58 protein-coding genes (2 of these 58 running past the window's edge) are annotated in these 57,671 nt (G+C 33.7%); 41 read left to right on the forward strand and 17 right to left on the reverse strand.

Going from position 1 to position 57,671, the window contains the following annotated elements:
• Positions 1-517, reverse strand: partial view of an ABC transporter permease gene (locus DFQ09_RS00820; protein WP_115807696.1) — the beginning only. The gene continues 737 nt to the left of window position 1, outside the view; only the first 517 of its 1,254 coding nucleotides appear in the window; its start codon is at positions 515-517; its stop codon lies beyond the left edge, outside the window.
• 144 nt (positions 518-661) lie between these two features.
• Here DFQ09_RS00820 and purH point away from each other — a divergent pair, with 144 nt between their 5' ends.
• The 6 genes from purH to rodA all read left to right on the forward strand — a co-directional run bounded on the left by purH (position 662) and on the right by rodA (position 8,013).
• A complete protein-coding gene (purH, locus tag DFQ09_RS00825; RefSeq protein ID WP_181897123.1) occupies positions 662-2,191 on the forward strand; it encodes a bifunctional phosphoribosylaminoimidazolecarboxamide formyltransferase/IMP cyclohydrolase in 1,530 nt (509 codons plus the stop codon).
• A gap of 226 nt (positions 2,192-2,417) precedes the next feature.
• Positions 2,418-3,446: a rod shape-determining protein gene (locus DFQ09_RS00830; RefSeq protein ID WP_115807697.1), complete on the forward strand. Its 1,029-nt coding sequence runs from the start codon at positions 2,418-2,420 to the stop codon at positions 3,444-3,446.
• 10 nt (positions 3,447-3,456) lie between these two features.
• Entirely contained in the window at positions 3,457-4,278 is an 822-nt protein-coding gene (gene mreC / locus DFQ09_RS00835) for a rod shape-determining protein MreC (RefSeq protein ID WP_115807698.1), read from the forward strand.
• Positions 4,271-4,777: a rod shape-determining protein MreD gene (gene mreD / locus DFQ09_RS00840; RefSeq protein ID WP_115807699.1), complete on the forward strand. Its 507-nt coding sequence runs from the start codon at positions 4,271-4,273 to the stop codon at positions 4,775-4,777. The genes mreC and mreD overlap by 8 nt, the downstream gene beginning before the upstream one ends.
• Entirely contained in the window at positions 4,774-6,726 is a 1,953-nt protein-coding gene (mrdA, locus tag DFQ09_RS00845; RefSeq protein ID WP_115807700.1) for a penicillin-binding protein 2, read from the forward strand. The genes mreD and mrdA overlap by 4 nt, the downstream gene beginning before the upstream one ends.
• A 6-nt stretch (positions 6,727-6,732) precedes the next feature.
• A complete protein-coding gene (rodA, locus tag DFQ09_RS00850; RefSeq protein ID WP_115807701.1) occupies positions 6,733-8,013 on the forward strand; it encodes a rod shape-determining protein RodA in 1,281 nt (426 codons plus the stop codon).
• Positions 8,014-8,099: 86 nt separating this feature from the next.
• Here the strand turns inward: rodA and DFQ09_RS00855 are convergent, their stop codons facing one another.
• A complete protein-coding gene (locus DFQ09_RS00855) occupies positions 8,100-10,733 on the reverse strand; it encodes a valine--tRNA ligase (protein ID WP_115807702.1) in 2,634 nt (877 codons plus the stop codon).
• 187 nt (positions 10,734-10,920) lie between these two features.
• On the opposite strand from DFQ09_RS00855, the gene DFQ09_RS00860 reads away from it, so the two are divergent.
• The 5 genes from DFQ09_RS00860 (at position 10,921) to DFQ09_RS00880 (ending at position 15,224) form a co-directional block, all read left to right on the forward strand.
• On the forward strand, positions 10,921-11,346 hold the full coding sequence (locus DFQ09_RS00860; RefSeq protein WP_020895381.1) for a DUF1573 domain-containing protein: 426 nt from the start codon (positions 10,921-10,923) through the stop codon (positions 11,344-11,346).
• A gap of 122 nt (positions 11,347-11,468) precedes the next feature.
• The gene (locus tag DFQ09_RS00865; protein ID WP_115807703.1) at positions 11,469-12,659 is read left to right on the forward strand and encodes a pyridoxal phosphate-dependent aminotransferase; all 1,191 of its coding nucleotides are present in this window, start codon (positions 11,469-11,471) and stop codon (positions 12,657-12,659) included.
• Positions 12,659-13,672 (forward strand): UDP-N-acetylmuramate dehydrogenase, encoded by a 1,014-nt coding sequence (gene murB, locus DFQ09_RS00870; RefSeq protein WP_115807704.1) that lies wholly within the window; start codon positions 12,659-12,661, stop codon positions 13,670-13,672. The genes DFQ09_RS00865 and murB overlap by 1 nt, the downstream gene beginning before the upstream one ends.
• Positions 13,673-13,872: 200 nt before the next feature.
• Positions 13,873-14,406, forward strand: a complete 534-nt coding sequence (locus DFQ09_RS00875) for an RNA polymerase sigma factor (protein ID WP_020895378.1) — start codon at positions 13,873-13,875, stop codon at positions 14,404-14,406.
• 11 nt (positions 14,407-14,417) lie between these two features.
• On the forward strand, positions 14,418-15,224 hold the full coding sequence (locus tag DFQ09_RS00880; protein ID WP_115807705.1) for an anti-sigma factor: 807 nt from the start codon (positions 14,418-14,420) through the stop codon (positions 15,222-15,224).
• Positions 15,225-15,296: 72 nt separating this feature from the next.
• Here DFQ09_RS00880 and aqpZ read toward each other — a convergent pair whose 3' ends face one another.
• Positions 15,297-15,983 (reverse strand): aquaporin Z, encoded by a 687-nt coding sequence (aqpZ, locus tag DFQ09_RS00885; protein WP_220347447.1) that lies wholly within the window; start codon positions 15,981-15,983, stop codon positions 15,297-15,299.
• A 222-nt stretch (positions 15,984-16,205) separates the two neighbouring features.
• On the opposite strand from aqpZ, the gene DFQ09_RS00890 reads away from it, so the two are divergent.
• The 6 genes from DFQ09_RS00890 (at position 16,206) to DFQ09_RS00915 (ending at position 22,363) form a co-directional block, all read left to right on the forward strand.
• A complete protein-coding gene (locus DFQ09_RS00890; protein ID WP_020895375.1) occupies positions 16,206-16,409 on the forward strand; it encodes a hypothetical protein in 204 nt (67 codons plus the stop codon).
• Between the two features lie 129 nt (positions 16,410-16,538).
• On the forward strand, positions 16,539-17,528 hold the full coding sequence (locus DFQ09_RS00895) for a glycosyltransferase (RefSeq protein ID WP_317124896.1): 990 nt from the start codon (positions 16,539-16,541) through the stop codon (positions 17,526-17,528).
• Positions 17,519-18,064, forward strand: a complete 546-nt coding sequence (locus tag DFQ09_RS00900; protein ID WP_115807708.1) for an RNA polymerase sigma factor — start codon at positions 17,519-17,521, stop codon at positions 18,062-18,064. Before DFQ09_RS00895 ends, DFQ09_RS00900 begins: the two co-directional genes overlap by 10 nt.
• A gap of 140 nt (positions 18,065-18,204) precedes the next feature.
• On the forward strand, positions 18,205-19,077 hold the full coding sequence (gene lipA, locus DFQ09_RS00905; protein ID WP_115807709.1) for a lipoyl synthase: 873 nt from the start codon (positions 18,205-18,207) through the stop codon (positions 19,075-19,077).
• Positions 19,077-20,072: a type I glyceraldehyde-3-phosphate dehydrogenase gene (gap, locus tag DFQ09_RS00910; protein ID WP_115807710.1), complete on the forward strand. Its 996-nt coding sequence runs from the start codon at positions 19,077-19,079 to the stop codon at positions 20,070-20,072. The genes lipA and gap overlap by 1 nt, the downstream gene beginning before the upstream one ends.
• 50 nt (positions 20,073-20,122) lie before the next feature.
• Positions 20,123-22,363 (forward strand): ATP-binding protein, encoded by a 2,241-nt coding sequence (locus DFQ09_RS00915; protein WP_115807711.1) that lies wholly within the window; start codon positions 20,123-20,125, stop codon positions 22,361-22,363.
• On the opposite strand, the gene lpxK is transcribed toward DFQ09_RS00915, so the two are convergent.
• Complete coding sequence (gene lpxK, locus DFQ09_RS00920; protein WP_115807712.1) at positions 22,356-23,354, reverse strand: tetraacyldisaccharide 4'-kinase; 999 nt, start codon at positions 23,352-23,354, stop codon at positions 22,356-22,358. The genes DFQ09_RS00915 and lpxK overlap by 8 nt on opposite strands.
• A gap of 127 nt (positions 23,355-23,481) precedes the next feature.
• Between lpxK and DFQ09_RS00925 the strand changes: the two genes are divergently transcribed.
• The 3 genes from DFQ09_RS00925 (at position 23,482) to msrA (ending at position 26,181) form a co-directional block, all read left to right on the forward strand.
• Positions 23,482-24,576 (forward strand): Nif3-like dinuclear metal center hexameric protein, encoded by a 1,095-nt coding sequence (locus DFQ09_RS00925; RefSeq protein ID WP_115807713.1) that lies wholly within the window; start codon positions 23,482-23,484, stop codon positions 24,574-24,576.
• Positions 24,577-24,578: 2 nt separating this feature from the next.
• Entirely contained in the window at positions 24,579-25,364 is a 786-nt protein-coding gene (locus DFQ09_RS00930) for a zinc ribbon domain-containing protein (RefSeq protein WP_115807714.1), read from the forward strand.
• 154 nt (positions 25,365-25,518) lie between these two features.
• Complete coding sequence (gene msrA / locus DFQ09_RS00935; protein ID WP_115807715.1) at positions 25,519-26,181, forward strand: peptide-methionine (S)-S-oxide reductase MsrA; 663 nt, start codon at positions 25,519-25,521, stop codon at positions 26,179-26,181.
• Positions 26,182-26,240: 59 nt separating this feature from the next.
• Here msrA and DFQ09_RS00940 read toward each other — a convergent pair whose 3' ends face one another.
• Positions 26,241-27,128, reverse strand: a complete 888-nt coding sequence (locus DFQ09_RS00940) for a carboxypeptidase-like regulatory domain-containing protein (protein WP_181897124.1) — start codon at positions 27,126-27,128, stop codon at positions 26,241-26,243.
• 157 nt (positions 27,129-27,285) lie between these two features.
• Positions 27,286-28,101, reverse strand: coding sequence for a class I SAM-dependent methyltransferase (locus DFQ09_RS00945; RefSeq protein WP_115807717.1), 816 nt, complete (start codon positions 28,099-28,101; stop codon positions 27,286-27,288).
• A gap of 42 nt (positions 28,102-28,143) precedes the next feature.
• On the opposite strand from DFQ09_RS00945, the gene DFQ09_RS00950 reads away from it, so the two are divergent.
• Positions 28,144-28,833: a hypothetical protein gene (locus DFQ09_RS00950; protein ID WP_115807718.1), complete on the forward strand. Its 690-nt coding sequence runs from the start codon at positions 28,144-28,146 to the stop codon at positions 28,831-28,833.
• A 171-nt stretch (positions 28,834-29,004) separates the two neighbouring features.
• On the opposite strand, the gene DFQ09_RS00955 is transcribed toward DFQ09_RS00950, so the two are convergent.
• Complete coding sequence (locus tag DFQ09_RS00955) at positions 29,005-30,393, reverse strand: sensor histidine kinase (RefSeq protein ID WP_115807719.1); 1,389 nt, start codon at positions 30,391-30,393, stop codon at positions 29,005-29,007.
• Between the two features lie 153 nt (positions 30,394-30,546).
• Between DFQ09_RS00955 and kynU the strand changes: the two genes are divergently transcribed.
• From kynU to DFQ09_RS01015, 12 genes are all read left to right on the forward strand, one after another.
• On the forward strand, positions 30,547-31,821 hold the full coding sequence (kynU, locus tag DFQ09_RS00960; RefSeq protein WP_115808396.1) for a kynureninase: 1,275 nt from the start codon (positions 30,547-30,549) through the stop codon (positions 31,819-31,821).
• A gap of 66 nt (positions 31,822-31,887) precedes the next feature.
• On the forward strand, positions 31,888-33,285 hold the full coding sequence (locus DFQ09_RS00965; protein WP_115807720.1) for an FAD-dependent oxidoreductase: 1,398 nt from the start codon (positions 31,888-31,890) through the stop codon (positions 33,283-33,285).
• A gap of 363 nt (positions 33,286-33,648) precedes the next feature.
• Positions 33,649-34,083 carry a RidA family protein gene (locus DFQ09_RS00970; RefSeq protein WP_115807721.1) on the forward strand — a complete coding sequence of 145 codons (435 nt, stop codon included), beginning with the start codon at positions 33,649-33,651 and terminating at the stop codon, positions 34,081-34,083.
• Between the two features lies 1 nt (position 34,084).
• The gene (locus tag DFQ09_RS00975; RefSeq protein WP_115807722.1) at positions 34,085-34,708 is read left to right on the forward strand and encodes a hypothetical protein; all 624 of its coding nucleotides are present in this window, start codon (positions 34,085-34,087) and stop codon (positions 34,706-34,708) included.
• Positions 34,709-36,148, forward strand: a complete 1,440-nt coding sequence (locus tag DFQ09_RS00980) for an aldehyde dehydrogenase (protein WP_115807723.1) — start codon at positions 34,709-34,711, stop codon at positions 36,146-36,148.
• 162 nt (positions 36,149-36,310) lie between these two features.
• Complete coding sequence (locus tag DFQ09_RS00985) at positions 36,311-37,093, forward strand: SDR family oxidoreductase (RefSeq protein WP_115807724.1); 783 nt, start codon at positions 36,311-36,313, stop codon at positions 37,091-37,093.
• 196 nt (positions 37,094-37,289) lie between these two features.
• On the forward strand, positions 37,290-37,826 hold the full coding sequence (locus DFQ09_RS00990) for a 3-hydroxyanthranilate 3,4-dioxygenase (protein WP_115807725.1): 537 nt from the start codon (positions 37,290-37,292) through the stop codon (positions 37,824-37,826).
• 156 nt (positions 37,827-37,982) lie between these two features.
• Positions 37,983-39,068: an amidohydrolase family protein gene (locus DFQ09_RS00995; protein WP_115807726.1), complete on the forward strand. Its 1,086-nt coding sequence runs from the start codon at positions 37,983-37,985 to the stop codon at positions 39,066-39,068.
• Between the two features lie 37 nt (positions 39,069-39,105).
• The gene (locus DFQ09_RS01000; protein ID WP_115807727.1) at positions 39,106-39,303 is read left to right on the forward strand and encodes a hypothetical protein; all 198 of its coding nucleotides are present in this window, start codon (positions 39,106-39,108) and stop codon (positions 39,301-39,303) included.
• A 50-nt stretch (positions 39,304-39,353) separates the two neighbouring features.
• Positions 39,354-40,013 (forward strand): O-methyltransferase, encoded by a 660-nt coding sequence (locus DFQ09_RS01005; protein WP_115807728.1) that lies wholly within the window; start codon positions 39,354-39,356, stop codon positions 40,011-40,013.
• Positions 40,006-40,785, forward strand: a complete 780-nt coding sequence (locus DFQ09_RS01010) for a HipA family kinase (RefSeq protein ID WP_115807729.1) — start codon at positions 40,006-40,008, stop codon at positions 40,783-40,785. Before DFQ09_RS01005 ends, DFQ09_RS01010 begins: the two co-directional genes overlap by 8 nt.
• Positions 40,775-41,167, forward strand: a complete 393-nt coding sequence (locus tag DFQ09_RS01015; RefSeq protein ID WP_115807730.1) for a DUF3037 domain-containing protein — start codon at positions 40,775-40,777, stop codon at positions 41,165-41,167. Before DFQ09_RS01010 ends, DFQ09_RS01015 begins: the two co-directional genes overlap by 11 nt.
• Before the next feature lie 72 nt (positions 41,168-41,239).
• Here the strand turns inward: DFQ09_RS01015 and DFQ09_RS01020 are convergent, their stop codons facing one another.
• The 6 genes from DFQ09_RS01020 to DFQ09_RS01045 form a co-directional block, all read right to left on the reverse strand.
• On the reverse strand, positions 41,240-42,742 hold the full coding sequence (locus tag DFQ09_RS01020; RefSeq protein ID WP_115807731.1) for a S8 family peptidase: 1,503 nt from the start codon (positions 42,740-42,742) through the stop codon (positions 41,240-41,242).
• 115 nt (positions 42,743-42,857) lie between these two features.
• Positions 42,858-43,148 carry a Sec-independent protein translocase subunit TatA/TatB gene (locus DFQ09_RS01025; RefSeq protein WP_115807732.1) on the reverse strand — a complete coding sequence of 97 codons (291 nt, stop codon included), beginning with the start codon at positions 43,146-43,148 and terminating at the stop codon, positions 42,858-42,860.
• Positions 43,149-43,251: 103 nt separating this feature from the next.
• Complete coding sequence (locus DFQ09_RS01030; RefSeq protein ID WP_115807733.1) at positions 43,252-45,549, reverse strand: M1 family metallopeptidase; 2,298 nt, start codon at positions 45,547-45,549, stop codon at positions 43,252-43,254.
• 62 nt (positions 45,550-45,611) lie between these two features.
• Positions 45,612-46,118, reverse strand: coding sequence for a DUF6702 family protein (locus DFQ09_RS01035; RefSeq protein WP_115807734.1), 507 nt, complete (start codon positions 46,116-46,118; stop codon positions 45,612-45,614).
• Between the two features lie 47 nt (positions 46,119-46,165).
• Positions 46,166-46,978, reverse strand: coding sequence for a peptidase associated/transthyretin-like domain-containing protein (locus DFQ09_RS01040; protein ID WP_115807735.1), 813 nt, complete (start codon positions 46,976-46,978; stop codon positions 46,166-46,168).
• Entirely contained in the window at positions 46,965-47,783 is an 819-nt protein-coding gene (locus DFQ09_RS01045; protein ID WP_115807736.1) for a carboxypeptidase-like regulatory domain-containing protein, read from the reverse strand. Before DFQ09_RS01045 ends, DFQ09_RS01040 begins: the two co-directional genes overlap by 14 nt.
• Positions 47,784-48,016: 233 nt before the next feature.
• Here DFQ09_RS01045 and pepE point away from each other — a divergent pair, with 233 nt between their 5' ends.
• Positions 48,017-48,724 (forward strand): dipeptidase PepE, encoded by a 708-nt coding sequence (gene pepE, locus DFQ09_RS01050; protein ID WP_115807737.1) that lies wholly within the window; start codon positions 48,017-48,019, stop codon positions 48,722-48,724.
• A gap of 73 nt (positions 48,725-48,797) precedes the next feature.
• On the opposite strand, the gene DFQ09_RS01055 is transcribed toward pepE, so the two are convergent.
• Positions 48,798-49,193 carry an ankyrin repeat domain-containing protein gene (locus tag DFQ09_RS01055; protein WP_115807738.1) on the reverse strand — a complete coding sequence of 132 codons (396 nt, stop codon included), beginning with the start codon at positions 49,191-49,193 and terminating at the stop codon, positions 48,798-48,800.
• Between the two features lie 262 nt (positions 49,194-49,455).
• Between DFQ09_RS01055 and gpmI the strand changes: the two genes are divergently transcribed.
• Complete coding sequence (gene gpmI, locus DFQ09_RS01060) at positions 49,456-50,973, forward strand: 2,3-bisphosphoglycerate-independent phosphoglycerate mutase (RefSeq protein WP_115807739.1); 1,518 nt, start codon at positions 49,456-49,458, stop codon at positions 50,971-50,973.
• Between the two features lie 43 nt (positions 50,974-51,016).
• Positions 51,017-51,415, forward strand: coding sequence for a BT0820 family HAD-type phosphatase (locus DFQ09_RS01065; protein WP_092466719.1), 399 nt, complete (start codon positions 51,017-51,019; stop codon positions 51,413-51,415).
• Between the two features lie 8 nt (positions 51,416-51,423).
• On the opposite strand, the gene DFQ09_RS01070 is transcribed toward DFQ09_RS01065, so the two are convergent.
• The gene (locus DFQ09_RS01070; protein ID WP_115807740.1) at positions 51,424-52,692 is read right to left on the reverse strand and encodes an acetyl-CoA hydrolase/transferase family protein; all 1,269 of its coding nucleotides are present in this window, start codon (positions 52,690-52,692) and stop codon (positions 51,424-51,426) included.
• Positions 52,693-52,817: 125 nt separating this feature from the next.
• Between DFQ09_RS01070 and map the strand changes: the two genes are divergently transcribed.
• From map to DFQ09_RS01095, 5 genes are all read left to right on the forward strand, one after another.
• Positions 52,818-53,636 (forward strand): type I methionyl aminopeptidase, encoded by an 819-nt coding sequence (gene map / locus DFQ09_RS01075; RefSeq protein WP_115807741.1) that lies wholly within the window; start codon positions 52,818-52,820, stop codon positions 53,634-53,636.
• 9 nt (positions 53,637-53,645) lie between these two features.
• Complete coding sequence (locus DFQ09_RS01080) at positions 53,646-54,419, forward strand: DUF3050 domain-containing protein (protein ID WP_115807742.1); 774 nt, start codon at positions 53,646-53,648, stop codon at positions 54,417-54,419.
• A 126-nt stretch (positions 54,420-54,545) separates the two neighbouring features.
• On the forward strand, positions 54,546-54,926 hold the full coding sequence (locus DFQ09_RS01085) for a GxxExxY protein (protein ID WP_115807743.1): 381 nt from the start codon (positions 54,546-54,548) through the stop codon (positions 54,924-54,926).
• Between the two features lie 47 nt (positions 54,927-54,973).
• On the forward strand, positions 54,974-55,756 hold the full coding sequence (locus DFQ09_RS01090) for a class I SAM-dependent methyltransferase (protein WP_115807744.1): 783 nt from the start codon (positions 54,974-54,976) through the stop codon (positions 55,754-55,756).
• A 14-nt stretch (positions 55,757-55,770) separates the two neighbouring features.
• Positions 55,771-56,139 (forward strand): DUF423 domain-containing protein, encoded by a 369-nt coding sequence (locus DFQ09_RS01095; protein WP_115807745.1) that lies wholly within the window; start codon positions 55,771-55,773, stop codon positions 56,137-56,139.
• Between the two features lie 138 nt (positions 56,140-56,277).
• On the opposite strand, the gene DFQ09_RS01100 is transcribed toward DFQ09_RS01095, so the two are convergent.
• The gene (locus tag DFQ09_RS01100) at positions 56,278-57,255 is read right to left on the reverse strand and encodes an FAD:protein FMN transferase (protein ID WP_115807746.1); all 978 of its coding nucleotides are present in this window, start codon (positions 57,253-57,255) and stop codon (positions 56,278-56,280) included.
• Between the two features lie 52 nt (positions 57,256-57,307).
• Positions 57,308-57,671: the 3' portion of a Na(+)-translocating NADH-quinone reductase subunit F gene (locus tag DFQ09_RS01105; RefSeq protein WP_115807747.1), read on the reverse strand. It continues 14 nt past the right edge of the window; the window shows 364 of its 378 coding nt (coding positions 15-378); the start codon falls outside the window, past its right edge — the gene reads right to left on this strand; the stop codon is at positions 57,308-57,310.

Raw genomic sequence — 57,671 nt, forward strand, 5'->3', positions numbered from 1 at the left:
GTGATTTTGAAATTTCAGAACCAATAACTACAACAGGTCTTCCAGAATTAGATTCAGATTCGTTATAAAAACGCCCCTTTTCAAATTCCATAACTTGAATATCGATAAACTCATGCGATACTACAACTGTATTTACACTACTTACCAATTCCGATTCGTATCTAATATTTTCGCGTTTTACATATAACTGTAAAGCCACATGCTCTGCATCTGCTATAGAAGATTTTATGGTTTTGTATTCATTGTAAGACACCTCGTCAAAGGTTTCTCTTTGCCAACGTGGCACATCTGTTGGCCCAAAAGACATATTTGCTAAATACATAGTATTGCTGTCTAACGAACTTAATTGACCTTGAATGGTTTTATCGAGAGAATCAACAGCTGCCAACACCGCTATAATAGAAAATATCCCAACCGTAACTCCTAAAAGCGACAAGAATGTCCTGAGTTTATTGGTACGAAGCGCGTTTATAGCGAATGAAAAACTCTCTTTTAGTAAACGTAAATAGACCAGCATGCAGGGTTTGTTTTAAAACATTTTAAAGATAGGACGTTTTCAACACTATATTGTTACAAAAAACTTAAAGAAACTAGTTTTTCCATCGAGATTTTCTTTTTGAATATCCGTACTTTTGCAGCATCTAAACCACAACACAACATTATGAACAACAAAACCATTTCATCAGCACTAATCTCTGTATTTAGTAAAGATGGATTAGCACCAATCGTAAAAAAATTAAACGACCTCAACGTTACGATTTATTCCACAGGAGGCACTGAGAAATTCATCAAAGATTTAGGCATTAATGTCGTACCAGTCGAAGATGTAACATCTTATCCGTCTATACTTGGCGGACGTGTAAAAACATTACACCCAAAAGTTTTTGGAGGTATTTTAAATCGTCAAAATCACGAAGGTGATGTTGCTGAATTAAAAGAATTTGATATCCCGCAAATCGATGTTGTTATAGTCGATTTATATCCTTTTGAAAAAACAGTTGCTTCTGGAGCAAGCAACCAAGATATTATCGAAAAAATTGATATTGGAGGTATTTCTTTAATTAGAGCTGCTGCTAAAAATTACGCAGATGTGACTTGCGTTTCTTCAGTTGATGACTATGCTGAATTTTTAGAGTTATTAGAAACTAAAAAGGGTGAAACTTCTGAAGACGACAGAAAACAATTTGCTGCAAAAGCATTTAATGTGTCTTCGCATTACGATTCTGCTATTTTTAATTACTTCAACAAAAACCAAGAAATTCCAACTTTAAAAATTTCAGAAAATAACGGTAAAGTTTTACGATATGGTGAAAATCCACATCAGAAAGGCTTCTTTTTCGGTGATTTTGATGAAATCTTCACAAAATTACACGGTAAAGAATTAAGCTACAACAATCTTTTAGATGTCGATGCCGCCGTAAATTTAATGCTAGAATTTAAAAACGACGCACCAACATTTGCTGTTTTAAAACACAATAACGCATGTGGTTTAGCACAACGCGACACCTTACACCAGGCTTATGTAGATGCTTTAGCTGGCGATCCTGTTTCTGCTTTTGGTGGAGTTTTAATTAGTAATTCTGAAATTGATGTAGCCACTGCTGAAGAGATTCATAAACTATTCTGTGAAGTCGTTATCGCACCTTCTTTTTCACCTGAAGCTTTAGAAATTTTAAAAGGCAAGAAAAACAGAATCCTTTTAATTTTAAAAGATATTGAGATGCCACAAACCAACGTTAGAAGTTGTTTAAATGGTGTTTTAGTTCAAGATAGAAACAATATTACAGATACACTTGAAGAATTAAAACCGGTTACAAAAACAACGGCGACCTCAAATGAATTAGACGATTTAATATTTGCTTCAAAAATTTGCAAGCACACAAAATCTAATACAATCGTTTTAGTAAAAAACAAACAGCTATGTGCTAGTGGAACAGGTCAGACGAGTCGTGTTGATGCGTTAAACCAAGCGATTCACAAAGCACAATCGTTTAAATTTGATTTAAAAGGATCGGTAATGGCGAGTGATGCCTTTTTTCCATTTCCAGATTGCGTAGAGATTGCAGACAACGCTGGTATTACTGCTGTAATTCAACCAGGAGGTTCTATAAAAGACCAATTAAGTATTGACTATTGTAATGAAAACAATGTCGCTATGGTAATGACAGGTACACGTCATTTTAAACATTAGAAAACTTCACTTTAGAACCCAAAATAGAGATGTAAACCATCTTAATTTTGGGTTCTTTTTTTTTACCAAAACCCTCAGCTCATTTATTTTACCAGTAAAGTGAAAGAAAAAATAAAAAAAATTTAGCAATAAACATCTTTAAACATATAAATAACGTATATTTTACTACTTTTACAGATAGTCTTTAGAATAAGATACAAATAACCCAAATAATTAAGAATAGCACATGGGATTTTTTGATTTCCTAACGGAAGAAATAGCCATAGATTTAGGAACCGCAAATACACTGATAATCCACAACGACAAAGTTGTTGTTGACAATCCATCGATAGTAGCAAGAGACCGCATAAGCGGAAAAATTATAGCAGTTGGTAAAGAAGCCAACATGATGCAAGGAAAAACGCACGAAAACATTAAAACTATTCGTCCGTTAAAAGATGGCGTTATTGCAGATTTTGATGCTTCTGAGCAAATGATTAGCATGTTTATTAAAAACATCCCTGCATTAAAGAAGCGTTGGTTTAACCCTGCTTTGCGAATGGTTGTTTGTATTCCATCAGGAATTACTGAAGTAGAAATGCGTGCAGTAAAAGAATCTTGTGAACGTGTAAACGGAAAAGAAGTATACTTAATTCATGAACCAATGGCTGCTGCGATTGGTATTGGTGTAGATATTATGCAACCAAAAGGAAACATGATTGTAGATATAGGTGGTGGTACCACTGAGATTGCAGTTATTGCCCTTGGTGGTATTGTATGTGACAAATCTGTAAAAGTTGCAGGTGATGTATTTACAAACGATATCATCTATTACATGAGAACACAACATAACTTATATGTTGGAGATAGAACTGCTGAAAAAATTAAAATTCAAATTGGTGCAGCTACCGAAGATTTAGAATTACCTCCAGAAGACATGAGCGTTCAAGGGCGTGATTTATTAACAGGAAAACCAAAACAAGTTCAGATTTCATTCCGTGAAATTGCAAAGGCTTTAGATAAATCTATTTTACGTATTGAAGATTCTGTAATGGAGACCTTATCACAAACGCCTCCAGAATTAGCGGCAGATATTTATAATACCGGAATTTATTTAGCAGGTGGAGGATCTATGTTAAGAGGTTTGGATAAACGATTATCTCAAAAAACAGACTTACCTGTTTATATTGCAGAAGATCCATTAAGAGCTGTAGTAAGAGGCACAGGTATTGTGCTTAAAAACTTACCAAAATACAAAAGCGTATTGATTAAATAAGACGTAAATAATGCAACAAATTTTTAATTTTGTTATAAGAAACAAAACATTTCTGTTGTTTTTATTGCTTTTTAGTATTGCCTTAGCTTTAACCATTCAATCGCATTCTTATCATAGGAGTAAATTCATAAATTCAGCCAATTTTCTAACTGGCGGTGTTTATGGTACAATGAATTCTGTTGACCAGTATTTTGATTTAAAAACCAAAAATGATATTCTCGCTGAAGAAAATCAACGTTTAAGAGAACAATTACTTAACACTAATACTACTCTAGACTCTACATATATTGACAGCTCATATGCCAAAGAAAAATATAGAGTAACGATTGCTGATGTTTATAAAAACAGCTACTCCTCTGTCAACAATTACCTTACTTTAAACAAAGGTAAAAACGATAGTATAAAACGTGATTTTGGAGTCATTACCTCTAATGGTATAATTGGAATTATAGACAATACATCTAAAAATTATTCCACGGCATTATCTATTCTTAATGTAAAGAGTAAAATTAATGCGAAAATTAAATCTACTAATCATATTGGTTCATTAACATGGGATGGTAAATCCCCTATTTATGTTCAGTTAGAAGATGTATCTCAATTTGCACCTGTAAAAGTTGGCGACACAATCCAAACCGGTGGAGAATCTTCCATTTTCCCTAAAGGCATTGGCATCGGAACCATTACCAGTTTTGAAAGCGATATAAGTGGTGATACTTATAAGATACAAGTAAAATTATTTAATGATATGACTAATATTGGAACCGTTTATATAATTGAAAGCATAGACCGCACCCAAATTAGTTCATTACAAAACAGTACTAATGAATAGCGTTGCAGGTATAAATATCGTTAGATTTATTCTACTACTGTTAGTACAGGTTTTGATATGTAATCATATTGATTTCTTGGGCTATATTAATCCCTACATCTATATTATATTTATTTTCCTATTTCCTATACGAGAAGAGCGATTAGCACTTTTAGTAGTCAGTTTTATGTTAGGCATGTTAGTCGATCTGTTTTCTGACTCGGGTGGAGTTCATGCAGCAGCAGCTGTTAGTTTAGCATACATAAGACCTGTGCTGTTAAAGAGCTCATTTGGTATGCTCTATGAACATCAAAGTATAAAATTTAGCACTACTGATATTGGTAGTTTAATCACTTACATTTCTTTAGGAACTGTAATTCATCATTCCATATTATTCTCATTAGAAATATTTAACATTTCTAGCATACTTTTAGTTTTAGAAAAGACGTTATTCTCTAGTATCTTCACGATAATACTAAGTGTACTAATTATAATTCTTTTTAGCCGAAACCGAAAATGAGAAAACTTCTACTTTTAACTACTGTGATCCTTGTGGGTCTCGTTTTCATTGCACGCCTATTCTACCTTCAGGTGTATGATAATACGGCTTATAACATTTTTGAAGATAATGCTATTAGAAAAGTTTATAATTATCCTAAGCGTGGCTATGTTTACGACCGTAATGGCAAATTATTAGTGGCTAATCAGCCATCCTATGATGTGATGGTTATTCCTAGAGAAGTAGCTCCTTTAGACTCCTTAGAAATTGAAGAGTTCTGTCATCTTTTAAAAATAACCAGAGAAGATTACGATAAAAAGCTAGAAAAGGCAACACATTACTCTCCGAGACTCCCCTCTCCTTTTGTTCCTCAACTTTCTAAAAAAGATTATGCTGTTCTTCAAGAAAAGATAAGAAAATTTGAAGGCTTTTACATTTTAAAACGTTCACTTCGTTCTTACCAAACAAATATTGGCGCCAATGTTCTCGGTGATCTTGGCGAGGTAAATAGAAAAACCATTGAAAATGATGCCTATTATACTTTAGGTGATCTTATTGGAAAACAAGGTATTGAAAAAACATACGAAGAAACATTAAGAGGAGTTAAAGGCATAAAATTTATTCAAAAAGACCGATTTAATAAAAACATAGGCCCTTTTAAAGAAGGAACTCTTGATACTTTACCACAAGCAGGAAAAGATGTTACTATCACCATTGATTCAGATTTACAAGCTTATGGCGAATTACTAATGAAGCACAAAAGAGGTGGTATTGTTGCTATAGATCCGAGCAGTGGTGAAATTCTCGCTATGGTAACAGGTCCTAGTTACAACCCTAATTTATTAGTTGGAAGAGAGCGTAACAAAAATTTTTCTAGTTTATTCTTAGACAAGGTTAATAAACCCACTTTTGACAGAGGTTTACAAGCGCAATATCCTCCGGGTTCTCCTTTTAAAGTTATTAATGCACTTATAGGCTTACAAGAAAATGTTGTTACTGTTAATGAAACCTTTACTTGCAGAATGGGTTATTATTATGGCAGCAGACGCTTAACGGGCTGTCACCATCACAGAAGCCCAATTGCTATGAATGGTGGTATTGCACAATCTTGTAATGCTTATTTCGTAAACGTATATCGACGTATCGTTGATAAATATGATGATGCCGGAAAAGGAATGAACGTTTGGGCAAATCATGCTAAAAGTTTTGGCTTAGGGAATTTTTTGAATAATGACTTATCCGTAGGGCAACCAGGACGTATACCTGATGGAGATTATTACGACAGACAATATGGAGATAACCGATGGGGTTCAACCTATATCGTATCTAATGCAATTGGACAGGGAGAAGTTGAAGCGACACCTATTCAACTAGCAAATATGGTCGCTGCTATTGGTAATCGGGGTTATTATTACACGCCACATATCATAAAGAATATTGAAGGTGAAACAATAGATAGCAAATACACGACTCCAAAGTACACTACAATTGACAAGCAACATTTTGAACCCGTTGTTCAAGGTATGTTTGATGTTTATAATGAAGGTACTGCAAAACATATAAGAATTCCAGGTATTGATATTTGCGGAAAAACGGGTACTGCAGAAAATTTCATGAGAATAGATAGCGTTAAAACCCAGCTTACTGACCACTCTATATTTGTGGCATTTGCTCCTAAAGACAATCCAAAAATTGCGATTGCTGTTTTTGTTGAAAACGGATATTGGGGAGGTCGTTTTGCAGGCAGAATGGCAAGTTTAATGATAGAAAAATATATTAAAGGTCATATTACTAGGACTGATTTAGAAAAATGGATTTTAACCCACAGCTTAGAAGACGAGTATAAAAAACCATATTCTGGTGAGCCTTTCAAAATTAATGGTGAGGCCACACTACAGGTGATTGAAAATTATGCTACCGAAGAAAATTATCCTTTAAAGAATCAAAACCAAAGCGACGTAAAATTGTAATCTTTCATGTTAAGAGAAAATCAAAGACATTTTAAATTCGATTGGATTACCATCATTCTATTTTTACTATTACTTAGTTTTGGGTATTTCAATATCATGTCAGCCTCTCATGTTGGTGAAATAACTAGCTATTTTGATACCGATCAACTTTACGGCAAGCATCTTATATTTATTGGACTAACCTTCGTGCTTATTGTTCTGATCCTTTCATTTGAAGCTAAATTCTACGAACAATTTGCCAGCGTTATTTATTTGGTCGCCATGCTAGCACTAATAGGCCTGTTTATTTTTGGAAAGGATGTAAATGGTGCAAGATCGTGGTATGGAATAGGTAGTATGACTATACAACCCAGTGAGTTCGCCAAATTTGCTACCGCTTTGGCTGTTGCAAAATACATCAGTGACCTTCAAACCAATATGACAACTATAAAAGATCAGCTTAAGGTTGCAGCTATAATATTTATTCCGGCTTTATTAATTTTACTTCAAAATGATGCAGGAAGTACCATCGTTTATTTGGCTTTTTTCTTTGTTTTTTATCGTGAAGGCTTACAACAAGTCTATTTAATTTTAGCTCTATCATTAATTATATTGGCCGTTTTAGCATTAAAATTCGGGATTTTAATAACCGCAATTGCGGCGGCTGTTATCATCACTATCGTTTATCTGTTTAGAAAGAAAAAAAGAGGTTCCGTATTACAACATATTATTGTACTCATCTTCACAATCGCCTTTTCTTATGGGGTAAAGTTATTCTACGAACACGGTTTAAAAGCTCATCAACAAAATAGAATTAGCCTTTGGCTGCGATTAGAAAAAGATCCCGCCAAGCTAGAACGCATGAAAAAAGTAGAAGCGTATAATCTTATTCAATCAGAACAAGCCATCAGTTCTGGTGGTGTCTCAGGAAAAGGCTTCTTACAAGGCACAAGAACGACAGGTAAATTTGTACCAGAACAGCATACCGATTATATTTTTAGTACTGTTGGTGAAGAATGGGGATTTGTAGGCACCAGCTTCGTTGTTATTATATTTGTACTTCTTATTGTTAGAGTTTTGTATTTAGCCGAAGCTCAAAAATCACAATTTAGTCGTGTTTACGGTTATGGAGTAGCCTCTATTCTCTTTGTACATTTCACCATAAATATTGGTATGGTTATGGGATTAATCCCAACCGTAGGTATCCCATTACCCTTTTTTAGCTATGGTGGCTCAGGGCTTTGGGGCTTTACTATTCTACTCTTTATTTTTGTAAAGCTAGACAGCAATAAGATTAATGAGTGGTAAAAAAAAAGACCACTTTTTACAGTCGTCTTTTTTATATAATCTTCAAAAAACCTACAAGGTTTTATAAACCTTGCAGGTTGTAACCATTACTTTAAGCTCGCTAAACTAGATTTTATAGTTTCAATCTTAGCCAACGCATCTGCTTCTTTTTGTTTTTCTGATGCTACAACTTGCTCAGGTGCACCAGCAACAAAACGTTCATTAGATAATTTCTTTTGAACAGATTTTAAAAAGCCTTCGGTATATTTTAACTCTTCTGTCAGCTTTTCAATTTCAGCTTCTATATCAATACTACCTTCCATTGGAATAAAGTATTCATTCGATTTTACACGATACGTCAACGCACCTTCAACAGCTTCTGTTACATAATCGAAGCTCTCTAGGTTTCCTAATTTTGAAATCACTTCATCAAACGTAGGGTTTACATTTTCGTTATTCACTACAGAAAAACCAATAGCATCTTTAAACGCAATATTCTTTTGTTTTCTGATGTTTCTTAATCCAGAAATGACTTCTGAAGCAAATTCAAATTCAGAAATCAAAGTGTCATTAATTGGTTTTGCTTCTGGCCATTTTGCTATAATCAAAGCTTCTTCAGGAGAACGCTCTTTTATATAATGCCAAATTTCTTCCGTTAAGAATGGCATAAATGGATGTAAAACCTTTAAAATATCTTCAAAAATAGCATTAACACTTTCTAATGTCTTGGCATCAATCGGTTGTTGATATGCTGGTTTTATAATCTCTAATAACCATGATGCAAAATCATCCCAAATTAATTTGTAAGTTGCCATAAGTGCATCACTCAATCTGTACTTACTAAAATGATCTTCAATTTCTAAAATGGTTTTCTGAAATTTAGACTCAAACCATTCTAAAGCAATTTTGCTAGATTCTGGCTGACTAATTGTATTATCAACTTCCCAACCTTGTACTAATCTAAAGGCATTCCAGATCTTGTTAGCGAACTGCTTTCCTTGCTGACACAAATCTTCATCAAACATTAAATCATTTCCAGCTGCTGAACTCAAAAGAAGTCCTACTCTAACTCCATCGGCACCATAATCCTCAATCAATTTTAAAGCATCAGGCGAATTCCCTAAAGACTTCGACATTTTACGTCGTTGTTTATCTCTAACTAATCCTGTTAAGTAAACATTTTCAAAAGGTTTTTCATCTCTATATTCATAACCCGCAATAATCATACGTGCTACCCAGAAAAATAAAATATCTGGACCAGTTACTAGATCATTCGTTGGATAATAATACTTTATTTCTTCGTTTTCAGGATTTCTAATCCCATCAAACACACTCATTGGCCATAACCATGAACTAAACCATGTGTCTAGAGCATCAGTATCTTGCTTTAAGTCATTAGTTGTTAGTTGTTGGTTGCCGGTTTTCTCTTTAGCTAAAACTAAAGCATCTTCCAAACTTTCGGCAACTACAAAATCTTCTTTTCCATCTCCGTAGAAATACGCAGGGATTTGTTGCCCCCAAAGTAATTGACGTGAAATATTCCAATCGCGAATATTCTCCATCCAATGACGATACGTATTTTCAAACTTCTTAGGAAATAACTTTACATCACCCGTTTTTAAAACAGCATCAATAGCAGGTTGTGCTAAATCTTCCATTTTTAAGAACCATTGATCACTCAATCTTGGTTCGATCACTGCTTTTGTACGTTCTGATGTTCCTACTTTATTGATATGGTTTTCAGTTTTTACTAAAATACCAGCCTTTTCTAATTCTTTTGTAATTGCTTTTCTAACGACAAAACGATCTTGACCTTCGTAATGCATACCAAAGCTATTTAAACTGGCATCTGCATTAAAAATATCAACAACTTCTAATTGATGCTTATCGCCTAAAACTTTATCATTTTCATCGTGCGCAGGTGTTACTTTTAAACATCCTGTACCAAATTCAACATCAACATACTCATCTTCAATAATAGGAATGACACGTCCACAAATAGGAACAATTGCTTTCTTACCTTTTAAATGTGTAAAACGCTCATCATTAGGATTGATACAAATAGCAGTATCTCCAAAAATAGTTTCAGGACGAGTTGTAGCAATGGTTAATTTTTCGTCACTTCCTTCAACTTTATATTCTAAATAATATAGTAAACCTTGTTTTTCAACATGAATTACTTCTTCATCAGATAAGGTTGTTTTTGCTTCAGGATCCCAATTTACCATGCGATACCCTCTATAAATAAGACCTTTGTTGTATAAATCAACAAATACTTTAATTACAGCTTCAGACATATCGTCGTCCATTGTAAACTTAGTTCTGTCCCAATCGCAAGAACATCCTAATTTCTTAAGTTGTTCTAGGATAACACCACCATATTCTTCGGTCCACTCCCAAGCATGCTCTAAAAATTCTTCACGCGATAAATCATTTTTATCAATGCCTTGCTCCTTTAGTTTGGCAACAACCTTAGCTTCTGTTGCTATTGATGCGTGGTCTGTACCAGGCACCCAACACGCATTTTTACCTAATAAACGTGCACGACGAATTAAGACATCTTGAATCGTATTATTCAACATATGCCCCATGTGTAATATCCCCGTAACGTTTGGTGGAGGAATTACAATGGTATAAGGTTCTCTTTCGTCTGGTTTAGAATTAAAGTACTTGTGCTCCATCCAGTAGTCGTACCACTTATTCTCTATTGAAGACGCATTATATTTAGAAGGAATTTCCATGTTTGGTATTGTTTTTGTAATATAACTGCCAAAAGTACTTATAATTCCTTTTTCGAAAAATTATTAGTGTAAGAATATAGGTTTTAAAGCCAAAAATTCTGTTAAATGAAGTGTATTACATCTAATAAATTTTGTTACAAGGGAAAAAGTAACTAGTTTTGACTAATCAATTTTAAAATTAAAAATGATGAAAAATTTAATAGCAGTATTATTTGTAGGATTAATGAGTCTAGGTTCTTTTGCTCAAGAAAAAGTAGCAAAAATTGAATTTAAGACCGACGTTATAGATTATGGTACCATTGAAAAAGGTGCAGACGGAGTAAGAGTTTTTGAGTTTACGAATACAGGAGATGCTCCATTGGTAATTTCTAATGTAAAATCGACTTGCGGTTGTACAGTACCTAAAAAACCTAAAGGCCCTATTATGCCAGGCGAAACAGGTGAGATAGAAGTAAAATATGATACAAAAAGAGTAAACCCAATTAGAAAGACCATTACTGTTTTTTCTAATGCGGAAACTCCAACAGTAGCATTAAAAATAAAAGGACTAGTCGTAGATTCTAATAAGACTAGCGTTTTAGAAAAGAAAAGTAAAAGTATGCTTGAGCAATAATTGAGCATCCTCATATAAATTTAAAGAAATGAGCTTTCAATTTGAAGGCTCTTTTTTTTATACTTTTTTTACCTTTAAACTTTAAGAATTTTCAGAACTTAGCATTTTAAAACCGATACACAATGCCATCAATATCAAATAAAGGCATCCACATGCCAGAATCGCCAATTAGAAAATTGGTCCCTTATGCTGAAGAAGCGCAAAAAAAAGGAAAAAATATTTACTATCTAAATATAGGTCAACCAGATATAAAAACTCCACAAGTAGCCTTAGATGCTATAAAAAACAACACCCTAGAAACTATAGCCTATAGCAGATCTGAAGGATCAGAGAGTTATAGAATGAAGATTGCCGAATACTACAAACGTAACTCAATAGAAGTTTCGCACAATGATATTATTGTAACCACAGGAGGAAGTGAAGCACTTTTATTTGCTTTTGGAAGCATTATGGACGAAGGTGATGAAATTATAATACCAGAGCCATTTTATGCTAATTACAACGGATTTTCAACGGCTTCTGGAGTAAATGTAGTTCCTGTAATTTCTAAAATTGAAGATAATTTCGCATTACCACCAATTGAAGAGTTTGAAAAATTAATTACGCCAAAGACTAAAGCCATATTAATTTGTAATCCTGGGAATCCAACCGGTTACTTATATTCAAAAGAAGAAATAAAACAACTTGCAGCCATTGTAAAAAAACACGATTTATTTTTAATCGCTGATGAAGTTTATAGAGAATTTGTTTACGATGGTGTAGAACATTATTCTATTTTACAAGAACCAGGCTTAGAGGAACACGCTATTATTATTGATTCTGTTTCTAAACGTTACAGTATGTGTGGTGCACGAATTGGCTATTTAGTATCAAAAAATAAAGACTTAATAAAAACGGCTTTAAAATTTGCGCAAGCACGATTGAGTCCACCTACTCTAGCACAAATAGCAAGTGAAGCTGCATTAGACACTCCACAAAGTTATTTCGATGATGTAAAAGAAGAATACGTAAAGCGTAGAAATACTCTAATTTCAGCATTAGAAAAAATCGAAGGTGTAAAAGTTGCAAAACCTAATGGAGCATTTTATTGTATTGCCGAGTTACCGGTAAAAAACTCTGATCATTTTGCAAAATGGCTCTTAGAATCTTTTGATTACAATAACGACACTGTAATGGTAGCACCTGCGGCTGGTTTTTATTCGACTCCCGGAGTTGGCTTAAACCAAATACGTATTGCTTATGTTTTAAATAACGAAAGTTTAAAAATTGCCGTTAAAATCTTAGAGGAAGCACTAAAAGTATATAAAGACTAATGACGATTATCAGCAATGCTTCTTTAAAACCTTTTAACACCTTTGGTATTGATGTTAAAGCACAATCGTATTGTGATATTAGCTCTATAGAAAACCTAAGTACTGTTTTAAGAAATAATGATAAATCTCCATTATTTATTTTAGGCGGAGGAAGCAACATGTTGTTAACTAAAGATATTGAAGCGCTAGTACTTCATATTAATTTAAAAGGTATTGAAGTTATTAGTGAAACTGACAACTCAGTTATTGTAAAGGCAATGGCTGGTGAAAACTGGCACAACTTTGTACTTTGGTGCTTAGAGCACAATTTTGGAGGTATTGAAAATTTATCCTTAATCCCAGGTAATATTGGTACAGCTCCGATTCAAAATATCGGTGCTTATGGAGTTGAGCTTAAAGATGTTTTTGTGAGTTGTGAAGCGTTAAAAATAGACGACCAATCTGTAAAAACATTTTCAAAATCTGATTGCAACTTTGGCTATAGAGAATCTATTTTTAAGCAAGACCTAAAAGGGCACTATATAATTACAAGTGTTAATCTTAAGCTTACGAAGTCTAAGCATAAATTACACACAGATTACGGAGTTATTAAAAATGAATTAAACGCTAATGGTATAACTGAACCAACAATTCAAGATATTTCAAACGCTGTAATTGCAATTAGACAAAGTAAATTACCAGACCCGAAAGAGATCGGTAATAGTGGTAGTTTTTTTAAAAATCCTATTATTTCAGCTAAAGCGTTTATTGAATTAGAACGTGATTTCCCAGATGTGCCTTCTTACAAAATATCAGATGAAGCCATAAAGGTACCTGCTGGATGGTTAATTGAAAAAGCGGGATTTAAAGGCAAACGCTTTAGTGATTATGGAGTTCATAATAAACAAGCCTTAGTCTTGGTTAATTACGGAAATGCAAGTGGGAAAGAAATCTTTGAATTAGCACAATTAATTCAAAAAACAGTAAAACGATTATTTAATATTACCATCGAAACCGAAGTAAATATCATATAAAACAAAAGTCACAATTTTCATTGCGACTTTTGAATTTAGAATAATTTTTTTTGTTTGAAAACGCTATTAATCAACCCCTAACGGAGATAAAATTATTCTAATACTTTATATTGAGCACCTATATGGTGTATTTAATTATATTTACGTTCAGAAAATTGATTTGGACGTTTAAAACATCTAAGACATAAGACTTTAACACTTTGAGTATAACACCTACAGAACAAACTATTATCGCCTATCTTCAAAAAGGAGATAAGCGCGCTTTGAATTTACTTTATGAAAACTATTCTAATAGTCTTTATGGTGTTATCTTAAAAATTACAATTAATGAAGAAGTTGCGCAAGATGCCTTGCAAGAAACCTTTATTAAAGTATGGAAAAATGCTTCAAAGTACGATCCTTCTAAAGCAAAACTATTTACTTGGTTGTTTCGTATTGCAAGGAATACAGCTATAGATAAACTACGAAGTTTTAATAATCGATTTCATAAGGAAGTCCAAATTGAAACATCTAACGTATATATCTTACCAACAACAAATTTTAATCAAGATGTCATGGACATCAAAGAACATGTTGGGAAACTAGAAGAAAAATATCAAATTGTGTTAGACGCCTTGTTTTTTCAGGGGATGACGCAACAAGAAGCAAGTGATGAATTAGACATTCCGCTTGGTACTATTAAATCTAGATTAAAAATAGGATTGCGAGAACTTAAAAAAGTCTATAATCCATAAATTATTTGATCATGGAAAACAAATTACACAACTTTTTAAATTCTAACCTACTTAATAAGTATTTGGTTGGAGACACTTCTTTGGAAGAATCTAAAGAAGTTGAACACTTTATTTCTACTTATCCAGAGGTCGCTCAAGCTTACGAAAAACTTCAAGATAATTTAGAAATTGTAACAAAAGCAGGAGCTGTTGAAGTTCCTACCAACATTTTAGGAAACATTTTAGAATCCTTAGAAGAAACTAACCAGACTAAAGTAGAAGAAACTAAGGTAATTCCATTAGCACAAAAGCGAAAAACGGCTTGGTATAGTGTTGCAGCGAGTGCAGCAGCTATATTATTTGCAGCAACTTCGTTTATGCTTTATCAAAAAAACATACAACTAAATAGTGAAAACAATGTTGTTGTTGAAGAAATTTATGACCTAAGAAGTGATATTGAAAGCAACAACTCTAAATTAGACGAGCTATCTAGAGAATTATTAAAACTTAACAATCCAGATTCTAGAAAGTATGTTATTAATGGTAATGATCGTGCTAAAAACTTAAAAACAGTAGCGTACATTAACCCTGTTGAAAAAACATCTATGATTGATGTTATTACGTTACCGCAATTACCTAAAGAGCAGCAATACCAAATTTGGGCAGAGCTACAAGACCGAATGGTTAACCTAGGTATTTTAGACGAATCTGATCGTAAGTTGAAACAAATTCCATACATGGAAGATGCATTAGCTCTTAGTATTAAGATTGGTACTAAAGGAGATAATGCCAATGAAAACGACACTGAAGTGGCTGAAATTTCTTTAAAAGGAAATTAAATTTAGTTAATTAATCCAAAAAAGAGGCGCAATTAAAATTGCGCCTCTTTTTTTGTTCAAAATCGAAAAAGATTAGGCTTTCTCAAATAAGGTTTTGTGGATTAAACCACCAATAATAGCACCTACAATTGGAGCCACCCAAAACAACCAAACTTGCGATAAATAAGCGCCATCAGCAAATATAGCCTGACTTAATGATCTTGCAGGATTCACTGATGTATTTGTTATTGGGATACTTATTAAGTGAATTAACGTTAGAGCCAATCCAATAGCAATTGGAGCGAAACCCTTAGGAACTTTCAAACTTGTACTTCCTAAGATAACAATTAAAAAGAAAGCTGTTAAAACAACCTCTGCTACCAAAGCAGACATCATACTAAAGCCACCTGGCGACAACTCATCATAACCATTGGCAGCAAAACCACCTACTCCATCAAAACCAGTTTTACCCGACACTATTAGATATAAAACTCCAGCGGCAGCAATTGCCCCAACCATTTGGGCAATAACATAACCTAATACATCTTTAGCTTCAAACTTTCCTCCAGCCCAAAGACCTATTGAAACCGCAGGATTAAAATGACCTCCTGAAATGTGACCAACAGCAAAAGCCATTGTTAATACCGTAAGACCAAATGCTAAAGCAACACCTAGAAACCCGATGCCTAATTCAGGGAAGCCAGCAGCAAATATAGCACTACCACAACCACCAAATACAAGCCAAAATGTTCCGAAGAACTCAGCGAATAATTTTTTCATAATTCTTTGTTTAATTAGTTAGTAAAAAATATTTATTTAGTGATAAGACACTTATAGAACAAGTTAAGTCACACCCAAATAACTATAGAATAAATGTAAAAACATTATCTTTGCATTAAATTGAAACATTGAAGTGTAGCATCTTTAATTTCAGATTAAGAATCAAACTGGAATTGTTAAAGATGTTCCATCTGGAAATTAATAACTATTAGATCTCAACAGATGAAATTATTATTACTTACATTAGGATTATTAGCTTTAGCCGTAGCAGGAATCGCAATAAAAATATGGGCAAAAAAAGACGGTAAATTTGCGGGTACTTGTGCTAGCCAAAACCCAATGCTAAATAAAGATGGTGAAGCTTGTGGTTTTTGTGGAAAATCACCTGAGGAATATAAAGATTGTAGCGAACCTCAACATTCTTAGGCATTAATGACCATTCCCTCAATACTATGTTATGCATTTATTGCAGTTGTTAGTATTCAAGTTACATATTATCTTAGTTTTATTTTCGCTTTCAGCATCAAACGTGCCGAAACGCGACTCAAAAAACACATGCCAGTTTCGATTATAATCTGTGCAAAAAATGAAGCTGAAAATCTAAAAAAGAATATTCCCTTAATATTAAATCAAGAGTATTCAAATTTCGAAATTGTTTTAGTTAACGATAGTTCGTTTGACGACACATTGGAAATAATGAAGGCTTTTGAAGCTGAAAATAATAACATCAAGCTTGTTGATGTAAAAGTTAATGAGGCCTTTTGGGGAAATAAAAAATACGCATTAACTTTAGGCATAAAAGTCTCTAAACACGATTTCTTAGTATTTACGGATGCTGATTGTACACCGAACTCTAAAAAATGGTTGGAACAAATAAGCAGCAATTTTTCTAACGAGAAATCTATTGTTTTAGGTTATGGAGCTTATGCTAAAAAGAAGTTTTCATTCTTTAATAAACTGATAAGGTTCGAAACTGTAATGACTGCATTACAATATTTTTCATACGCTAGTATGGGATCACCTTATATGGGGGTGGGCCGTAATATGGCATATAGAAAAGACCTATTCTTTAATAATTGCGGGTTTAATAGTCATATGTCTCTTAAATCTGGTGATGATGATTTGTTTATTAATGAAGTCGCTAATACATCAAACACATCGCTTTGTTTCACAAAAGAAAGTTTCACTGTTTCCGAACCTAAAACAACGTTTAAAGCATGGATTCTTCAAAAAAGAAGACATATTAGTACGGCTAATTTTTATAAATTGAATCATAAAGTCTTATTAGGAGTATTCTATATGACTCAATTATTATTCTGGATTTTTGGAATTTCACTTTTAATCATAGGGTTTTCTTGGCCATTGATTGTATCATTAATCGGCTTACGCTTTGTAATTCAATGGTTATGCTTTGGATTTACAGCAAAAAAGTTTGAAGAAACAGATCTTATTATTCTTATGCCAATTTTAGAATTATTTCTTATTACTACACAATTAAGTATCTTTATAGCTAATATGATATCTAAGCCAAAACATTGGAAGTAAAAGAAGCCATAAACAAAGCCAAAGACAACAACCAAATTGCATTCAATTTTCTCCTAGACACGTATTGGAATGACGTTTATGCATTTCAACTAAAACGTACCTTAAATGAAAATGACGCTGAAGATATTACCATTCAGACATTTTCTAAAGCTTTTGATAAGATTGACACTTATAATGACGATTACAAATTTAAAACTTGGCTTATAACGATTTCTAAGAATATTCATATTGATTTAGTTCGAAAACAGAAAAACACAATCAATAATACCTCTAAAGATAATGAAAATCACTATTTTGATATTATTGATAATTCGCCCACGCCAGAAGATAAGATTATAACAGAACAAAACCTTGCCAATCTTTTACGCGATATAAAAAAGCTAAAGCCCCATTATCAGGAAGTTATAAACTTAAGATATTTCAGAGAATTAAGTTATAAGGAGATTTCAGAAGAACTTAACGAACCTATTAATAACGTTAAGGTAAAACTTCTTAGAGCAAAAAAATTACTAGCTGCTATTATTACTAAAAGCTAAGACTCCCAACACATAAACACATTGAATAATTTACCGCTTTCAATCGCGATTAATTTGTCTTTCATATTTGCGTCTCTCGCTTTCAGAAGACTATTTTAATTATTTACTTTGTATCTTTGTTTCTTGAAATTTATAATGGCATGGAAACGAAAGTTGCTTCAAATATTTTACCACAACGAAAGCCTAAATGGTTAAGAGTAAAATTACCTACAGGTAAAAAATACACAGAACTTAGAACTTTAGTAGACAAGTATAAATTAAATACTATTTGTACCTCTGGAAGTTGCCCAAACATGGGGGAATGTTGGGGAGAAGGCACAGCTACCTTTATGATTTTAGGAAACGTGTGTACACGTTCTTGTGGCTTTTGTGGAGTAAAAACCGGACGACCAGAAACGGTTGATTGGGATGAACCAGAAAAAGTAGCCCGTTCTATAAAACTAATGCAAATTAAGCATGCGGTTTTAACAAGTGTAGATCGAGACGACCTTAAAGATATGGGAAGTATTATGTGGGGAGAAACGGTAAAAGCAGTACGACGTATGAATCCGGACACTACGTTAGAAACACTTATCCCTGATTTTCAAGGCATAGAAAAACACATTGATCGTATTATAGATGTGGCTCCAGAAGTCGTTTCTCATAACATTGAAACCGTTAGACGTTTAACTAGAGAGGTTAGAATACAAGCAAAATACGACCGTAGTCTTGGGGTTTTAAAATATTTAAAATCACAAGGACAACGCAGAACTAAATCTGGTATTATGTTAGGTTTAGGAGAAGAACGCGAAGAAGTAATTCAAACACTTCACGATCTCAGAGACCATGACGTTGATGTTGTTACGATTGGTCAATATTTACAACCAAGTAAAAAGCACTTACCTGTAAAACAATTTATTAATCCAGATCAATTTAAAGAGTATGAAGAAATTGGATTAGAATTAGGTTTTAGACATGTAGAAAGTAGCGCGTTAGTAAGATCTTCTTATAAAGCTCAAAAACATATTAATTAATGATTACTATCGCCATCAACGGTTTTGGCAGAATTGGTCGTCGTGTTTTTAGGCTTGCCATGGAGCATCCACAAATACAAGTCGTAGGAGTAAATGATTTGGCTGATACAAGAACCTTAAGTCATTTATTAAAATATGATAGTATTCATGGGGTTTTAAAAGCGCCAGTTTCATTTGATGACGAACATATTATTGTAAATGGCATTTCAATTCCACTCTATAGAGAGTCGCATCCAAAAACGTTAGACTGGTCAAAAGTTCAACCTGACTTTGTTATAGAATCTACAGGCAAATTTAAAACAAAGGCAGAACTACAGCATCATATTACAAATGGAGCTAAACGTGTTATTTTATCGGTTCCTGCTCTTGAAGATGATATTAAAACAATTGTTTTAGGCGTAAACGACCATAGCATAGATGGCACAGAAACCATTTTATCTAATGCGTCTTGCACAACTAATAATGCTGCACCAATGATTTCCTTAATAAAGGAGCATTTAGGTATAAAGCAAGCCTATATAACGACAATACATTCTTACACTACAGATCAAAGTTTACACGATCAGCCTCATAAAGATTTAAGGCGCGCGCGAGCTGCGGGACAATCTATTGTGCCAACAACTACAGGAGCTGCAAAAGCTTTGACAAAAATCTTCCCAGAGTTATCCGATGTTATTGGAGGCTGTGGCATTAGAGTACCTGTTGCAAACGGTTCTCTGACCGATATAACCATAAATGTTAACAAACCTACGTCGATAAAAGAGGTTAACGAAATCTTTAAAAACGCGGCAAACAATAAGTTAAAAGGCATCTTAGAATACACTGAAGACCCTATTGTATCTATCGATATTGTTGGTAATCCGCACTCTTGTATCTTTGATGCACAGATGACTTCTGTAATAGGTAATATGGTAAAAATAGTAGGGTGGTATGATAATGAGACTGGTTATAGTTCAAGAATTCTGGATTTAATCTGCAATTTAACCGACAAATAATCACTTTTATCGAATAAATAATTATATTTGCTCAAATCAAACTGAGCTTAATGTCCCAGATTAAATACTACATATTTGTTTTTTTTACATGTTTTTGTAGTGTAATTTTCTCACAACAAGACGACGTAGAAGATGAAGACATACTCGTGTTACGACTTCAAAATCGTTTAGACCAAGCTACATTAGACAATGATCGCGGCAATTACTATAATGCTAAAGACAACTTAGACAAGGCATTAGCTATTGCAGAAAAAATTGATAACAAGTCTAGTCAAGGTAAAATTCACACCAAAATTGCTAAAGTCCAGTTTTTAGTTAACGAGAAAGACCAAGCTAATATTTCTATTAATAAAGCCATTCAACTTCAAAGAGATAACAATGATTATGGAAATCTCGCTATAACTTATAATATTAAAGGTGTTATCCATAGTACCGAAGAAGAGTACGAAAATGCATTAGAATATTTCATTTCCGCAAAAAATCTCTTTGAGCAAGAAAATTTAGAAGAATACACTTCTGAAGTCACACTAAATGAAGCCAAGGTTTTCATCTTGCTAAAACGTTACGAAGAAGCTAAAACTCAGCTTGAAAAAACGATAATTATAGCTAAAAAATACAACCAAAATCGTAGACTTAGTAGTGCTTTAATTCAAAGTGGGAAAGTTTATTCCGCACTAAACAATCCAAAGATGGCGCTATCTCAAACCGAAGAAGGTTTAGCCATAGCACAATCACTTAAGAATATAGAGAATATAAATGAGGCTTATTTAACGCTAAGTGATATTCATGAAAAAAATGAAGATTACAAAAATTCTCATTACTATATTAAAAAGCACATTCATTTATCAGACTCAATATTAAACATTAAGCGAGAAAACTTAGTGCCAGGAATATCTGGTCAAAATATCAGTAATTATAATGATGCTAAAAACGCGCAGCTAAAAGCACAAATTGATGAAGTAAAAGCGGATAGTGCATTTACCAGGATTACAACCATACTAAGTATTGCATTAATTACAATCTTATCATTATTAACATTATCATTATACAAAAACAATAACATAAGACTGAATACCAACACGATGCTTCATAAAAAAAATGATGAGCTTATTGTTGCAAAAGAAAAAGCAGAATTAGCCTCTAAAACGAAAGCTAATTTCTTGTCTACAGTTACCCATGAGTTACGTACACCATTGTATGCTGTAACAGGACTTACCAATATGTTATTGGATGAAGAACCTTTAGAACATCAAATTCCGCATTTGAAATCCTTAAAATTCTCAGGAGAATATCTATTAACGTTTATTAATGATATTCTTCAAATTAATAAAATTGAAGCCAATAAAGTTGAAATTGACCCTGAACATTTCAACCTTAAAAATAAATTAGAAAACGTAATCTCAGCACTTAGTAATTCAGCTAAAGATCAGGATACTCAAATTCATTTTGAGTACGAAAAGGGGTTGCCTGAAACATTTGTTGGTGACCAATTAAAGATTTCCCAAATCTTAATTAATCTACTTGGAAATGCTATTAAATTCACAAAAGATGGTGACATCTGGGTGAGAGCGTACAAAATTGATCTAAAAGACAATATGTACAATCTTCGGTTCGAAATTGAAGATAATGGTATTGGTATTACAAAAGAAAAACAAGATCACATGTTTGAGAGTTTCTCTCAAGGCTCTGTGCAGATCAACAGAAAATATGGCGGAACTGGTTTAGGTTTATCTATTGTAAAAGGACTAATTCAGATTCTTAAAGGAAAAATCTACTTAAAAAGTGAGCTAGGTAAAGGCACAACATTCTTTTTTGAAATTCCTTTAGAATATGATAAAAATGCAGACAAACTCGAGGTAGTAGAAGTTATAAAAGTTAATAAGATGGAAGGATTGGATTTAAGTAACGTTAAGATTCTCATTGTAGAAGACAACAAAATCAATCAAATGATTACTAAAAAGATTCTAAATAAAATGAATCTATATTGTGATGTCGTTGATAATGGAGAAGCAGCAGTAGAAAAAGTTAAAGAAGTGACATACGATGTTGTTTTAATGGATATTCATATGCCAGGTATTAGCGGATTAGAAGCTACAAAAATCATTAGAACATTTGACAAAGAGCTTACCATATTTGCACTAACAGCTGTGACTTTAGAAGACAAAATGCACGAGTTTGGTGATGCTGGTTTCGATGATATTATTTCAAAACCATTTAAACAAGAAGATTTCGAAGACAAATTGCACGCAGCACTTTCTGGAGAAAAAATAATATCTAGCTTCTTTAGTTAACAAAACCTCTAACAGCAGCATTAAATTGCGCTGCTTTATCTATTTTTATTTCAATAGGTAAGTAATATAACTTTTCTTCCAAACTGCTATAACTACTTAATCGCACATAATCCTTTTCCGTCGTAATGATTAACGTTTTTGATTCTAAATTTGCGATATCAGACGCTCTAAAATCATAATGATCACTAAATTCTAGATGATCAAATTTCAAGCCTTTTTCAGCTAAAAAATCAACTAAAGGTTTCGCATTAGCGATTCCTGTGACCAATGTAAATTTAGGCAGTTTACTTAACTCTTTAGAATCTAATTCTGATAGCACTTCTGAGGCATAATCCACATAACTAAAAAACAACTGTTGGTGGTTTTTAATATTTAACTTCGAAGTAATGATCTCCTTCTCTGTTTCCGAAATATCCTTTCTACATTTAGTAACTACAATTAAATCTGCTCGTTTAGCACCAGATCTTGGCTCTCTTAAATTACCTGTTGGCAAAACGATATCTTTGTAATAAAGATTATTATATGCCGTTAAAAGGATATTAAAACCTGCTTTTACTTTTCTATGTTGAAAAGCATCATCTAACAATATAACTTCGGGTTTCGGATTTAAGTATCTAAGTTTAGAAATACCATCTTGTCTGTCTGCATCAACTGCAACAGTAATACCATTAAATTTTCTATAAAACTGAAAAGGCTCGTCACCAATAGTATCTGCACTAGCGTTGTCATTTGCTAAAACAAAGCCTTCTGTTTTACGTTTATAACCTCTACTTAATGTAGCTAGTGAATTGTCGTCTTTTAAAAGTCGAATTAAATACTCAATCATTGGAGTTTTACCTGTTCCACCCGTACTGAGGTTTCCCACGCAAATCACCGGAAAGTCATAAGATTTAGACGATTTATAACCAACATTAAACAACCAATTTCGTAACCAAGTGATTAGATAATAAAACGGTACAATAGGAAACAATATGATGCGGATAAACTTCATGTTTTTTATTTATAGCATATTTTTGCCACATGGAACATCACAATAACCATAGTGTTTTAAAGGCAAAATAGAGGATTGATGTTTCACAGCAGCTAAATTATATTATTTTTGAAACAAATATACACTTATGATCATACAAGACGTAATTAATCACTTGCACAACTTAGCTCCGTTAGCTTATGCCGAAGATTTTGATAACGTAGGACTTCTTGTTGGAGATAAAAATGAAAACGTTTCTGGTATTCTTGTTACATTAGATACGCTCGAAGCAGTCGTAGATGAGGCCATAGAAAACAATTGCAATCTTATTGTTAGCTTCCATCCTATTATATTTTCGGGTTTAAAAAAACTAACTGGTCAAACGTATGTAGAACGCGTCGTCATAAAAGCTATTCAACATAATATCGCCATATTTTCTATTCATACCGCACTAGACAATGCACTTCAAGGCGTTAATTCAATTATATGCGATCGATTAGGATTAACAAACAAAAAAATCTTAATTCCGCAATCGGGCACTATAAAAAAACTACAAACCTATGTCCCAAAAGCAAATGCAGAGGCTTTAAGAACTGCTTTATTTAATGTTGGGGCTGGAAGTATTGGCAATTACGAATCGTGCAGTTTTAATATTGAAGGAGAAGGCACATATTTAGGAAATGAAAATTCTAATCCTGTTATTGGAAAAAAAGGTGAGTTACATACAGAAAAGGAAATGGCAATTTCAGTAACATTCAAAAAACATTTAGAATCCAAAGTATTAAAAACGCTTTTTGAAGTACATCCCTATGAAGAGGTTGCTTATGAGGTTACAACCTTAGAAAACACCAATCAACATATAGGTATTGGCATGGTTGGAGAGCTAAAAAATGCTATGGAAACCGAAGATTGTCTAAATTTTATAAAAAACAAAATGAATACGGAATGTATAAGACATTCAAAATATTTAAATAAACCTATAAAGCGCATTGCTGTTTTAGGCGGTTCTGGCAGTTTTGCTATTTCGGCGGCAAAAGCGGCCAATGCAGATCTTTTAATCACGGCAGACCTTAAATACCATGATTTTTTTAGTGCAGAAAACGCCATTGTATTGGCCGATATTGGACATTATGAAAGCGAGCAGTTCACAAAATCATTTTTAGTAGACTATCTCTCGAAAAAAATCACTAATTTTGCAATCATTTTATCAAAGACAAATACAAATCCGATAAAGTATCTATAATTATGGCAAAAAAAGCTGAAGTTTCTGTTGAAGAGCGGTTAAGAGCACTATATGATTTACAATTAATTGACTCTAGAGTAGACGAAATAAGAAATGTCAGAGGAGAACTTCCTTTAGAAGTTAGAGATTTAGAAGACGAGGTTGAAGGACTTAACTTAAGAATGGAAAAGCTAAATGATAGCCTAACTATTATTGATGATGAGATTAAATCTAAGAAAAACTTAATCGAAGAAGCTAAGACTTTAATTAAAAAATATAGTGAGCAGCAGAAAAATGTTAGAAATAACAGAGAATACAACTCACTGACTAAAGAAATTGAATTTCAGGAATTAGAGATTCAATTAGCTGAAAAGCACATTAAAGAATTTAAAGTTCAGATAGAGCAGAAAAAAGAAGTTATTTCTGAAACTAAAGATCGTTTAAAAGACCGTACTGCGCATTTAAAGCACAAAAAAGGAGAGCTTAATGAAATTTTGAAGGAAACTGAAAAAGAAGAAGAAGCACTGAATAGTAAGTCTGAAGACTTTAAGAAGAAGATTGACGAGCGTTTAGTTAATGCTTACCAAAGAATTAGAAACAACGTTAAAAATGGTTTAGCTGTTGTTGCTATTGAACGTGGTGCATCTGGAGGTTCTTTCTTTACAATTCCTCCACAAGTACAAGTAGAAATTGCTTCTCGTAAGAAAGTAATTACTGATGAGCATAGTGGACGTATCTTAGTTGATGCTGCATTAGCTGAAGAAGAGAAAATAAAAATGAATAAATTATTTGCTAAACTTAGCAAGTAAACATTCACTACATAAAATACCTAAGCCTTTGCAATCGCAAAGGCTTTTCTTGCTTAAACAGGTCTAATCATTTTTCTTTTAATATAATTTTAAAACTATTATATTTAAGGAAATGTAACTTTATACGACTACTTAAATAAAGAAAAATTAAAATATGAAAAAGTTACTAAGCATTTTAGCGATTACCATACTGTTCAGTTGTCACAATCAAGCACAGACAAACTCTAAACAAAAAGCAGTCATCGATGCAGAACCTGTAGTTGTACCACTAAAAGATGGAAAAGCAAAAGCCTATTTTGCGAGTGGATGTTTTTGGTGTGTTGAAGCCGTTTATGAAAGCGTAAAAGGTGTTGAAGAATCCATATCTGGCTATGCTGGCGGACATACAAAAAACCCAACTTACGAAGCGAGTAATACTGGTAGAACCGGGCACGCAGAAGCTGTAGAAATTATTTATGATCCTGAAGTGGTAAGTTTTGCAACTTTAGTTGATGTCTATTTTGGATCACAAGACCCAACACAAGCTAATGGACAAGGACCAGATCATGGTTCGCAATACCGTTCTATTATATTTTATCAAAATGATGAACAAAAGAAAATCATAGAAGATAAAAAAGCGGCTTTAGCAAAAGAATTAGATGCTACGATAGCTGCTGAAGTTTATCCGTTTCAAAAATTTTGGATTGCTGAAGATTATCACCAAAATTATGAACGCTTACATCCTAATCAAGGTTATATAAGAAACGTATCTATTCCTAGGTTAAATAAATTTAAAGCTAAGTTTCCTGAGTTACTAAAAGACGGTGGAAAGCATTAATGCTAAAAAGATCTGTCAGGTTTTTTTAAATCTGACAGGTCTTAAAATATTTAAAAATCCTATTCCAAAATATACTCAACCTCAACACCTATCATTGGATTTAAAACTCCCACTTTAGTGCGTTTAGGATTTTTATACTCAATAGATCCATCTCTCCAACCTGAGTTATGATAATTAGACCACGTCTGTAACGTTTTTTCTTCTGTAAATGTATACCGATACATGGGGCCAAAATAAGCGTACTTTTTAACCTTACCATGTGTATTAACCATTTCTATACCGACACATATTCCATTTTTAGGAAACAGAATACCAAAACCTTCAACATTAACCCATAATCTGTATTTTTTATTTTTAGGTTGAACGTATATATTTTCATTATACATTAATTTTCCTGGTGCATTTGCAATAGAATCAAACTGATAAAATTTCACATTAAAAGTGGCAATATATTCGGCATCATTTCTCTTTTTTAGGTTGATATAAACCCCATTTACTTTTCCTGTTTTGTTTTTAGGATTCTCAATTAAAACTGCGGTTTCATACCCAATTAAAGACGTCACACTCTGATTGCCCTCGCGCTGTTCGCCTAAAATTTCCTTTTTACCATATTTTAGCTTTTTACTAGAAATAAGAACCTCATCTAAACCTTCAGTTTTAGGGGCTAGCAAAACGTTATAAATCAAATTATCTTTAAACAAATTGACGGGTATATATTGAGACTCATACCCTATTGTTGAAACTTTTAAAGTATCGGTCTCTACGTTTCTAACAGTCAACTTAAAATTTCCAAATTCATCTGAGTATGTGCCTTTTCCATTCTTTAAGACGATATTTGCGTATGCTATAACTTCACCTGACAAAGCATCTTTTACAATACCATTGATTGATTGGGAATTACAAAAATTTACCGTTATTAAAAAGAATATGAGTTTTAATGTTTTCAAAATTGATTTGATTGATTTTAAAATTAGAATAGACCTGCTAGATTAGTCAAACCTGCTAGGCCTCCAATGTTTCATTAATGCATTTAGTTTACTAAAACAGACCTACAAGGTTTTGAAAACCTTGCAGGTCAAACTCAGAGCACACGATTTTTCCCTTTTAGGAATTAAAAGGCTTCTTTTTGGTAGCCTTAATTTCAAAAATCATAGGAAATAATTGATTTTTCATCTTATACATCCCAGATTCCGTTTTTATTAAATTTGGAAATACATCATAGGGACTTTCATCATGCTCTTTAAGATAATCAATTTGCAATCCTGCTTCAATAAGTGAATTAACAACTTCGCTTAAGCCATGATTCCAACCATACTCTTTACTTACCATTTTTGAATCTTGGTTAGCATAAGTCCCTTCATATTCGTCATAAATCACTTCATCCTGACTGTAATGATATGTCATTTTTGGTTGCCCATCCACATAATCAAACATCCATGCAATAGGATGAAATTCTACAATGTAAAATGTTCCACCAACCTTTAAGCGTTCTGCAATCATTTTTGCCCAAGGCTTTAAATCTGGCAACCAACCAATAGTTCCGTAACTCGTAAATACAATATCAAAAGTTTCAGAGATATGTTTAGAAGTCTCTAAAACATTACAGCACACAAACTCTGCATCAAGTTGTAATTCGGTATTTAATTCCTTTGCTAATTTCACACCTTCATCACTCAAATCTACACCTGTACACTTTGCTCCCATCCGACTCCAACTCAACGTATCTTGACCAAAATGACATTGCAAATGCAACATTGATTTCCCTTTTACATTTCCTAAAGCGTTCAACTCATAAGACATCAATGACGATTTTCCATTTTTAAAAGCATCGATATTATACATTTCACTTTGAGCATGTATGGCTACTTTTTTGTTCCAAGTGGCTTTATTAACTTCAAAATAATTAGCGTCGTCTTTCATGGTTGATTAATTTAGCGTGTAATTTACTATATCTTTTTTAATATGAAATCATTATATCTAGGTCTCATCTGTCTGCTACTTGTTTCTAGCTGCAAATCTGAGCCAAAACAAACAAGCTTAAAAGTCGAGACAAAAGAATTATCAATAGCTGAAAAAATTGCAAACGCCCATGGTTTTGAACAATGGAAAAATGTATCTGAAGTCAAATTCACCTTTCAAGTAGATACCGATACTAGAAATGGAAAAGGAAGATCTTGGTCTTGGTATCCTAAAACGGACGAAGTGCTTTTTGAATCTTTATATGGAGAAAAAAGATATTCAAGAAGTGATATGGATAGTACACAAATGGCCAATGACAGAGGTTTTATTAATGATAAATTCTGGCTTTTTGTTCCTTTTCAATTGGTATGGGATACCTCTGCTACAATTTCTGAACCAACAAAAGCACAAGCTCCAATTAGCAAGGCAGAATTAAACAGGATAACACTTACCTATTCTGATGAAGGCGGTTACACACCAGGCGATGCTTATGATATTTTTTATGATGAGCAATTCATTATAAGAGAGTGGGTTTACAGAAAAGGAAATTCAGCAGAACCATCGTTAACTACAACTTTTGAAAACTACAAAGATTACAACGGTATTAAAATAGCGACAGATCATAAGCAAGAAGGTGGCAACTGGAATTTGTATTTCACTGATATCAGTATTACTTTGGATGATCAGAAATAAGACTGTACTTTTGCTACCTATAATGTAAGATTCGTGTTCTAAGTTTTAACTTAAAATGCATAGCTTACATTTTCCGCCTTAGGGCGCCTATATATATTTAAAGCACTTCAATTTTTATATTGAAGTGCTTTTTTTTCAGCAGAATACTTATAAAATCATTAATTAAGCAGGCTAAGTGTTTTTCATATCCATAGCTATAGAAAAACTGAAGGCAGTGCCTACACCGATTTCACTCTCCAGCACTAAATCTCCTCCCAGCATTTCAACATATGCTTTTGATATAGAAAGTCCAATACCAGAACCATGAAGCGCTTGTTTATTAGCAACATCAACTTGATAAAAAGGAATAAAAATAGTTTCTATTTTATCTTCTGGAATACCAACCCCTGTATCTTTTACGTAAAAATTCAATTGAGAAGTATTACGATCTAAACTACAACTAAGTAAAATACTATCTCCTTTTGATGTATACTTCAACGCATTTTCAATTAAATGATTTAATACAGCAGTAAGCTTTTCGTTATCCGAATTTATTTGAAGATCTTTTTCGGAAATGAAGTTAGTTAAAGTAAACTGAACCTTTTTTAATTCCGCTATCGGCAAAAACGCTTTATAAATAGCCTCTATACTGGCGTTAACCTTAAACAACGATGTTTTAACTGTCATAAGTCCGGTTTCAATTTTAGATATATTTAAAATATCTGTAATAACATCTAACAACTCATTACCACTACCTTCTATTACCTTAACATATTCTTGGTACTCATCATCTTCTTCATGGTATCCTTTTAGAAGTTCAGCACTACCTAAAATGCCATACATTGGTGTTCTAATCTCATGACTCATATTGGTCAAAAACGCAGATTTTAACTGATCAGATTGCTCTGCGCGCTCTTTTGCAATAACCACATTTTTATGTTTCTCAAGAAGCTCTTCTTGTAAATCATTCTCCTTTAACAACGCATTGTGCAGACGATCTATTAAAAACGAAACTGAAAGAACAGTAAGTAAACCAAAAAGCACATTATTAATAAAAACCACAAACAATACCTCTATTGGAGACTCTGTAAAAAACCGAATATCTATCCACTTAGCATAATCAATGAATAATACAATCCCATAAAATATTGCAGATACGATAACAGAATTAACACCAGCTTTTTTTCCACTATAAAGTGTTATTAAAACACTTAGCATAAAGAGTAAAATTGTGCCACTACCATTAAGCCCTAAATCAATAATTAAAGCAAAAGACAACACAAATAAATTGACAGAAAATATAGTTTTCTTTGTGGTGAAACGCATGCGTTTGTTAAAAACCAAAAACAACATAACTAAAACAGCTACGGTATCTATAACAAAAACAAACCATTTATCTAACACAACAGCCATACCTGCACTTGGGATATAAGACAATAAGCTTAAAGCAAGTGTTAATATTAAAATTGAAACAAACAATTTATCTCTAAGATATGATAAATCATCTGTTTCTTTTTCATTAGAAAAACCGCTATACTTAATATACCATTGGCGATAGGACAACCAAAGTTTTTTTAGCATATACAAAATAATTGTTGACTCTAAATTTAGCCAAAAAAAGATGCACAAAACTATTTAATTCTTTTTAATTCCCTAGTACTTTCTACATTAATCGATTACCTGAAATATCATATAATTATGCTATTTTTGTTACAAACCGAAAAACCTTTCAAATTGTCCAACTACCAACTAGGTCTTGACTACGCAAAAAAACAAGACGCCTTAGACGAATTATCCCAGTATAGAACACAATTTCATATCCCAAAAGACAAACACGGAAATGAACTTATTTACCTTTGTGGCAACTCTTTAGGTCTCCAGCCAAAATCAACAAAGTCTTATATCAATCAAGAATTAGAAGATTGGGCAAACCTTGGTGTAGAAGGTCATACTGACGCTAAAAATCCTTGGTTACCTTATCATGAATTTTTAGCTGAAGCAACAGCAAAACTGGTTGGAGCAAAACCAATTGAAGTGGTCACTATGAACTCTTTAACGGCTAATTTGCATTTTATGATGGCGTCTTTTTACAAACCAACTAAGGAACGTTATAAAATTCTCATAGAAAGTGATGCCTTTCCTTCAGATAAATATGCTGTAGAATCGCAATTAAGGCATCATGGCTATGATGACAAAGAAGGTTTAATTCTCTGGAAACCAAGAGAAGGTGAAGAATTACTAAATTATGAAGATTTAGAAGCTATACTAAAAACACACGGTAACGAGATTGCACTGATAATGATTGGTGGTGTAAATTATTACACGGGTCAGTTTTTCGACTTTAAACGTATTACAAGCCTTGGTCACAGTTATGGTTGTAAAGTCGGATTTGATTGTGCACATGGTGCCGGAAACGTTAATTTAGACTTACATAATTCTGGAGCCGATTTTGCCGTTTGGTGTACTTACAAATACATGAATTCTGGACCAGGAAGTTTGTCGGGATGTTTCGTCCACGAGCGACATGCTTACGACAAAGACCTCAACCGGCTTACAGGTTGGTGGAGCCACAACAAAGACACACGTTTTAATATGCGACATGAGTTTGATGTGTTACCAGGAGCCGAAGGCTGGCAATTGAGTAATCCACCAATTCTATCAATGGCTGCGATTAAAGCATCTTTAGATATGTTTAATGAAGTTGGTATTGAAAAACTGATTAAAAAATCAAAAAAACTAACGGGTTATTTCGAGTATTTACTGAAAGACTTAGGAGAAGACACCATAAGAATTATCACACCAGAAAATCCTGATGAGCGTGGTTGCCAACTCTCCATTCAAGTTTTAAAGGCTGATAAATCATTACACGATAAATTCACCGAAGCCGGAGTCATTAGCGATTGGAGAGAACCAGATGTTATAAGATGTGCACCAGTGCCATTGTATAATTCATTTGAAGATGTGTACCTTATGGTTGAAAAAATGAAAGTTATTTTGAATAAAAACTAAATGTCACCTCGAGCGCAGTCGAGAGGTCAAATTAGGTCTCGACTGCGCTCGACCAGACAGAATACTATGAAGAAACAAGAAAACATACTAATCATCGGGGCAGGACTTTGCGGAAGCCTATTAGCATTAAGACTAGGGCAAAGAGGCTATAACGTCACTGTTTACGAAATGCGTCCAGACCTAAGAACCACAGATATTTCTGCAGGTCGTTCCATCAATTTAGCATTTTCGGATCGTGGAAACAAAGCCATGAAACTCGTTGGTATTGAAGATAAAGTGAAAGCATTGTGCATTCCTATGAATGGCAGAATGATCCACGACAAAGAAGGCAATACGTTTTTATCTAATTACAGCGGAAGAGATTACGAATATATCAATTCAATTTCTAGAGGAGAACTCAACGGTTTACTTTTAACTGAAGCGGAAAAGCACGACAATGTCACCATTCATTTCAACAAGAAATGTAACTCTGTAGATTTCGAAAAAACCACAGCCTTATTTCAAGATTACAATTCTAAAGAAGAGTTTATTGAAGATGCAGATTGCATTATCGCCACAGATGGAGCTGGATCCGCATTACGAAAGAGCTATTATTTAAGTAATAAATTTTTATTCAGTTTTTCGCAAGACTATTTAAGTCACGGTTATAAGGAACTAACCTTTTTACCAAAAGAAGATGGTGGTTACAAAACCTATAAAAACGCTTTACACATTTGGCCAAGAAGTAGTTTTATGCTTATCGCCTTACCAAATTTAGACGGTAGTTTTACAGTCACTTTATTTTTAAGTTACAGTGAAGGCGAATACAATTTTAATAATTTAACCACACCAGAATTGGTAACGGCATTCTTTCAAAAAGAATTTCCAGATGCTTTGGAAATCATGCCGAATTTGGTGGATGATTTTTTCGAAAATCCAACAGCCGCTTTAGGAACCGTAAAATGTTCCCCTTGGCATTATAAAGGAAACACCTTATTAATGGGAGATTCTGCACATGCCATTGTGCCTTTTTATGGTCAAGGTATGAATGCCTCATTTGAAGATGTGGTTGAATTTGATAAAGTACTAGACCAAAATCTTGACAATTGGGAAGATACTTTTGAAGCCTACGAGAAAAACAGGAAGAAAGATACAGATGCCATTGCCGATTTAGCTATTGACAATTTCCATGAAATGAAAGGTCATGTTGCGAATCCAATATTTCAAGAAAAACGAAAAATTGAAATGGCTTTAGAAAAAGAATTCCCAAATCAATATTCATCAAAATATAGTTTGGTTACCTTTAATGAAAACATTGGCTATAGAGAAGCCATGTTAAAAGGACGAGCTCAAGACAAGGCTATTTTGAACATGTTGACGGATAAAATTATGTCATCAGAAGATGATTTAAAAGACATCTTAGATAAGGTAAACGTAGAAACGGAAGCGATTTTAGAAGACGATCGGATTGCGGGATTGCATTAGCTGTTAGCTGTTAGTTGTTAGTTGTTAGTTGTTAGTTGTTAGTTGTTAGTTGTTAGTTGTTAGTTGTTAGTTGTTAGTTGTTAGCAAAAAATTAAAAAACTTGGGATTGAAAACAATAATTAGTAAATAAGAATGTCCCAAATCAATTCAAAGAATTGAACATCAATCTGCAGAAATAATGAGCATTACAGAGAGTAAAATATATTTTAATCGAAGGTAGAAACGAAGTTTAATGTAGATGCGAAGCGAAGCTTCAAGCACGGAATTCTGAAAGCGAATGTTCCGAAGGAATTTCCTCAGATTGATCGTGATTTTTTGGTTCGTTTGCATCAAGGCAAATGAACGGAATAAAAAAATAAAATGATGAGTAAAACAAATGATAAAATTCCTGCTTCCGCAGGAACAGGAGTAACACCAAGAGGAGCCTATCCACACGTAAAACAAGTCGGAGATTTTATTTTCGTATCAGGAACAAGTTCTCGTCGACCAGATAACACCATTGCAGGTGTCGATATTATAGACGACATGGGCACAAAACGCTTAAATGCCTATACACAAACTCAAGAAGTCTTAAAAAACATAGATACGAATCTTCAAAAACTTGGAGCGAGCTTAAAAGATGTGGTGGATGTTACCTCATTTTTAGTCAACATGAATGACTTTGCGGACTATAACAAAGCCTATGGTGAATTCTTCGAAAAAGAAACAGGACCAACTAGAACAACGGTTGCAGTACATCAATTACCACACCCTGATTTAGTGGTTGAGATAAAGGTTATGGCTTATAAGAAATCTTAAAATGAAGAAAATAGTTTTAATCTTATTTCTATTTATCAGCTGCTATTCATTTGCAGATGCAGGCTATGCCTATCGTTTTCATTTAAATCTTGTATCTGAAAAAGGTGATACACTAAACGGATACTATTATCTATACACTGAAAATGAATTTAGAAGAAATAACGATTTTAAAGATTTTTTAGGTAAAGATATTATTACTTTATATTCTTCAATTTCAACTATATCCATAGGAAACCTAGCTTTAGATTTTACAAAAACTGATTTCAAAAAAACAATAAATCTTTCCGACTATTGGAAAGTAAGTATAAACGATTATTTAGATTTTGGAGTGACAGACAGAATCTTTGAATTAACTGATGCGGAATATGATTTAATCAAAATCAATCAACCTAATTCCGTAGGAATCTACAACGAAAATTATGCTGAAAATTGTAGAACAATACTAATGACTTGGAATAATGATACTGAATTATTAAACCATAGAAATGACATTTCAGAAAAAATAAAGTCCTTTGAAGACGATTTCACCAAACATGATGATGAACTCAGTAATTATTTTAAAGAAAAAAAAGAATCTCTACTCAATAAAGGCATATTATTAATATTTCATTGTGATGCACTATAAATGAAAATTCAAAACTACATAAACGGCAATTTCCAAAACCCAATTCAAGATAACTGGATCGACAATTATAATCCATCTAATGGAGAGGTTTACGGACAAATACCAAACTCGTCAGAAGAAGATGTTGAAAAAGCATACAAAGCAGCTAAATCTGCATTTCCAAGTTGGTCGCAAACTACACTAGAAGAACGTAGCAGAATCTTAATTAAAATTTCAGAATTACTAGAAGCCAACTTACAGCGTTTTGCAGAAGCAGAAAGTAAAGACAATGGCAAACCTATTAGTTTAGCTAAAGCTGTTGATATCCCAAGAGCAGCAAGTAACTTTAGATTCTTTGGAAATGCCATCACGCAATTTGCAAGTGAAAGTCATGAATCCGTAGGACAACAAGCCATAAATTACACCTTACGCCAACCCATTGGTGTTGTGGGCTGTATTTCACCTTGGAACCTTCCACTCTACTTGTTTACTTGGAAAATCGCACCAGCGCTTGTCGCAGGAAATTGTGTGGTTGCCAAACCAAGTGAAGTCACACCAATGACAGCTTATTTATTAGGCGAAATCTGTAATGAAGCAGGCTTACCAAATGGCGTATTGAATATTGTTCACGGTTTAGGAACAACAACAGGACAAGCCATAATTGAACACCAAGATATTAAAGCCATTAGTTTTACAGGAGGTACAGCAACAGGAGCACATATTGCGAGAGTTGCCGCACCACTATTTAAAAAATTATCCTTAGAATTAGGCGGGAAAAATCCAAATATCATTTTCGCAGATTGTGATTATGAAGACATGCTGAATACAACGGTTCGCTCATCATTTGCTAATCAAGGGCAAATTTGTTTATGTGGCAGTCGAATTTTTGTAGAAGCCTCTATTTATAAAAAATTTAAAACTGATTTTGTAGCTAAGGTAAAAGCATTAAAAGTTGGACATCCTTCGAATGAAGACACCAATATTGGAGCATTAGTATCTAAACCTCATTTAGAGAAAGTAAAGGAATATATTGAAATCGCTAAAGAAGAAAACGGCACTGTGTTATGTGGTGGTAATGAAGTTACTGTTAAAGGTTATGAAAACGGTTATTATTTAGAACCAACGGTTATTGAAGTTCCTAATGACGACTGCAGAGTGAACCAAGAAGAAATTTTTGGACCTGTCGTCACCATTATGCCATTCAATACTGAAGACGAGGTTTTAGAAATGGCAAACAAAGTTAAATACGGACTTTCAGCGACATTATGGACCAATGATTTAAAACGCACCATGAAATTAAGTCACCAACTGCAAGCAGGAATTGTTTGGGTAAATACTTGGATGATGCGCGATTTAAGAACACCCTTTGGGGGCGTAAAAGCTTCTGGAGTTGGACGTGAAGGCGGCTTTGAAGCTTTGCGTTTTTTTACGGAAGCTAAAAATGTTTGTATAAAGTATTAACGGAAGAACCAAGAGTATAGATAAAAGAGAATAGACAGACTCGAATGCTCTTTATTCTTTTCTCTTTTATCTCATAAATTGAAACGAAATTATTAATTATAGATAGTACTGATCATATTTCAGTATTACATTAAAAAGATTCCTGGATTTGCAGGAAATATTATGGATTTACAATTAAACAACAAATACGCATTAGTTTGCGGAAGCACAGCAGGAATAGGAAAAGCAACAGCACTAGCTTTAGCAGCAGAAGGTGTACAAGTAACACTAATTGCTAGAAATGAAGATAAATTAAAAGCTACACTAGCCGAGTTACCGCAACAAAGACAACACGATTATATTGTCGCTGATTTCTCAAACCCTACGGAATTAAAAGCTAAAGTATCAGACTATGTTTCTAAACATCATGGGTTTCATGTTCTGATTAATAATACAGGAGGTCCAAAAGGAGGTCCAGTATTCTCTGCCGATGTTGACGAATTTGAATCCGCTTTTACGCAACATTTAAAATGTAATCATGTATTAGTTCAAACGGTTGTTCCGTTTATGAAGGCTGAAGGTTATGGTCGTGTCATCAATGTGATTTCAACCTCAGTAAAACAACCTTTAGATGGTTTAGGAGTGAGTAATACGATCCGTGGTGCAGTGGCTAATTGGAGCAAAACGTTAGCGAATGAATTGGGACAATTTGGTATTACAGTAAACAACGTTTTACCAGGAGCTACAGGAACAGAACGTTTAGCAGAAATCATAAAGAACAAATCTGCAAAAACAGGGAACACTGAAGAAGAAGCTGCTAATGCTATGAAAAGTGCCGTACCAGCCAAACGTTTCGCAAAACCAGAAGAATTAGCTGATGCTATTACTTTTTTAGCAAGTGAACGCGCTGCTTATATTAACGGAATTAATCTTCCTGTTGATGGTGGACGAACAAAATCCTTATAATCCCAAGACCTGTCAGGTTTTAAAAACCTGACAGGTCTATTTTAGTAGAATTTCAATTTTTTATTAGTAATTTTAATGCATTGATTAATCTGCGTTAAGGGTTGCAACGACATCCTTTTTTTGCTGCCATATATGGCAAAAAAAGATATAGTGAAAAACCTGACCCTTTTTAGGGTAACGCCCTAATAATAACCTCATGAGCAAAATATATCCTCCCATTAATTTTAAAGCATGGATTGATGAAAACCGTCATTTATTAAAACCACCTGTTGGTAACAAAGTGGTTTGGAAAGATGGTGATTTTATTGTGATGGTCGTTGGTGGACCTAATAGTAGAAAAGATTACCACTATAATGAAACACCAGAATTTTTCCATCAAATTGAAGGAGATATGGTTTTAAAAATCATTGAAGATGGTGAACCTAAAGACATTCACATTAGAGAAGGTGAGATTTTTCTTTTACCACCAAAAGTTCCACATTCTCCTCAGCGTGGAGCTAATACTGTCGGTTTGGTTATTGAGTATCCTAGAGAAAAAGGTGTTCAAGATGCTTTACTTTGGTTCTGTGAAAACTGTACGACCAAATTGTACGAAGAAGATTTCACTGTTGAAAATATTGAAACCGATATGCCTATAATTTTCGACAAATATTATGGAGACAAGGATAAACGTAAATGTCCAAATTGTGGTGAGGTAATGGAACCACCAGAAAAGGTGAAGATCGATAATTAGAGGTCGGGTGATTTCCCGAAAAGGAAAAACTCTAAATTCATAAAACATACTAACTAAAGGGCTCAATAATAAGTTGATTTCCAATTAATAAGATTCCTGCTTTCGCAGGAATGACAAAACGAGATGCTTCGACTGCGCTCAGCATGACAACTACATATGACTAAACGAAAACTTAGAATAAACGGCCACTCACATTTACTTCCATATCCAGAGGAAATCCCTCAATTTATGCAAGATAAAGGGATTTTTTGGGTGGACAAAGATCGAAAATTCATGCTTCAAAAAGATTGGAATCGACCGATTACGGATTCTAGTTTTTTCTTAAATGAAAAATTAGCATGGATGGAGCGTTTTAATATTGACCATGCGGTTGTTTTAAATCTATCTCAACTTTACGGTAACGGATTGCGTGTTGAAGAGATGAAACAAGCCTTACGTTTTCAGAATGATTTTAATGCTAAAATTCAACATAATCATCCGAGTAAATTTACTTGTGGTTTTGTTGTTCATCCTGGCTTTGTTAGAGGAGCTTGCTGGGAAATTGAACGTTGTGTTGAAGTTTTAGGCCTTCAGCTTCTATGTTTACCAACCCATTACATGGATACTATTGGAACCTGGCGTTGTATTTTTGATGAGGAAAACGAGCCTATTTTTGAATTAGCGAATAAATACAATCTTGCCGTAGAAATTCATCCTTACGATGGAGAAAAATTCATAAAACTAGAAAATACGTCTTGGAGATTTCACTTAATTTGGATGTTAGCACAATGTGCTGATGCGTATCATTTCTTAACTTTAAATGGGTACCAAGACAAATATCCTAATATGCGAACTTGCTTTGCACATGGAGGACAATTGGCACAAATCAACTTAGGGAGACGAATTCAAGGATTTGATGGCCGACCAGATTTATTTGAAGGCAAAAGTCATCCTAGAAAAGCGGTTGGTCATAAAAACATATTCTTTGATACATTGGTACACGATACAGGTGGCCTAGAACTATTAATTAGAAATCAAGGCTCTAAACAAGTTTTAATGGGATTAGATGATCCTTATCCACTTGGAGAAATGGAAAGCGAAAAGCAATCTTCTTACCCTGGAAAAATTATAGATTTAGCTATAGAGCGCGAGATAATTACAGAGACCGAAGGTGATGCTATTTGGGAAGACAACGTTATTCAGTGGTTATGTGGAGATGATGAAGCCGCGAAACAGAAATTAGTTTCACGTATCCTATCTTAAACCGTTTATATTAAAAAATTCTTCAACCAAAATAATTATGAAAAGAATTGGAGCTTACATTGCTTTGGCAGGCGTACTACTTATTGTACTACCATACTTTAATCTTTCAATCATGTTTTTAAGTCAGATTGATGAATTGGGCGAAGCCACAGCTTTAGCGATTAAGATAGGTCTTATACTAATAGGTTTAATTCTATTTTTTATGGACAAATTGACAACCAAGAAACCACAGTAATCACAAAAGCGTAAATTGATTCATTCAATACGTTTACAATAGCACTATTTATGTATTTCTTACCTGAGGATTTAGATAATTACATCGTTGCCCATTCTGAGCAAGAGCCAGAATTATTACAGCAACTCACCAGAGAAACGTATCAAAAAATATTACAGCCCATTATGCTTAGTGGCCCTTATCAAGGTCGTGTATTGAGTATGATATCCAAGTTAATTAGACCGCAATCTATTTTAGAATTAGGGACTTTTACGGGCTATGCGACGCTATGTTTAGCTGAAGGACTTCAAAAAAATGGCAATCTTCATACTATTGACATTAATGAAGAATTGGTTGATTTTCAACGGAAATATTTTGACAAGTCTGAGTATGGACAACAAATTATTCAACACACAGGCAGTGCTTTAGATATCATTCCAGAATTAAATCAAACCTTTGATTTGATTTTTATCGATGCAGACAAACCCAACTACAGCAATTATTTCCATTTAATCATTGATAAGTTAAATCCCGGAGGCATTATACTTTCAGATAATGTATTATGGCATGGAAAAGTGGTTGAACCTGTTGGAGAAAAAGATATTTCAACAAAATCTATCTTAGATTACAACCAACTTTTAAAATCAGACAAAAGAATAGAAACCGTTGTATTACCGATTAGAGACGGCTTAACCATTAGTAGAAAATTAGAATCTACCAAGCATGAGTGAAATTGATATAAGAACTGTAGATGTCGTTAAATACATCACTCCGTTAAGAGAAGGTGGCTCGCTCCCTGCTATTGTCGAGGCTAGCGATGGTTTTCTTTATGTTCTAAAATTTAGAGGAGCCGGACAAGGTACAAAAGCGTTAATCTCTGAATTTATTGGAGGAGAGTTAGCACGAGCCATTGGTTTAAAAGTGCCAGAATTAGTCTTTATGAACTTAGATGATTCCTTTAGTAAAACGGAACCTGATGAAGAAATACAAGATTTACTTAAATTTAGTGTTGGCTTAAATCTAGGGTTACATTATTTAAGTAGTTCTATAACTTTTGATCCTTTAGTTTCTGTTGCAGATGCCCTAACCTCTTCTAAAATAGTACTACTCGATAGTATTATAAGCAATATAGACAGAACGGTAAAAAACACGAATCTACTAAATTGGAATAAGGAATTATGGGTTATAGACAATGGAGCCAGTTTCTATTTTCATCATAATTGGGACACTTGGAAAAACCATCTTACCAGAACGTTTCCGCTTATTAAGGATCATGTGCTTTTAGAACGCGCATCACTTCTAAGCGAAGCCTCTAAAACCATTGTTGACACGCTTGATGAAAGTACAATAGAAGATATCATATACAAGATACCCGAAGATTGGCTCACAAATGAATCCGATACTCTGACACCAGAAGAAATGCGAAAAGCCTATATTGAATACTTAAATTCAAGACTTTTAAAAATTGACACCTTAGTAAAAGAAGCTGAAGATGCAAGATAAAGTTACTTTTGAATATGCCATAATTAGACTTGTCCCAAGAGTTGAGCGCGAAGAGTTTTTCAATATTGGAGTCATTTTATTCTCTAAACGAAAGAAATTTCTAGGAGTTAAATTTAAAGTCGACGAAAATAAGTTAAATGCCTTTTCATGCGAATTAGATTTAGACGCCATAAATAGTTACTTAAAATCTTGGGAATTAATTTCGAAAGGAGACGCCTCTGGCGGAGCGATTGCGCAGTTTGAATTATCAGATAGATTTAGATGGTTAGCAGCATCACGTAGCACTATTATACAAAGTTCTAAAACGCATTCTGGGTTAACAGACAATCCTGAACTTGAATTACAATCTATTTTCAAAAAGCATGTTCTAGTTGCAGATTAACATCACGTTTTATATATAAAAAAAGCCTCATTATAAACTAATGAGGCTTTTCGTTTTATTATTCACTTCAGATTACTGCACGGCTTGTAAAGCATCAATATTACCATAACCAAAACTGCTGTTTTTATTTGGATAAAATTCTGCTGATTGTTTTAACCTATTAAGAACTTGTGTGCGACTCCAACTTGGATATCTCGACCAAATTAAAGCCGCTATACCAGCCGTAGTTGCTGTTGCTACAGAAGAACCACCTGTGTAACGTCGCTGACCATCATAAAATCCTAATACAGGAGGTGCTTTACTTGTATTATTATCTCCTTCCATAATAATTGTAAAATCGATTTTACTACCGCTATGACAAGTATCACAACGCTCATAATTACTGCCATCATTAACACCGGTAACGGCAACCGTTTCGCTCATGGTTGCTGGGAATATAACACCAAAGCCATTGGTAAAACTCGTAGACGTTCCGCCTGCTGCAAAAATCAATTTATTTTTACTGTAAGCATATTTTACTGCATCTTTAATATTACCAATAGACCATACGTAACCAATGGACATAGAAATAATTTTAACATCACTTCTATTTCCTAAATCTACTAAAGCTTGAGACACCCCTTTACGTTCATGATAATCATTTAATAACACATCTTCTGTCGCTCTATAAGCAACCAAATTGGCGTTATAAGCCACACCAACTGGCATGCCATTATCGTTTCTCGGAGACGCCATAGTAGAGCCCATTGCTGTTCCGTGTCCGCACTTATCATGTGGACCATCATAATTGCTAGACCACCACCAATTGGAATCAATAAATGTCCCATATTTCTGAACAAAACGCCCTGAAGAATAGCCATCATTAATTCCTACTGAATTTAAAAGTGATTGTGTTTTTGAAACTCCTGTATCAATTAATCCAATAGTGACTCCAGAGCCTGTAGAAAAATTCCAAGCATTTGGTATATTGTGTTCATTAAAATGCCAAGACACTTGGGCATTATTAGGCGCAATAGTTGAATAATGTGCTGAACTAATAGAATCTCCACTTGTATCACATCCTGAGCTCGATTTTTCTTGAACCTCACCAGTATAATGATTATAACCATTTGGCTCTAAATACCTAACGTTAGCGCTTTCTCTTAAAGCAATAATGGTTTCAAGTTTAGTTACTTCTGCATCAAAGACAGTTAGGATATCATCTTCCTTAAGTTTGAAATCGCTTTTAATGACGTCCTCTTTATTAAGAATCGTAGCAATTAAGTTAATTTTTTTGTTTTGAAGATCAGTATCTCCAGCTTCGCCAAAACTCTGACCTTCATTACCGTAACCAACAGTCAGTACATTTTGCCCATGCATTAACGCGCTCCATAAGAAATGTGCGTCTTCCGTATTCCAATCAAAATCTCCTGTAGTTCTAATGCTCTCACTAATGCGTTGATTAATTTGTTCAATAGTTAGAGGATTTTCAGAAAACTCAACAGCTTCTGCTTCAGTTTCAATAACAGTATCTTTAGAACAAGATACTATGGTAATCGCTATGAGAAGCACTACCAAAGTGTACATTTTTTTCATATAATAAAATTTAGACGATTATTAATTCTCTAAATATATTAAATAAAACGCACTAATTACTTCTAGTATTTACGGTTGTTTTAAAAAATGAAGTGTATTTTTAAGAAATACGCAATTACTTATTGCGTTTTAAGGATCCTGTAAAGTCTTCAAGATCATCTTTTACTTTGTTTAATTCGTCAGTCACACTTTTAGTTACGTCTGTATCTATAATGTTACTTTCTTTAGCACTTTTAGTCACTTCGTGTTTTATATCGTTGGTTGCATCTTTTAATTGACGCATACCTTTACCTAAACCACGCGCAATTTCAGGTAATTTATCTGCACCAAATACTAATACCACTATGAGTAGTATTACCATTATCTCGGCAGCTCCTATAAACAAGATTGTAAGTTGATGTATCACGATGCAAATATAAAGTGAGTTTGTGGATTATACCACTTCAAATTAAAAATAAAAAAAAGCCGACTTTAAATAAAGTCGGCCAAATTATATAATACACTAATTACTAGTCTCTTAACTTATTTTTAAATTTATCGAAGTCACTATCTTTAACTTCTTTAGGCCAAGCATTATTAGTGGTATCAACATCAGCTGTTTCTAAATCTGGATCTAAAGCTATAGAAACGATTTCCTTATCGCTTGCAATGGCTTTACTAACCTGTTTATCATTTAGTCTCCATATTTGAACAGGATACGTTTCTCTCTTCTTAGTACCATCTGCATAAGTAAATTCTACAATAATTGGCATTACTAATCCACCTGGCTTTTCAAAGGTTACCTCGTAAAAATACTGTGGTGCCGTCTTAAATTCTTTTTGTTCCTTTGGTGAAAAGTTATCCATAATGTATTCTTTCACTGTAGGCAAATTATCTATAGTTCCTGCACTTTTTATCGCATCGTCATAACCTTCGGCTCCTTCTTCAATAAAATAAACTAAGCTACTTGGATCTCTATTATATTGCTCAGCTAGGCGCTTTCCATTATCATTTGGTGTTCCTGTAACTGCAAATCTCTTAACTTCTTTTATACCAATATCAGTATAATCTGTGGTATAAAACCAACCTCTCCAAAACCAATCTAAATCTACTGCTGATGCATCTTCCATGGTACGGAAAAAATCTTCAGGAGTCGGGTGCTTAAATTTCCAACGGTTGGCATATTCTTTAAAAGAGTAGTCAAACAAATCATGCCCCATTATAGTTTCTCTCAAAATATTTAATGCGGTTGCAGGTTTACCGTAAGCATTGTTTCCAAATTGGTACGTATTTAAACCTTTCGTCATAATTGGCGCAATGAAATCTTGATTGCCTCCCATATATCTCACTATGTTTTTAGCCGGTCCTCGTCTAGACGGATACGCTTTATCGCTTGGCGACAACGCTGCTGGATACCATTCTGCAAAATCTTGTTCTGCGATGTATTGACTAAAGGTATTTAAACCTTCGTCCATCCATGTCCATTGACGCTCATCGCTATTTACAATCATAGGAAACCAGTTGTGACCAACCTCGTGAATAATAACACTTATCATTCCGTATTTTGTTCTATCAGAATAATTACCATCTTTATCAGGACGACCAAAATTGTAACAAATCATTGGATATTCCATTCCCATTGGTGCATGTACAGAGATGGCCTTATGATACGGATAATCAAATGTCATTCTAGAGTACGTTCTTAATGTACTCGCTACAGATTTTGTTGACCATTGCTCCCAAAGTGGATTTCCTTCTTTAGAATATAAAGACACCGCCATCACATCTTTTTCGCCTAATTTAACAGCCATCATATCCCATAAAAATTTTCGAGAGGTTGCAAAACCAAAATCACGAACCATCTGTGCAGACAGTTTCCATGTTTTCTTCTTCTTACTTTTAGATTTCTCGGTAATTTCAGCTTCAGCTTGTGTCACAATCATTACAGGTTCATCGTAAGATTTTTTCGCCTTGTTAAAACGCTTCATCATATCTTTAGTAAATACGTCTTCACGATTTACTAAATAGCCTGTACCATCTAAAATATGATCTGCAGGTACTGTTATGTTCACATCAAAATTACCAAATGGTAAGGCAAACTCATCACGTCCCCAAAATTGAGAATTCTGCCAACCTTCTACATCATTATAAACAGCCATACGTGGATAGAACTGCGCCATCACATAAATACGGTTATCGTTTTCTTCAAAATACTCATATCCTGAACGTCCACCATCCTTTACGTGGTCATTAATATTGTACCACCATTTTATTTGGAACGAAAATTTCTCACCAGATTTTAAAACCTTTGGCAATTCTACGCGCATCATTGTACGGTTTATAGTATGAGGCAAATCTTTACCACTAACATCCTTAACATGCTCTATATTAAAACCTCCATCAAAAGATTCTTTTAAATACGATTTTACAGCTCTAGAAGATACTGTAGCTGGCGAAATACCAGAACTACTAATCAGTGGGGTTTTAGAATCTCTCGCACGCATATTCTGATCTAATTGTACCCAGAGGTAATTTAAATCATCTGGCGAATTATTAGTATATGTAATCGTTTCATCACCATGCAATTTTGCATTGTCATCATCGATTTCAATATCCATTTTGTAATCTGCCTGCTGCTGATAATATCCTGGACCTGGTGCTCCTGAACCCGTTCTAAAAACGTTGGGTGTAGAAAACTCTTCGTACAACTGCTTGAATTTGTTTTCATTAGTATGACCCTGTTGGCGTTCTGCCTTTTCGTCATCTTGAGCGTATGTGCTAAAAGAGGTTAAAAGTAGAGCACATAAGAAAAATTTAAAGATTTTCATAAAAGATTTTTGTTGTTAAAGTGGTGACTAAAATATGAATTTATAATGGCTTTGATATTGTATTACTTAAAATTTAACACGCTAGTATCATTCTCTGGCACCAACAAAAAACTCTTATTTTTACCTAAAAGTTTTAACCGAACAATATTTTGTTGGTCTGAAAATACATCGAATAAAACCTGATTGGTAACCGCGATAGATTTGATATTTGAAACATTTTCTATTTCTAAATAGCAGTAGGTAATGTCGTCTTTGTATTCCTTACCGATAAACTTAAAATTTACATTAGTATCATTAACTTTAACCTTTAATTTATCAGTTAAATACCGACTCATATAAGTTTCTACTTTTTCTGATTCATCTTTACCAGCGAGTATTATACTTTCATCATAACGCTTTCTGAGTAAAGTTTCAAAATCATCAATAAAAATCTGACTTATAATCTGAAGGGATTGTTGCTCTTTGGCGTATTCAATTTCTGTGACACTAACGTAATATTCGTGTGAATTAGAATTGGAAATTAAAAATGGAAGTGTAAAAAGGAGGCTTACAAAATATCGTAGTTTCATGTTGTGTATTTGGATTGTAATATACGTTTACAAAACGCCGTCCAAAGTTAGTCTTTAGTTGTCAATTTTCTATTTTCTTGATATACTTTTAGCTTAGCTTGTAAAAACTCGAGCATAGCAATATCATCATTCTTCTTACACAATGTTAAGAAGTCATCATCTTCTTGACAGAATAGAAAGTACTCAACACGTAGATTTTCAGCTAAGGAATCATTTTCAAAAATATAATTTTCATAGTTATCTTTCATGTGTATTATACATGCATTACGATCGTCTAATTCTACAATAGCTTTTAGTTTTTTTGTTCTTCCGCTAATGGTGTTTAATAATTTATTGAGGTTAATACTTGGACCTCCGCCATAAATCCCACCCACCAATCCAACCATAGCTCCTGCATCTGCATCGTACAGTTTGCGTTCATTTTGAGTAAGTTGTTTCCCTTTATAACCTGGTATTCCAAGATCGTAGAAATTAATTTCGGGTTCAACTTCAAGATTTTGAAGGTCGGATTCTAAACTTCCTGTAAAAATTTTTCCGACAACAACTTCATTTAACTCGTTTACACTTTCAATCATCTGAACGTATAACTCACCTGAATACATTACGATTTCAGAAACAATAACCTCTTGGGTTTGGTATTTTACTCCTGAAATCACTAAAGTATCTAGAGCTTTGGCGGGAATTACAAAACTTCCGTCTTCAAATGAAATGGTATATTTTGCTGCTGTTTTGTTTTGTATGTGAAGGCCTTCAACCTCATCGTTTGCAATTAGCTTACCATTTAAATCGCTTCGCTGCGCGCTAACAAATAACACATTTATTAAGGCAACAACGAGATAAAGAATTTTACTCTTTTCCACTAGTATCTTTTAAAAACGCTTTACTTAAATGAGAAATACGTTCTAAAAGTTGCATTTCCTTATTTTCTTCAAATAAGCTATCGTCTATGCCTTCTTTATCAGCATAGTCAATAAATGACTCCACCTGGTCTAAAGGTATATCAAAATTGTTGTGAATATAATTGATACTATAGGTATCTAAAGCTTTCTTGAAAGGTGTTTTCTCTAACATAACATCTTTCTTGCTTTTAAATTTAATTTTACTAAAATCAACCACGTTTTTAATCAGAAATCCAGCGACATTAACCAAGTCTACCATATCTCCCATATGTGGATTGTATTCATTAAAAGCTAAATTATCTGCTTTGGTCTTATAATCTGCAGAGAACTCAAAATCCTCAATATTATCTAAACCAAAATAAACAGCATCTAGGCTTACGTTGTAAGTTCTGACGCTTTCTAAATCCGCTCCTAAATTACCCGTTAGGTCAAATGGTAGAAGAACAACTTCATCTAATTTATTGACTTCCTCAACAAGAATAACCGTTAAACGTTTAGAGAATATGACCTTGTCTGTGATTATAACATTAAAATCTTTAAATTGAAGTGCCCCAAATTCCACAACATCATTAAGTGCTACTTTTATTTCAAAATTCCCATCTTCATCAGTATAGGTTCCTTGATTGGAAGAAGAATTAAAAACTGCAACGCCTTCTTTATCTTCAGATGACACGACGATTCTACCATTTACGGTAATCCGTTCAATATCCTGACTAAAAGCGGTTAATGTAGCAATTCCGAATATTAAGAGTAGTATTTTTTTCATATGTTTGACTGGTTTTTTTTATTATTATCACATGTAGTTTGCGATTAATCATCTCCTTAATTGGAAACAATTTTAACATGCTCGTTTTCTAATTTTATTTCTTGTACTAAATTTCGGGTATATTCTTCAATTCTCATAGGAATTGACTAGTAAATGTTTGTTAAATTAGAAAATAGAACAATTCATAAAGATTAGCGTTCTTTGTAAAACTGTATAATTTAAATATTACTATTTTGAAATCAATTATTATTGCAAGTACTTCCACAATCCATGGCAGTGGTTATTTAGACTATTTATTAGAAGAACTTCAGGATCATTATAAATCTGTAAATGAAATTCTATTTATTCCTTATGCTAGACCAGGCGGTATTTCGCACGATGATTATACAAGTACAGTTTCTAAAGCTTTTAATAAGATAGGAAAAACAGTAAAAGGCATTCATGAATTTGAAAATGCAGCAGAAGCCGTTAAAAACGCACAAGGTATTTTTGTTGGAGGGGGCAATACTTTTGTACTGGTTTCACAGCTTTATAGAAATAAAGTATTACTGCCTATAAAAGAAGCCGTTAAAAATGGCACACCTTATTTAGGCACCAGTGCAGGCAGTAATATTTGTGGTTTAACGATGAATACTACCAATGATATGCCAATTGTATATCCACCAAGTTTTAAAACTTTAGGATTTGTACCTTTTAATATTAATCCGCATTACTTAGATCCCATTGAAGGGAGTACACATATGGGGGAAACGAGAGCTACTCGCATTAAAGAATTTCACGCGTATAACAACCAACCTGTAATTGGTTTACGAGAAGGCAGTTGGATTGCAGTTGAAGGCGATAAACTTACGTTAAAAGGCACTTTAGAAGCCCGTATTTTCGAATATAACAAGGAGCCTTATGAAATAGCAACTCATTCGGATCTAGCTTTTTTAAAATAAGTCTGGTATAGAAACAAAAAAGCGCCTTTAGGGGCGCTTTTTTCAACTAACTAACTCAAATAATTGTCTACTCCTAGACATTTTTCTTTTTAAAACGCTTAAGAAACATTTCAGCTTCTTTTGCGTTAGATTTCTGTGCGTGTCTTACTGGTGTATATCCTTTATCACATGGTTTGTGAATTTCAGAACCTGCAGTAATTAATGCTTTGATAATTTCTACACGATTATATTTTGCGGCATAATGAATTGGCATCATACCATTAGATTTTGCATTAACATCTGCACCAGCTTTTATAAGCCTATTTACTTCTTCTAAGTTACCGGTTGCAACAGCCCTAGTTAAAGGACTTACCTCAACGGTGTTTACAATAACTTCATTTAAACCTGAAGTTTTAAGATCATTGGATGCATTTACGTTTGAAACTGAGAAGCCTAATGCTAAGGCTAATACGATTACTGATTTTTTCATGATGAAAGATTTTAAATTTAATTGATTGTTTTTTGATTATACTAAATAGACGACATATTGCTTGAAGTGTTACACTAAAAAATATTTTATAACATTTCTTTAACGCTTTGAAAATAAATATGTTAATATCATCACAAAACATAAACAGATCTTTACGAACTAATTAGAAAGACTTAAAATAGAGTTAACATGCCAAATTTTTTTAACATACAGATTTGTTGTAGCGTTGTATGTATTATCTTTGATACTCAAAATATTTCACATGAATAAAAAGGTTATTTTAATGATTTTAGATGGTTGGGGAAAATCACCCGATCCTAAAGTTTCCGCTATAGACAATGCAAACACTCCATTTATAGATTCTCTTTACACTACATACCCAAGTGCCAGTTTAAGAACAGACGGTTTACATGTTGGTTTACCAGAAGGACAAATGGGAAATAGTGAAGTTGGACACATGAACTTGGGTGCTGGACGAATTGTATATCAAGATTTAGTAAAAATTAACCTTGCTGTAGAAAATAATACGCTTCGTGAGGAACCTGTTTTAAAAACAGCTTTTGAATACGCTAAAGTCAATAATAAAAACGTACACCTTTTAGGCTTAGTTAGTGATGGTGGCGTGCATTCTCATATTAATCATCTTTTCGGACTCTTAAATGCCACACATGATTATGGACTAGAAAATGTCTTTGTGCATGCATTTACAGACGGTAGAGATGTAGATCCAAAATCTGGATTTAGTTTTATTTCGAAATTAGAAGATCACTTAGAAAAAACCTCTGGGAAATTAGCATCCGTAACGGGTCGTTATTATGCCATGGATAGAGATAAGCGTTGGGAACGTGTAAAGATTGTTTATGATGCCTTAGTAAATGGAGAAGGAGACAAAACCAAAGATGTATTACAATCGATTCAAGATAATTACGAAAACGACATTACAGACGAATTTATAAAACCTTTAATTGTAACAGGTAATGATAACCAACCTGTGGCGACGATTAAAGAAGATGATGTTGTGATCTTTTTCAACTTTAGAACCGATCGTGGAAGACAACTAACAGAAGCATTGACACAAAAAGATTTTCATGAGTACAACATGCACAAAATGAATCTTCATTATGTGACCATTACAAATTACGATAGTACTTTTGAAGGTATTAATGTTGTTTTCAATAAAGATAACCTTACAGAAACCTTAGGGGAAGTTTTAGAAAAACATCATAAAAAGCAAATTCGTATTGCTGAAACAGAAAAGTATCCTCATGTTACGTTTTTCTTTTCAGGTGGCCAAGAAAAACCATTTGAAGGAGAAACTCGGATTTTAAGAAACTCACCAAAAGTAGCGACTTACGATTTAAAACCAGAAATGAGTGTTTATGAATTAACAGAGGCGCTAGTTCCTGAACTTAAAAAAGGAGATGTTGATTTTGTTTGTTTAAATTTTGCCAATGGTGATATGGTTGGTCATACAGGAGTTATGCAAGCAGCAATTGAAGCTTGCGAACATGTAGACAAATGCGTCAAAGAGGTTGTGACGACAGCCTTAGAAAATGATTATACCACTATTCTAATTGCTGATCATGGTAACTGCGAAACGATGATAAACCCTGATGGCAGTCCAAACACAGCTCATACAACTAATCCTGTTCCAATTATATTAATAGACAAAGATTTAAAAAACATTAAAGACGGTGTTTTAGGCGATATAGCTCCAACCATTTTAAAGTTAATTGGTGTACCTCAGCCTAAAGCAATGACTAGAGAAAGTCTTGTATAAATTTCGTAATAGTGTAACTTTGCCCTAGATTATAATAAATAGCATGAATTTTCAAAATAGATTAATAGTAGCCGTAGATTTCGATGGCACCATTGTAGAAGATGCTTATCCTAAAATTGGAAAAACGCGCATCTTTGCTTTTGAAACCTTAAAAAAGCTTCAAGAAGATGGTCATCGATTAATTCTTTGGACGTATAGAAATGGTGCAAAACTACAAGAGGCTGTTGATTTCTGTAAAGATAATGGCATTGAGTTTTATGCTGTAAATGCTAGTTTTCCTGAAGAAAAATACGATTACAGTAGAAGTCGTAAAATTCATGCTGATCTATTTATAGATGATAGAAATATCGGAGGTATTCTCGGTTGGGGCGAAGTTTATCAAATTATCACCAATGAAGAACCTAAAATTCCTACTGCTAATAAAAAGTGGTGGCAATTTTAGTAGGTCTTCTAGTTTATTAAATCAAAATAAGATTTCTCAATATCCTCTCTGTGATCTGGGTGTGCTATATTGACTAAAGCTTTTACTCTATTTTTAATTGTTTTACCATATAGATTCGCAATCCCGTACTCCGTAACGACATAATGTACATGTGCTCTCGTTGTTACAACACCTGCTCCTGGTTTTAAAACAGGAACAATTCTACTGACCCCATTTTTAGTAACCGATGGTAAGGCAATAATAGCTTTACCTCCATCACTCAATGATGCTCCTCTAATAAAATCCATTTGTCCACCGACACCAGAATACATATCAGAACCAATTGAATCTGCACATACTTGACCTGTTACATCAACCTCAATTGCAGAATTGATGGCAACCATCTTAGGATTCTGTTTAATATATGCTGCGTTATTTGTATAATTTGAAGCGCGCATTTCTACAAACGGATTATCATCTACATAATCATACAAGCGTTTGGATCCCATTAAAAATGTTGAAAGCGCTCGTCCACGATTAATCTTTTTATAGTTACCGTTTATAACATTATTAAGAATTAAATCTATAACTCCATCTGAAAACATCTCCGTATGTAAACCTAAATCTTTGTGACTCATTAACTGCGTTAAAACGGCATTAGGAATAGAACCAATTCCCATTTGAAGTGTACTTCTATCCTCGATTAAACTGGCTACGTATTCTCCTATTTTAAGTTCTATAGCATTAGGTTCAGCCATGAGATGCACAGGCAATTCTTCATTCGCTTCTACAAAATAATCGATTTCTGAAATATGAATAATTCCTGCTCCATGTGTTCTTGGCATCTGCGGATTTACTTGAGCAATCACAGTCTTAGCATTATCTATAGCAGCCAAAATAGCCTCAACAGAAACACCTAAAGAGCAATACCCATGACGATCTGGAACAGAAACATGAATCAAAACCACATCAAGTTCTAAAATGCGTTGCTGAAAAAGACGCGGTAATTCACTTAAAAAAACAGGAGTATAAGATCCATTACCCGCTTTTATGGTATGTCTTACATTTTTTCCGAGAAAAAATGAATTAACATGGAAGCTGTCTTTCAATTCCGGATTAGCATAAGGAGCAACTCCTTCGGTATGTAACTGACAAATCTCAACATTACGAAGTTCTTCATGTCTTGCCGACAATGCTTTAACAAGTGCTTGAGGTGCTGCAGCTGCTGCTTGAATATATACACGATCATTTGACTTTACCACTTTTAAAGCCTCTTCTGCTGTTACTGTTTTATACATAGTTATGCCATTTAATGCTGCAAACATATAATAGAAAACTCATTTAGAAACTGTTATATATCATGTTTTAGAAATACTTAAGAATTGTTATAATTCCCTATCTTTGCCGCTCAATATTTTGAATCATGATTATAGTAAAAACAGCAGAAGAGATTGAATTAATGCGTCAAAGTGCGCTCATCGTATCTAAAACCTTAGGTATGTTGGCTAAAGAAACAAAAGAAGGTGTAACCACGAATCATTTAGATACTATCGCTGAAGAATTCATTAGGGATCATGGTGCTTTACCTGGCTTTAAAGGCCTTTACGATTGTCCTTCAACGTTGCTTTGTAGTGTTAATGAAGCTGTAGTTCATGGTTTACCAACAGACATTCCATTAAAAGATGGTGACATTGTCTCAATAGATTGTGGGTCATTTATGAATGGCTTTTATGGTGATCACGCTTATACTTTTGAAATAGGAAATGTTGCAGAGGAGACTAAGAAACTCATTCAGATTACTAAAGAATCACTTTATAAAGGTATTGAGCAATTAAAAATTGGCAATCGCGTTGGTGATGTCGGTTTTGCAATTCAACAGTTTACAGAAGCTGAAGGCTATGGTGTCGTTAGAGAATTAGTTGGTCATGGTTTAGGCAGAAAAATGCACGAAGATCCTGAAATGCCTAATTATGGAAAACGTGGTCGTGGTAAGAAGTTTATTGAAGGTATGGTGGTTGCCATTGAACCAATGATCAATTTAGGAACGCATAAAGTAAAACAATTGAGTGATGGTTGGACGATTGTAACACAAGACGGAAAACCAAGTGTACATTTTGAACACGATGTTGCTATTGTAGATGGGAAACCAGAAATACTTTCAACTTTTGCTTATGTTCACGAAGCTTTAGGCATTACTTCAAATGAAGAAGATGCTTTTAGACAAAAAGCACTCGTTATTTAATAGACTCTCATGACAATTAAGTATTTAGAAAACGAATTAACAGACTTAAGGTCTGAACTTAACAACCATAAATTATATAGTGCTTTATCTTCTATTGAAGATGTAAAAACTTTTATGGAGCAACATGTGTTTGCCGTTTGGGATTTTATGTCTTTATTAAAAGCGCTTCAAAATCAATTAACGAACACTAGAGTGCCTTGGACTCCTGTTAAAAATCCATCGACGTCTCGTTTTATTAACGAGATTGTTCTTGGTGAAGAAAGTGATATTAATGAATTAGGAGAGCCTAAAAGTCATTATGAAATGTACTTAGATGCGATGCACCAAATTGGAGCAAGCACTTCGCAAATTGAAAGTTTTGTTAATCATATTCAAAATAATGATTCTGTATCTCATGCAGCAGAAAAAGTAACGTTGAATGCTGAAACCTTAAAATTTGTAGATTTCACATTTAAGGTAATTGCAACAAATGAACCGCACAAAATTGCCTCGGCATTTACTTTTGGTCGTGAAGATGTGATACCTGATATGTTTTTTCAAATTATCAATCAGTCTAAAACCAGCGACAACACCTATAGTAAATTAACCTATTATTTAAAGCGTCACATTGAATTAGATGGTGATGAACACGGCCCACTTTCATTAAAAATGATAGAGGAATTATGTGGTAATGATGAGCAAAAATGGAATGAAACTTTAGACGTTGCCAAAGCCGCTTTACAACATAGAATTGCACTTTGGGATGGTATTTATGATTTAATTTCTAGTCAAATAGAAGCGTAAATATTATTTTTATTTTCTGAATTAAGTAACGGTATTGTTTCTTGCTATCACTAAATAGTTATTTCTCAGAGATACTTAGAGTTTTCACGGAGATTCACGGAGCGTTTTGAGTATAATTTTGATATTATGGTTTACGATAAAATTACGGAAAATATTATAGGAGCAGCTATAGAAGTGCATAAAGAACTTGGCCCAGGCCTTTTAGAATCCGCTTATCAGGACTGTTTGTTTTATGAATTAAAAGCATTAGGCTATTCAGTTCAAAAAGAAGTTTCAAGACCTATTATTTATAAAGATATCACTTTAGATCACGGTTACAGAATTGATATATTAGTAGAAAACAAAATAGTTATTGAACTAAAAACTGTTGAGAAATTCACAGATGTTCATACTGCTCAAATATTGACTTACAAGAAATTAGGGGATTACCCAACAGGACTATTACTCAACTTTAATACTAAGCTTCTAAAAAACGGAATAAAAAGATTCATAAACACAATCGAGTAAGCACTCCGCGAAACTCTGTGTGTCTTTGTGTATCACTGAGTAACACTATGAAAAAACTCTTCAAACTTATATTAAACACCATACCAAGACCTTTACTCATAAGATTAAGCTACGTGGCACGCCCAATATTAGCTTTCTTTTTAAAAGGAGATACATTCACGGATCCAATCGATAATAAAAGTTTTAAAACGTTTTTACCTTATGGTTACGGTAACCAAAGAAACAATGTATTATCTCCATCTACATTAAGTTTAGAACGTCATAGATTATTGTGGTTATATCTTAATAAAGAAACTAATTTTTTTTCAAGAGATACTGAATCCAATTCAGCATTAAGTGTTCTTCATTTTGCTCCTGAACAATGTTTTTTAAAACGTTTTAGAAGTCTTAAAAACTTAAAATATACGACTACCGATTTACTATCACCTATTGCAGATGTCAAAGCCGATATTTGCGACCTTCCTTTTGAAGATAATAGTTATGATGTAATTCTTTGTAATCATGTTTTAGAACATATTCCAGATGATACTAAAGCCATGCAAGAATTATACAGAGTAATGAAACCTGGTGGGTATGGTATCTTTCAGATTCCACAAGAATTAGATAGAGCCGTAACTTTTGAAGATGATTCTATTACAGACAGAGATGAGCGTGCTAAAATTTTTGGACAATACGATCATGTTCGTGTTTATGGTCGTGATTATTTTGATAAGCTTCGTTCCATAGGTTTTAAAGTTGAAGAAGTGGATTATACGGCTACCCTTTCTAACGAAGACATTGAAAAATACTGCCTAGCGAAAGGTGAAATTATTCCTGTAGTTTATAAATAAAACAACATACTAAAATGACGCAACACATTATAATTGCAACTGGAGCTTTATTCGGTATGCTCGCCGTAATCTTTGGTGCTTTTGGCGCCCATGCATTAAAGAAAATCTTATCTACAGATCAATTGCATAGTTTTGAAGTTGGTGTAAAGTATCAAATGTATCATGCCATTGTTTTGCTAGCTTTAGGTCTTAGCAATACCGATGTTACCTCGGCAACGTATTGGTGTTTCACAATCGGTATTATATTATTCTCGTTTAGTATTTACGGCTTGATTTTATCTGATGCTAAAGGCAAAAAACTTCGCTTTTTAGGCCCTGTGACTCCGATTGGTGGCTTACTCTTAGTAGTGGGTTGGTTGTTGGTATTGATTAATGCTTTTTAATAATAGAATATAATTGCTGTATTTATTTATCTGAACAAAAAAAAAGCTGTTCCCCCCTTAACCTGGAACAACTTTTTTATAATGATTAATAGCATTTATAAGACACCTTATTTTTTGCTTCGTCACCTAAAAAATCACTTATTCCGGAAAGTTATTTAATGAAAGTGTTTCAAATTCTTTTGCTTCATTCTCAAAAATAATAAACACTTTTAATTCGGCATGTCGCTCTGCAAATGCCTTTACTTTATCTATTCCCATAGCCTGAAACGCCGTGGCATAAGCATCAGCCGTCATACAATCTTCAGCTAAAACAGAAACACTTAAAATATTAGTTTTAGAAGGATACCCCGTTTTTGTATCAATAATATGCGCATAGCGATTACCGTTGTCATCAATTTTAAACTTTCGATATGTGCCAGAAGTTGCCATGGCTTCCTCTTGTAAAGCGATGATTTTTGAATACGACTGCTCTCCTTCAAAATTTGGATCGTCGATACCCACTTTCCAAGGGGATTTTTTATCAAGATTAATACCTCTTACGCGTATTTCTCCTCCGATTTCAACTAAATAGTCGGTAACATTCTTGCTTTCTAAAAACTCACCAATAACATCCACACCATAACCTTTTGCAATGGCATTAAAATCTAAAAACGATTTAGAACTTTTAACAATTTTATTATCTCTCAATCCCATGCGGTTATACCCCACAGACTTCATTAAACTATCAATAGTCGTGCTATCTATATTGGTAATTTTTCCTTCTGGCCCAAAATCCCATGCATTCACTACCGATCCGATGGTAGGATCAAAAGCTCCTTCAGTTGCTCTATAAATTTCTTTGGCTTTATTAAAAACACGCGTAAAATGTGCGTCTAATTCTACGCTTTCTCCTTTATTAATTCGAGATATTTTTGAATCTGGAATATAGGTAGACATCGATTCATTTACCACAGCAAAAAGACTATCAAACTGTGTTTTATAATTTGAATCATCCGTTGTGTAATATTGGATATTATAGGCTGTACCAAATACAGGGCCACTAATTTTAATGTTTTCAGGTTCTTGATTACAAGAAAAAACAATGCTAATTAGAAATAGGTAAACTATTTTTTTCATAAATATGTAGATTGATTTAGACTGTGATTAGTCTAATAAAGCGGATGTTATATTAATTTAAATTCATTTCAATGACCTGAATCCCATTATACTCAATAAGATATTCTTCATCTAAATAAATCGGCAAACCTTCACCTTCAGGATTTCCCAACCCAACACCTGCATATAACACTTTTGCATCTTTTTCATAGGCATGTTTTTTGAAGGTTTCCATCCAAACCACATCGTAATTATTAGGGTTTTCAGGTAAAATAACAGCGCGTACAACCACAAAATAATACTGACTATTTTTATCGATACAGACAAATTGCGGATGACGTTTCAACTTAGAATTGATTGCTACAAACTCGAAACCACGAGCTTCTAGGTCTTTACCAACATGGTTCATGGCAAGATTATGTACTTCTTGAGGTGTA

Origin of the sequence: Winogradskyella pacifica, from assembly GCF_003386275.1 — a bacterium.
GTDB classification, from domain to species: domain Bacteria; phylum Bacteroidota; class Bacteroidia; order Flavobacteriales; family Flavobacteriaceae; genus Winogradskyella; species Winogradskyella pacifica.

Coding starts and splice junctions, on each gene's coding strand:
- purH (WP_181897123.1), top strand. CDS start 662: ATGAACAACAAAACCATTTCATCAGCACTAATCTCTGTATTTAGTAAA.
- DFQ09_RS00830 (WP_115807697.1), top strand. CDS start 2,418: ATGGGATTTTTTGATTTCCTAACGGAAGAAATAGCCATAGATTTAGGA.
- mreC (WP_115807698.1), top strand. CDS start 3,457: ATGCAACAAATTTTTAATTTTGTTATAAGAAACAAAACATTTCTGTTG.
- mreD (WP_115807699.1), top strand. CDS start 4,271: ATGAATAGCGTTGCAGGTATAAATATCGTTAGATTTATTCTACTACTG.
- mrdA (WP_115807700.1), top strand. CDS start 4,774: ATGAGAAAACTTCTACTTTTAACTACTGTGATCCTTGTGGGTCTCGTT.
- rodA (WP_115807701.1), top strand. CDS start 6,733: ATGTTAAGAGAAAATCAAAGACATTTTAAATTCGATTGGATTACCATC.
- DFQ09_RS00855 (WP_115807702.1), bottom strand. CDS start 10,733: ATGGAAATTCCTTCTAAATATAATGCGTCTTCAATAGAGAATAAGTGG.
- DFQ09_RS00860 (WP_020895381.1), top strand. CDS start 10,921: ATGAAAAATTTAATAGCAGTATTATTTGTAGGATTAATGAGTCTAGGT.
- DFQ09_RS00865 (WP_115807703.1), top strand. CDS start 11,469: ATGCCATCAATATCAAATAAAGGCATCCACATGCCAGAATCGCCAATT.
- murB (WP_115807704.1), top strand. CDS start 12,659: ATGACGATTATCAGCAATGCTTCTTTAAAACCTTTTAACACCTTTGGT.
- DFQ09_RS00880 (WP_115807705.1), top strand. CDS start 14,418: ATGGAAAACAAATTACACAACTTTTTAAATTCTAACCTACTTAATAAG.
- aqpZ (WP_220347447.1), bottom strand. CDS start 15,983: ATGAAAAAATTATTCGCTGAGTTCTTCGGAACATTTTGGCTTGTATTT.
- DFQ09_RS00890 (WP_020895375.1), top strand. CDS start 16,206: ATGAAATTATTATTACTTACATTAGGATTATTAGCTTTAGCCGTAGCA.
- DFQ09_RS00895 (WP_317124896.1), top strand. CDS start 16,539: ATGCCAGTTTCGATTATAATCTGTGCAAAAAATGAAGCTGAAAATCTA.
- lipA (WP_115807709.1), top strand. CDS start 18,205: ATGGAAACGAAAGTTGCTTCAAATATTTTACCACAACGAAAGCCTAAA.
- gap (WP_115807710.1), top strand. CDS start 19,077: ATGATTACTATCGCCATCAACGGTTTTGGCAGAATTGGTCGTCGTGTT.
- DFQ09_RS00915 (WP_115807711.1), top strand. CDS start 20,123: ATGTCCCAGATTAAATACTACATATTTGTTTTTTTTACATGTTTTTGT.
- lpxK (WP_115807712.1), bottom strand. CDS start 23,354: ATGAAGTTTATCCGCATCATATTGTTTCCTATTGTACCGTTTTATTAT.
- DFQ09_RS00925 (WP_115807713.1), top strand. CDS start 23,482: ATGATCATACAAGACGTAATTAATCACTTGCACAACTTAGCTCCGTTA.
- DFQ09_RS00930 (WP_115807714.1), top strand. CDS start 24,579: ATGGCAAAAAAAGCTGAAGTTTCTGTTGAAGAGCGGTTAAGAGCACTA.
- msrA (WP_115807715.1), top strand. CDS start 25,519: ATGAAAAAGTTACTAAGCATTTTAGCGATTACCATACTGTTCAGTTGT.
- DFQ09_RS00945 (WP_115807717.1), bottom strand. CDS start 28,101: ATGAAAGACGACGCTAATTATTTTGAAGTTAATAAAGCCACTTGGAAC.
- DFQ09_RS00950 (WP_115807718.1), top strand. CDS start 28,144: ATGAAATCATTATATCTAGGTCTCATCTGTCTGCTACTTGTTTCTAGC.
- DFQ09_RS00955 (WP_115807719.1), bottom strand. CDS start 30,393: ATGCTAAAAAAACTTTGGTTGTCCTATCGCCAATGGTATATTAAGTAT.
- DFQ09_RS00965 (WP_115807720.1), top strand. CDS start 31,888: ATGAAGAAACAAGAAAACATACTAATCATCGGGGCAGGACTTTGCGGA.
- DFQ09_RS00970 (WP_115807721.1), top strand. CDS start 33,649: ATGAGTAAAACAAATGATAAAATTCCTGCTTCCGCAGGAACAGGAGTA.
- DFQ09_RS00975 (WP_115807722.1), top strand. CDS start 34,085: ATGAAGAAAATAGTTTTAATCTTATTTCTATTTATCAGCTGCTATTCA.
- DFQ09_RS00980 (WP_115807723.1), top strand. CDS start 34,709: ATGAAAATTCAAAACTACATAAACGGCAATTTCCAAAACCCAATTCAA.
- DFQ09_RS00985 (WP_115807724.1), top strand. CDS start 36,311: ATGGATTTACAATTAAACAACAAATACGCATTAGTTTGCGGAAGCACA.
- DFQ09_RS00990 (WP_115807725.1), top strand. CDS start 37,290: ATGAGCAAAATATATCCTCCCATTAATTTTAAAGCATGGATTGATGAA.
- DFQ09_RS00995 (WP_115807726.1), top strand. CDS start 37,983: ATGACTAAACGAAAACTTAGAATAAACGGCCACTCACATTTACTTCCA.
- DFQ09_RS01000 (WP_115807727.1), top strand. CDS start 39,106: ATGAAAAGAATTGGAGCTTACATTGCTTTGGCAGGCGTACTACTTATT.
- DFQ09_RS01005 (WP_115807728.1), top strand. CDS start 39,354: ATGTATTTCTTACCTGAGGATTTAGATAATTACATCGTTGCCCATTCT.
- DFQ09_RS01010 (WP_115807729.1), top strand. CDS start 40,006: ATGAGTGAAATTGATATAAGAACTGTAGATGTCGTTAAATACATCACT.
- DFQ09_RS01015 (WP_115807730.1), top strand. CDS start 40,775: ATGCAAGATAAAGTTACTTTTGAATATGCCATAATTAGACTTGTCCCA.
- DFQ09_RS01020 (WP_115807731.1), bottom strand. CDS start 42,742: ATGAAAAAAATGTACACTTTGGTAGTGCTTCTCATAGCGATTACCATA.
- DFQ09_RS01030 (WP_115807733.1), bottom strand. CDS start 45,549: ATGAAAATCTTTAAATTTTTCTTATGTGCTCTACTTTTAACCTCTTTT.
- DFQ09_RS01035 (WP_115807734.1), bottom strand. CDS start 46,118: ATGAAACTACGATATTTTGTAAGCCTCCTTTTTACACTTCCATTTTTA.
- DFQ09_RS01045 (WP_115807736.1), bottom strand. CDS start 47,783: ATGAAAAAAATACTACTCTTAATATTCGGAATTGCTACATTAACCGCT.
- DFQ09_RS01055 (WP_115807738.1), bottom strand. CDS start 49,193: ATGAAAAAATCAGTAATCGTATTAGCCTTAGCATTAGGCTTCTCAGTT.
- gpmI (WP_115807739.1), top strand. CDS start 49,456: ATGAATAAAAAGGTTATTTTAATGATTTTAGATGGTTGGGGAAAATCA.
- DFQ09_RS01065 (WP_092466719.1), top strand. CDS start 51,017: ATGAATTTTCAAAATAGATTAATAGTAGCCGTAGATTTCGATGGCACC.
- DFQ09_RS01070 (WP_115807740.1), bottom strand. CDS start 52,692: ATGTATAAAACAGTAACAGCAGAAGAGGCTTTAAAAGTGGTAAAGTCA.
- map (WP_115807741.1), top strand. CDS start 52,818: ATGATTATAGTAAAAACAGCAGAAGAGATTGAATTAATGCGTCAAAGT.
- DFQ09_RS01080 (WP_115807742.1), top strand. CDS start 53,646: ATGACAATTAAGTATTTAGAAAACGAATTAACAGACTTAAGGTCTGAA.
- DFQ09_RS01085 (WP_115807743.1), top strand. CDS start 54,546: ATGGTTTACGATAAAATTACGGAAAATATTATAGGAGCAGCTATAGAA.
- DFQ09_RS01090 (WP_115807744.1), top strand. CDS start 54,974: ATGAAAAAACTCTTCAAACTTATATTAAACACCATACCAAGACCTTTA.
- DFQ09_RS01095 (WP_115807745.1), top strand. CDS start 55,771: ATGACGCAACACATTATAATTGCAACTGGAGCTTTATTCGGTATGCTC.
- DFQ09_RS01100 (WP_115807746.1), bottom strand. CDS start 57,255: ATGAAAAAAATAGTTTACCTATTTCTAATTAGCATTGTTTTTTCTTGT.